Source organism: Longimicrobium terrae (assembly GCF_014202995.1).
Classification (GTDB): Bacteria; Gemmatimonadota; Gemmatimonadetes; order Longimicrobiales; family Longimicrobiaceae; genus Longimicrobium; species Longimicrobium terrae.
The window spans coordinates 57,672-115,342 of the sequence record NZ_JACHIA010000003.1 but is presented as its reverse complement, the minus strand read 5'-3'; the positions used below and the strand labels follow the sequence as shown (position 1 = coordinate 115,342).

Annotated in this window: 44 protein-coding genes (2 of these 44 cut by a window edge); 29 read left to right on the top strand and 15 right to left on the bottom strand. The window is 69.6% G+C overall.

Features of this window, described 5'->3' with window-relative positions; translation table 11 throughout:
• Positions 1–19 carry the 5' end (the start) of a hypothetical protein gene (locus tag HNQ61_RS06560; protein ID WP_170036184.1) on the bottom strand. The gene continues 179 nt to the left of window position 1, outside the view, so only the first 19 of its 198 coding nucleotides appear in the window; the start codon lies at positions 17–19; its stop codon lies off the left edge, out of view.
• 115 nt (positions 20–134) lie between these two features.
• Entirely contained in the window at positions 135–707 is a 573-nt protein-coding gene (locus tag HNQ61_RS06555; RefSeq protein ID WP_170036186.1) for an NUDIX domain-containing protein, read from the bottom strand.
• Between the two features lie 149 nt (positions 708–856).
• Here HNQ61_RS06555 and ilvA point away from each other — a divergent pair, with 149 nt between their 5' ends.
• The 3 genes from ilvA to HNQ61_RS06540 all read left to right on the top strand — a co-directional run bounded on the left by ilvA (position 857) and on the right by HNQ61_RS06540 (position 3,252).
• Positions 857–2,065: a threonine ammonia-lyase gene (gene ilvA / locus HNQ61_RS06550; RefSeq protein WP_170036188.1), complete on the top strand. Its 1,209-nt coding sequence runs from the start codon at positions 857–859 to the stop codon at positions 2,063–2,065.
• Positions 2,062–2,373 (top strand): HNH endonuclease, encoded by a 312-nt coding sequence (locus HNQ61_RS06545; RefSeq protein ID WP_170036191.1) that lies wholly within the window; start codon positions 2,062–2,064, stop codon positions 2,371–2,373. The genes ilvA and HNQ61_RS06545 overlap by 4 nt, the downstream gene beginning before the upstream one ends.
• A 345-nt stretch (positions 2,374–2,718) precedes the next feature.
• Positions 2,719–3,252 carry a hypothetical protein gene (locus HNQ61_RS06540; protein ID WP_170036193.1) on the top strand — a complete coding sequence of 178 codons (534 nt, stop codon included), beginning with the start codon at positions 2,719–2,721 and terminating at the stop codon, positions 3,250–3,252.
• Positions 3,253–3,714: 462 nt separating this feature from the next.
• On the opposite strand, the gene hisIE is transcribed toward HNQ61_RS06540, so the two are convergent.
• Positions 3,715–4,398: a bifunctional phosphoribosyl-AMP cyclohydrolase/phosphoribosyl-ATP diphosphatase HisIE gene (gene hisIE, locus HNQ61_RS06535; protein ID WP_170036195.1), complete on the bottom strand. Its 684-nt coding sequence runs from the start codon at positions 4,396–4,398 to the stop codon at positions 3,715–3,717.
• Positions 4,399–4,502: 104 nt separating this feature from the next.
• On the opposite strand from hisIE, the gene otsB reads away from it, so the two are divergent.
• Positions 4,503–5,309: a trehalose-phosphatase gene (otsB, locus tag HNQ61_RS06530; RefSeq protein ID WP_170036197.1), complete on the top strand. Its 807-nt coding sequence runs from the start codon at positions 4,503–4,505 to the stop codon at positions 5,307–5,309.
• Between the two features lie 186 nt (positions 5,310–5,495).
• Here otsB and HNQ61_RS06525 read toward each other — a convergent pair whose 3' ends face one another.
• Together HNQ61_RS06525 and HNQ61_RS06520 are read right to left on the bottom strand one after the other, a co-directional pair.
• On the bottom strand, positions 5,496–5,807 hold the full coding sequence (locus tag HNQ61_RS06525) for a hypothetical protein (protein WP_183685555.1): 312 nt from the start codon (positions 5,805–5,807) through the stop codon (positions 5,496–5,498).
• A 323-nt stretch (positions 5,808–6,130) separates the two neighbouring features.
• Complete coding sequence (locus tag HNQ61_RS06520) at positions 6,131–6,814, bottom strand: metal-dependent transcriptional regulator (RefSeq protein ID WP_170036201.1); 684 nt, start codon at positions 6,812–6,814, stop codon at positions 6,131–6,133.
• 152 nt (positions 6,815–6,966) lie between these two features.
• Here HNQ61_RS06520 and HNQ61_RS06515 point away from each other — a divergent pair, with 152 nt between their 5' ends.
• From HNQ61_RS06515 to HNQ61_RS06490, 6 genes are all read left to right on the top strand, one after another.
• Positions 6,967–8,541: an ATP-binding protein gene (locus HNQ61_RS06515; RefSeq protein WP_170036203.1), complete on the top strand. Its 1,575-nt coding sequence runs from the start codon at positions 6,967–6,969 to the stop codon at positions 8,539–8,541.
• Between the two features lie 108 nt (positions 8,542–8,649).
• Positions 8,650–11,031, top strand: coding sequence for an endonuclease MutS2 (locus tag HNQ61_RS06510; protein WP_170036205.1), 2,382 nt, complete (start codon positions 8,650–8,652; stop codon positions 11,029–11,031).
• 534 nt (positions 11,032–11,565) lie between these two features.
• Entirely contained in the window at positions 11,566–13,560 is a 1,995-nt protein-coding gene (gene dnaG, locus HNQ61_RS29160) for a DNA primase (RefSeq protein ID WP_170036207.1), read from the top strand.
• Positions 13,561–13,726: 166 nt separating this feature from the next.
• Positions 13,727–14,824 carry a D-TA family PLP-dependent enzyme gene (locus HNQ61_RS06500; RefSeq protein ID WP_170036209.1) on the top strand — a complete coding sequence of 366 codons (1,098 nt, stop codon included), beginning with the start codon at positions 13,727–13,729 and terminating at the stop codon, positions 14,822–14,824.
• A 485-nt stretch (positions 14,825–15,309) separates the two neighbouring features.
• Entirely contained in the window at positions 15,310–17,172 is a 1,863-nt protein-coding gene (locus HNQ61_RS06495) for a DUF2339 domain-containing protein (protein WP_170036211.1), read from the top strand.
• Positions 17,169–17,381 carry a hypothetical protein gene (locus tag HNQ61_RS06490; RefSeq protein WP_170036213.1) on the top strand — a complete coding sequence of 71 codons (213 nt, stop codon included), beginning with the start codon at positions 17,169–17,171 and terminating at the stop codon, positions 17,379–17,381. Before HNQ61_RS06495 ends, HNQ61_RS06490 begins: the two co-directional genes overlap by 4 nt.
• Positions 17,382–18,049: 668 nt before the next feature.
• On the opposite strand, the gene cysK is transcribed toward HNQ61_RS06490, so the two are convergent.
• Positions 18,050–19,048 (bottom strand): cysteine synthase A, encoded by a 999-nt coding sequence (cysK, locus tag HNQ61_RS06485; RefSeq protein WP_170036215.1) that lies wholly within the window; start codon positions 19,046–19,048, stop codon positions 18,050–18,052.
• Between the two features lie 521 nt (positions 19,049–19,569).
• Here cysK and HNQ61_RS06480 point away from each other — a divergent pair.
• Positions 19,570–21,699 (top strand): S9 family peptidase, encoded by a 2,130-nt coding sequence (locus tag HNQ61_RS06480; protein WP_205761779.1) that lies wholly within the window; start codon positions 19,570–19,572, stop codon positions 21,697–21,699.
• Positions 21,700–22,106: 407 nt separating this feature from the next.
• On the opposite strand, the gene HNQ61_RS06475 is transcribed toward HNQ61_RS06480, so the two are convergent.
• Positions 22,107–22,274 carry a hypothetical protein gene (locus tag HNQ61_RS06475; protein WP_170036216.1) on the bottom strand — a complete coding sequence of 56 codons (168 nt, stop codon included), beginning with the start codon at positions 22,272–22,274 and terminating at the stop codon, positions 22,107–22,109.
• A gap of 1,020 nt (positions 22,275–23,294) precedes the next feature.
• Between HNQ61_RS06475 and HNQ61_RS06470 the strand changes: the two genes are divergently transcribed.
• The 6 genes from HNQ61_RS06470 (at position 23,295) to HNQ61_RS06445 (ending at position 29,407) form a co-directional block, all read left to right on the top strand.
• Positions 23,295–24,332: a rod shape-determining protein gene (locus HNQ61_RS06470; protein WP_170036217.1), complete on the top strand. Its 1,038-nt coding sequence runs from the start codon at positions 23,295–23,297 to the stop codon at positions 24,330–24,332.
• Between the two features lie 101 nt (positions 24,333–24,433).
• On the top strand, positions 24,434–25,402 hold the full coding sequence (gene mreC, locus HNQ61_RS06465) for a rod shape-determining protein MreC (RefSeq protein WP_170036218.1): 969 nt from the start codon (positions 24,434–24,436) through the stop codon (positions 25,400–25,402).
• 5 nt (positions 25,403–25,407) lie between these two features.
• On the top strand, positions 25,408–25,881 hold the full coding sequence (locus tag HNQ61_RS06460; RefSeq protein ID WP_170036219.1) for a hypothetical protein: 474 nt from the start codon (positions 25,408–25,410) through the stop codon (positions 25,879–25,881).
• Positions 25,882–25,942: 61 nt separating this feature from the next.
• Positions 25,943–27,178, top strand: a complete 1,236-nt coding sequence (rodA, locus tag HNQ61_RS06455) for a rod shape-determining protein RodA (protein WP_170036220.1) — start codon at positions 25,943–25,945, stop codon at positions 27,176–27,178.
• A 64-nt stretch (positions 27,179–27,242) separates the two neighbouring features.
• On the top strand, positions 27,243–28,121 hold the full coding sequence (accD, locus tag HNQ61_RS06450; RefSeq protein ID WP_170036221.1) for an acetyl-CoA carboxylase, carboxyltransferase subunit beta: 879 nt from the start codon (positions 27,243–27,245) through the stop codon (positions 28,119–28,121).
• On the top strand, positions 28,118–29,407 hold the full coding sequence (locus HNQ61_RS06445; RefSeq protein WP_170036222.1) for a Mur ligase family protein: 1,290 nt from the start codon (positions 28,118–28,120) through the stop codon (positions 29,405–29,407). The genes accD and HNQ61_RS06445 overlap by 4 nt, the downstream gene beginning before the upstream one ends.
• A gap of 265 nt (positions 29,408–29,672) precedes the next feature.
• Here HNQ61_RS06445 and HNQ61_RS06440 read toward each other — a convergent pair whose 3' ends face one another.
• Together HNQ61_RS06440 and HNQ61_RS06435 are read right to left on the bottom strand one after the other, a co-directional pair.
• Positions 29,673–30,110, bottom strand: coding sequence for a hypothetical protein (locus tag HNQ61_RS06440; protein WP_170036224.1), 438 nt, complete (start codon positions 30,108–30,110; stop codon positions 29,673–29,675).
• A gap of 324 nt (positions 30,111–30,434) precedes the next feature.
• The gene (locus tag HNQ61_RS06435) at positions 30,435–30,899 is read right to left on the bottom strand and encodes a hypothetical protein (RefSeq protein ID WP_170036226.1); all 465 of its coding nucleotides are present in this window, start codon (positions 30,897–30,899) and stop codon (positions 30,435–30,437) included.
• Positions 30,900–31,108: 209 nt separating this feature from the next.
• On the opposite strand from HNQ61_RS06435, the gene hisS reads away from it, so the two are divergent.
• The 4 genes from hisS to proS all read left to right on the top strand — a co-directional run bounded on the left by hisS (position 31,109) and on the right by proS (position 35,198).
• Entirely contained in the window at positions 31,109–32,398 is a 1,290-nt protein-coding gene (gene hisS / locus HNQ61_RS06430) for a histidine--tRNA ligase (RefSeq protein ID WP_170036228.1), read from the top strand.
• 59 nt (positions 32,399–32,457) lie between these two features.
• Positions 32,458–33,012, top strand: coding sequence for a Uma2 family endonuclease (locus tag HNQ61_RS06425; protein ID WP_170036230.1), 555 nt, complete (start codon positions 32,458–32,460; stop codon positions 33,010–33,012).
• A gap of 72 nt (positions 33,013–33,084) precedes the next feature.
• Complete coding sequence (locus tag HNQ61_RS06420) at positions 33,085–33,633, top strand: Uma2 family endonuclease (protein ID WP_170036232.1); 549 nt, start codon at positions 33,085–33,087, stop codon at positions 33,631–33,633.
• A 71-nt stretch (positions 33,634–33,704) separates the two neighbouring features.
• A complete protein-coding gene (proS, locus tag HNQ61_RS06415; protein WP_170036234.1) occupies positions 33,705–35,198 on the top strand; it encodes a proline--tRNA ligase in 1,494 nt (497 codons plus the stop codon).
• Between the two features lie 721 nt (positions 35,199–35,919).
• Here the strand turns inward: proS and HNQ61_RS06410 are convergent.
• A complete protein-coding gene (locus tag HNQ61_RS06410) occupies positions 35,920–37,107 on the bottom strand; it encodes an acetyltransferase domain-containing protein (RefSeq protein WP_205761781.1) in 1,188 nt (395 codons plus the stop codon).
• A gap of 375 nt (positions 37,108–37,482) precedes the next feature.
• Here HNQ61_RS06410 and lysA point away from each other — a divergent pair, with 375 nt between their 5' ends.
• From lysA to HNQ61_RS06395, 3 genes are all read left to right on the top strand, one after another.
• Positions 37,483–38,763 (top strand): diaminopimelate decarboxylase, encoded by a 1,281-nt coding sequence (gene lysA / locus HNQ61_RS06405; protein ID WP_205761782.1) that lies wholly within the window; start codon positions 37,483–37,485, stop codon positions 38,761–38,763.
• A gap of 261 nt (positions 38,764–39,024) precedes the next feature.
• A complete protein-coding gene (locus HNQ61_RS06400) occupies positions 39,025–40,974 on the top strand; it encodes a M1 family metallopeptidase (RefSeq protein WP_205761785.1) in 1,950 nt (649 codons plus the stop codon).
• Between the two features lie 473 nt (positions 40,975–41,447).
• A complete protein-coding gene (locus HNQ61_RS06395) occupies positions 41,448–41,942 on the top strand; it encodes a protease complex subunit PrcB family protein (RefSeq protein WP_170036242.1) in 495 nt (164 codons plus the stop codon).
• 94 nt (positions 41,943–42,036) lie between these two features.
• Here HNQ61_RS06395 and HNQ61_RS06390 read toward each other — a convergent pair whose 3' ends face one another.
• Positions 42,037–43,365, bottom strand: a complete 1,329-nt coding sequence (locus HNQ61_RS06390; RefSeq protein WP_170036243.1) for a putative glycoside hydrolase — start codon at positions 43,363–43,365, stop codon at positions 42,037–42,039.
• A 677-nt stretch (positions 43,366–44,042) separates the two neighbouring features.
• On the opposite strand from HNQ61_RS06390, the gene guaA reads away from it, so the two are divergent.
• The 3 genes from guaA to HNQ61_RS06375 all read left to right on the top strand — a co-directional run bounded on the left by guaA (position 44,043) and on the right by HNQ61_RS06375 (position 47,906).
• Positions 44,043–45,587 carry a glutamine-hydrolyzing GMP synthase gene (gene guaA, locus HNQ61_RS06385; RefSeq protein WP_338088086.1) on the top strand — a complete coding sequence of 515 codons (1,545 nt, stop codon included), beginning with the start codon at positions 44,043–44,045 and terminating at the stop codon, positions 45,585–45,587.
• 277 nt (positions 45,588–45,864) lie between these two features.
• Entirely contained in the window at positions 45,865–46,167 is a 303-nt protein-coding gene (locus tag HNQ61_RS06380) for a hypothetical protein (RefSeq protein WP_170036247.1), read from the top strand.
• A gap of 329 nt (positions 46,168–46,496) precedes the next feature.
• The gene (locus HNQ61_RS06375) at positions 46,497–47,906 is read left to right on the top strand and encodes a S8 family peptidase (RefSeq protein WP_170036250.1); all 1,410 of its coding nucleotides are present in this window, start codon (positions 46,497–46,499) and stop codon (positions 47,904–47,906) included.
• Between the two features lie 372 nt (positions 47,907–48,278).
• Here the strand turns inward: HNQ61_RS06375 and HNQ61_RS06370 are convergent, their stop codons facing one another.
• The 4 genes from HNQ61_RS06370 to HNQ61_RS06355 form a co-directional block, all read right to left on the bottom strand.
• The gene (locus HNQ61_RS06370; RefSeq protein WP_170036252.1) at positions 48,279–49,844 is read right to left on the bottom strand and encodes an Ig-like domain-containing protein; all 1,566 of its coding nucleotides are present in this window, start codon (positions 49,842–49,844) and stop codon (positions 48,279–48,281) included.
• Positions 49,841–51,142, bottom strand: a complete 1,302-nt coding sequence (locus HNQ61_RS06365) for a tetratricopeptide repeat protein (RefSeq protein ID WP_170036254.1) — start codon at positions 51,140–51,142, stop codon at positions 49,841–49,843. Before HNQ61_RS06365 ends, HNQ61_RS06370 begins: the two co-directional genes overlap by 4 nt.
• Positions 51,143–51,418: 276 nt before the next feature.
• Entirely contained in the window at positions 51,419–52,801 is a 1,383-nt protein-coding gene (locus tag HNQ61_RS06360) for a sigma-54-dependent transcriptional regulator (RefSeq protein ID WP_170036256.1), read from the bottom strand.
• A gap of 261 nt (positions 52,802–53,062) precedes the next feature.
• Complete coding sequence (locus HNQ61_RS06355; RefSeq protein ID WP_170036258.1) at positions 53,063–55,363, bottom strand: hypothetical protein; 2,301 nt, start codon at positions 55,361–55,363, stop codon at positions 53,063–53,065.
• A gap of 348 nt (positions 55,364–55,711) precedes the next feature.
• Between HNQ61_RS06355 and HNQ61_RS06350 the strand changes: the two genes are divergently transcribed.
• Both HNQ61_RS06350 and meaB read left to right on the top strand, forming a co-directional pair.
• Entirely contained in the window at positions 55,712–57,514 is a 1,803-nt protein-coding gene (locus HNQ61_RS06350; RefSeq protein ID WP_170036260.1) for a DUF4153 domain-containing protein, read from the top strand.
• A 67-nt stretch (positions 57,515–57,581) separates the two neighbouring features.
• Positions 57,582–57,671: the 5' portion of a methylmalonyl Co-A mutase-associated GTPase MeaB gene (meaB, locus tag HNQ61_RS06345; RefSeq protein ID WP_170036262.1), read on the top strand. Its footprint extends 993 nt past the window's final position; 90 of the gene's 1,083 nt are visible here — the first part of the coding sequence; the start codon lies at positions 57,582–57,584; its stop codon lies off the right edge, out of view.

Sequence of the window (57,671 nt, the reverse complement as noted above, 5' to 3'; positions counted from 1 at the left end):
TAAACGATTCGCGAGCCATTCCGTCCAGTTCTACCGGGGCCGGCGCGCCACCCGGAGGCGGGGGACACGCATCGGCCCGAAACAGGCTCCCCGATGCCGGAGCCGGGCTTGTTGCGCGAGGCGAAAACCCCTCCTCACGCGGCTTCCTCGTACGCGCGCAGAAAGTCTGCCAAGATGCGGTGCGTAAGCCCCCACACCACGTTGCCGCGCGCGTCCAGCGCGGGAAAGCGCAGCGGCTCGGCGTCGCCCATCTCGATCAGGTGCTCGGTCACGGCGCCGGGCTCCAGCAGTTCATCCACAGGAATCCACACCGCGGCCTGCACTTCGTGGTTTGCCTGCACCCGCACGTCGTGCGGCACCGCGAACACGAAGGGGCGCACCAGGATGCGCGGGGCGCGGGCGCTCTGCGGCCACACCGGCTCCAGCGCCCCCACCAGCCTTCCGCCCGCGTACACGTCGATGCCGACTTCTTCGTGCGTTTCGCGCGCGGCGGTCTGCTCCGGCCCGGCGTCGCCGGCCTGCTCGCGCCCGCCGGGAAGCGCCATGTGGCCGCTCCACGGGTCGCCCGCCCGCTCCGCCCGGCGGATGAGCAGCAGCTCCAGCCGGCCGTCCTCCACGCGCAGCAGGACGGCGACGGCCGCGCGGGCGATGTCCCGGTCCGCCGTGCGCCCGTCCGCGGGCCGGCGGGCAAGAACGCTCGCCAGCACGGGAATTCGTGGGTGCTCCGGTATCACGTGGCGTCTTGGGGCGTCGGCGCGGCGCGAGCGGGGCCGCTTGCCCCTGCCGCCGGGAGAGGTTACTACATCCCGTTCACTTCGGCAATGTCCATCGTCCGTTTCGTCCCCTTTTCTGTCGCATGGTGACACTTCAGCAGATTCGTGACGCTCGCGAGCGCATCGCCGGGCAGGTGGTGCACACGCCGTGCACCCCGTCGCAGACGTTCGGCGAGATGTTTGGCGGGGGCGCCTGGTTCAAGTTCGAGAACCTGCAGCGCACCGGCAGCTTCAAGGAGCGCGGCGCCCTCAACCGCATGCTTCTGCTGCCGGAGGAGGACCGCAGGCGCGGGGTGATCGCCGCCAGCGCCGGCAACCACGCGCAGGGCGTCGCCTTTCATGCGGCGCGGCTGGGGATTCCCGCCACCATCGTCATGCCGGAGCGCACGCCGCTGGTGAAGGTGTCGGCGACCGAACGGTATGGCGCGCGGGTGGTGCTGCACGGCTCGGTGTACGACGAGGCCATGGCCGAGGCGCGCCGCATCCAGGAGGAGGAGGGGCAGACGCTCATCCACCCCTTTGACGACGAAGGCGTGATCGCGGGGCAGGGCACCATCGGCCTGGAACTGCTGGAGCAGGTGCCGGAGATGGACGTGGTGGTCTGCTCGGTGGGCGGCGGGGGGATCATCAGCGGGATTGCGGCCGCCATCAAGCAGATCCGCCCCGAGGTGCGCATCATCGGCGTGGAGTCGGAGGCGCTTCCCGCCGCGCTGCGGGCGCGCGAGGCGGGGCGGGTGGTCACCATCCCCCCGGCGGAGACGATCGCCGAGGGGATCGCGGTGCGGCGCATCGGCGACCACACCTTTGCGCACATCCAGGCGTACGTCGACGAACTGCTGACCGTGAGCGAGGAAGAAATCGCCGCGGGGGTGCTGCTGCTGCTGGAGCGCGAAAAGACGGTCGTCGAAGCCGCGTGCGCCACCACCGTCGCCGCGGTGGTGAACGGGCACGTCGCGGGGCTGGCGGGAAAGAATGTGGTGATGGTGCTCAGCGGCGGCAACATCGACGTGACGCTCATGTCGCGCATCATCGACCGCGGGCTGGTGCAGGACGGCCGCCGCGCCAACCTGCGCCTGCGCGTAAAGGACCGTCCCGGCGCGCTGGCCACGCTCACGGCGCTGCTGGCCGAGGCGGGGGCCAACGTGGTGCGGCTGGACCACAACCGCGCGCAGGCGGACCTGTGGGTCACCGAGGCGGAGATCGACCTTACGCTGGAGACGCGCGGCCGCGACCACGTGGAGCAGGTGGTGCGGCGGCTGACGGAGGCGGGGTACGTGGTGGAGCGGGGATGAGCGGCGACGCCGAGCAGAGCCTGCGCGAGCGCATCTTTGCCCGCGACGAGCACCGCTGCGTGTACTGCGCCGAGACGTTCCCCCCGGAGCGGCTGTCGCTGGACCACGTGCAGCCCCGCATGCGCGGCGGCGACAACTCCCCCGGCAACCTGGTGACGGCCTGCCAGCCCTGCAACACGCGCAAGGGATCGCTCGCGGCGTGGGCGTGGCTGGCGGACCTGCCGGTGGAGCGCGCCAACTTTCTGCGCTACGGCACCCACGTGTGGTCGCGGCTGCGGCGGGCCGTGGAGGACGCGGCCCGGAGCTGAAAATCATCCGTTTTCACCCGCACGCCATGAACCGCGCCCCCATTTTCGGGGCGCGGTTTTGCATTTGCTCCCGCCATTCCGTTTTGCGTGCCCGGCGGATGAGGTGCGCGACCCCGGCGGAGCGCCCGGAGCGCAATCCCTTGTAGAAGAAGCGAGCAGAATCGCGGGATCCGGCGTATCTGCTGCGCTTTTGGCAGCGTGCGGATCACCGTCAAGATGATCACGCAAAGCATTTTTGTGGTGGCTCCTGCTTTGCATAGACACATTGACGCCGGGATCGCGGCGGGCAGATCGCAAGAGGCGGTCAAGCCGCTGAAAAAGTGGTTCCTGAAACCGGAGGTAGGAGTGGCTCGCAGCACCACGCATCAGGCCGAGCGCACGCTCGGAATGGCCACACGGTTCCTGGAAGAAGTAAAGGATGCGATCGGGCGGGCGGCCCGGGAGGGAGAGGACGTTCCTCCCCGCATCCGCAGCGTTCACGAGAAGCCCGGACACGCCACGCCGGAGTTCCGGACGATGGCGATTCCCGTGGGCGACTCCATGGAGGGGGCTTCGCCGGAGATCCTGTCCGGCACCATCGCGCGGTACGCCGAGGCCAAGCGGCCGGACTGCCTTCTGCTGGCCATGGAAGCGCAGATGGACTCGGCGGATGGGGAGCACCAGACGGTGCTGATCGCCGAGGCGCGCGACCGCACCGGAACGCGGATGTACTACGTGCAGCCGTACCGCGGCGGCGATTCGCGGGTGGACTGGGACGAGCCGGTGCGCGGCGGATGGTGCGATCCGGGCGAAGACGAGATGATCCTGGATGCGGCGTTTCCGCTGCGCGTGGAGATGGGCGCGGATCTGCCGCGCAGCCGCCGGCAGATGATGGACTGACGGCCTCGCCGTCTGGTTGGATGGAGCACCGCGTTCGCGCGGCTCCGCGGAGGAAAACGGATCGATCGGCACGGGGAGCACGGCTCCCGGTGCCGTTCGTGTTTTTCGGGGGCGGATGAACAGGGAGGGATGGGGCCATCCCGAACCGGGCTGTCTGGGATGGCCCGCTCTGCTGGGGCGACTGAAGTCGCGGCAACAACGGCGCGAAGTCCGCCTGCGCGGACTGTGGGAGACGCATCGGGGCGGGGAGGGCAGGGGCCGTCGCGTCCGCCATCCAGGAGCGAATGAATTCGCCGCTGGAAGAGCACGAAGTCCGCCTGCGCGGACTGGGGGATCGATTTCGGCGCGGGTTGGGCCAGTGGCGCGCGGTCGCGGCTCTGCGGGAGACGCGCGGTGCTGACGCGAAAAGGGCCGCTTCCCAGCAACGGGGAGCGGCCCTCTCGACGTTCATCCCGTGGCGGGTCAGGTGCCGTCGGCGGAGCGGCTGGCGCGGGCTTCGGTGGAGCCGGCGCGCGGCGCGCGGCCAAAGCGGCTTTCCAGCTCGTCCCAGACCTGGCCGGCGTCCAGCCCGCGGTCGCGCCACAGCACCATCAGGTGAAAGAGGAGGTCGGCGCTCTCGGAGCGCAGTTCCGCCAGGTCGCCGTTCTTGGCGGCGATTACCGTCTCCGTCGCCTCTTCGCCCACCTTCTTGAGGATCTTGTCCGTCCCCGCGCCGAACAGGTACGTGGTGTACGAACCCTCCGGCCGCTCCGCGTGCCGCCGCGCGACGATCTCCTCCAGCCGGTCGGCCATGGGGCGCGGGTCCGGCGCTTCCGCGAGTTCATCCCCCTCCACCACGCGGTAGAAGCAGCTGCGCTCACCGGTGTGGCAGGCCGCGCCGGTCTGATGGACGCGGTACAGCACGGCGTCCTCATCGCAGTCCACCCGCAGGTCTGCGACGGATTGGGTGTGGCCGCTGGTTTCGCCCTTGATCCACAGTTCCCGCCGCGAGCGGCTCCAGTAGTGCGCGCGCCCGGTTTCCGCGGTCAGGCGGAGCGCGTCGGCGTTGGCCCAAGCGAGCATCAGCACCTCGCCCGTGCGCGCGTCCTGCGCCACGACGGGAACCAGGCCCTGCTCGTTGAAGGTGATGCGGTCGATCCAGGACATGCGAAAGCGCGTGCGGGGACGTAGGTTCAGGGCCGCGCAACGTAGGCCCGCCCCCGACGCGGGTCAACCGCGGACAGCTTCTTCTCCCCCTGAGCGGATGCACGATGCAGAACGCCCTTGAACGCGTCCCCGTGTGGCGCGACGGATGGCGCCGCAGCGGCCGGCTGGTGCTGCTGCTGGACTTTGACGGCACGCTTGCGCCCATCGTGGCGCGTCCCGAACTGGCGGCCATGCCCGAGCGGACACGAACCGCGCTGGACCGGCTGATGGCGATGGAGGGCGTGGAGGTCGCCGTGGTGAGCGGGCGCGGGCTGGCGGACGTGCGTGACCGCGCGGCCATCCCCGGGATTGCGTACGCGGGGAACCACGGGATGGAGATCGAGGGTGCCGGCCTGCACCGCATCCATCCCGAAGCCGCCGCCGCGCGTCCCGAGCTGGAAGAGGTCGCCGCGCTGATCACCGCCGCGCTGGACGGCATCGAGGGCGCGTTCGTGGAAGACAAGGGGCTCACCCTGAGCATCCATTACCGCCAGGCCGCGGACCGCGAGGCCGACGTGCGCGCCGCCGTCCACGCAGCCGCGGATGGCCGGCCGGGGCTGCGCGTCACGGCGGGAAAGATGGTCTTGGAAGTCCGGCCGCGCGTGGAGTGGGACAAGGGCCGCGCCGTGCTCTTTCTGCTGGAGCAGATGCAGCCCCCCGCCGGCACGCCCATCCTGTACCTGGGCGACGACCGCACGGACGAGGACGCGTTTCGCGCGCTGGACGGCTGGAGCCCCGAAGCGGAGGGCGTGCTGATCGCCGATCCGCTGCCGAACGAAAGCGCGGCGAAGTCGCGGCTGCACGAGCCGGCGGACGTGGGGGCGCTGTTCGAGGCTCTCGCGGAGGACCAGGGAATAGGGAATAGGGAATAGGAACGATGGGGCAGCGCGGTCCTATCTCGGCTTGTGGAGCGGCGGGATCTCGTGTGGCCGCATAGGACGACAGAGCGCCCGGCGGGATAGCGATCCGCCGGGCGCGCTCGTGTCGGGAAGGGAAGGGGACGAGCCGCGGCATCCGCGGAGCCGAACCACCTATTCCCTATTCCCTATTCCCTGCCTTTACGCGAGCAGGTCGTCGATCGTGTCCAGCACCGGCCCGCGGTTCAGGTTGGCCGACTCGTAGGCGTGAATCGCCAGCAGCGTCTCGTGGTCCAGGTCGGCGTCGCTCAGCCAGTCCACGAGCGTGTCGCGGTCCATGCCGTCGTAGCCCAGCACCGGCTCCTCCTCCAGCGCCACGCCGCCCTCATCCTCGTCGTCCCCGCCGCGAAAGGGCGAGGCGGGACGCAGCCAGCGGTCCCCCGCGACGTCACGGAACGCCACCGCCACCAGCCCCAGCGCGGCCACACCCAGAAGCAGCTTCCAGAATCGCATCGTCATCCATCCGCAGGTTGAAGTTTCACGCCGCGGAAAGGGAGCAAAAGCCCGGCCAGCGCCCATTGCCAACACATCCACCCACACGATCCCGCGGCGTCTTGCCCTGAGAGCGAGGCGCACGTCCCACGGACTACGCCACGTGCGCGCAGGAGAAGCCCCGAACGTGGACGCGACAGCGCCACGTGTCGGGGCTTCCCGCCCAGAGCGGCGGCTTCAGCCGCTCAGCGACTTTCTCGGGGCTTACTTTCTCCTGCGGTACTCACGCACCCCGCACTAACGCACCCCCGCACTAACGCACCCCGCACTCACGCACCCCTTCGTCAGCCGCCCTCGCGCGGGGTGCGCACGCGAATGCGCTGCGCAAGGGAATGCGAGATCACCGCGCGCTCGCCGTTGACGGAAAGGGATACGGGACCCTCGAACGGCGACTTATCCACCACCTCCACCTCCGCGCCCGGGCGCAGGTTCAGCGAGCCCAGGTAGCGCAGCTGCTCCGGCTCCTGCACCTGCACCTCCAGCACGCACCGCGTCTCGCCCGGGGCCAGGTCGCCCAGCGCGGGGTAGGCGCTGCGGTCCACCTCGCCCGTGGCCGTGGGGATGGCGCTGCCGTGCGGGTCGCGCTCCGGCTCGCCCAGCAGGCGCGCCAGCCGCTCGATCAGCTCGTCGCTCGCGGCGTGTTCCAGCCGCTCGGCCTCGTCGTGCACGCGGTCCCACTCATAGCCCAGCTTCTCCACCAGAAACAGCTCCAGCACGCGGTGGCGCCGGATGATGCGCAGCGCGGCCATTTCGCCGGGCGCGGTAAGGCGCACGCCGTAGTACGGCTCGTGGCGCAGAAGCTCCTGCTCCGCCAGCCGCTTGACCATGGCCGTGACCGCCGCGGAGGTCAGCCCCAGCCGTTCCGCGATGCGCGAGGTGGAAACGGGCGCTTCCACCTGCTGCAGCATCCAGACGGCCTTGAGGTAGTCCTCGACGACGGGCGTGTAGTTGGATTCGGGGATGTGCATGGCAGGATGGTAGGGGCTCGCGGGCGCGCCGGGCAAGTCCCCCGTCCCCTCGCGCCGCACCCTTCGGTCCATTTCTCTTGCGCCCCGCCGCCGCGCCGGTCATGTTGCCCGCACTGGCGTTCCCCGCGCCGCCCTCCACCGGCACCCCCGCCATGACCCCTTCCGCACCCCCCCCGCACCCCGCCGCGCCCGTCCCCGCCGACGACGCCCTCGAGCGGGTCGCGCGCCTCTGCGCCCGGCTCTTTCCCGGCTCCGTTTCGCTGCTGTACGACGCCGGCGACCCTGCGGCGCCCGTGGCCAGCGCGCCCGCCGCTCTCAGCCTCCGCGGGATGTGCCTGCGCGCCGCGGAGTCCGCATCTCCTCTCATCGCCCCTGACGCGGCGGCGGACCCCACGCTGGACGGAATGGCCGAGGTGCTCGCGGCCGGCATCCGCGCCTGCGCCGCCGTGCCGCTGCTCGCGGACGGGGAGCCACTGGGCGCCCTGGCCGTGGGGCTTCCCGGGCCGGGTGCGTGGGCGCCGGACGCGGTCGACGCCGTCCACGACCTGGCCGGGGTCGCCGCCGCGGAGCTCGCCGCGCGCCGCGCCCGCGCCTGCCATGACACCGCCCACGCGTCCAGCACCGGCCTCTTCCGCGCGCTCGTGGAGCAGTCGCTGGCCGCCATCTACGTCATTCAGGACGGGGTCTACCGGTACGTCAATCCGCATGTCTACCAGATGCTGGGCTTTCCCCCCGGCTGGTTCGACACGCCGCGCTCCGCCCTCGACATCATCCACGAGGACGACAGGCCGATGGTGCAGGAAAACCTGCGGCGGCGGGTGGACGGCGAAGTTCCGTCCATGCAGTACCGCGTGCGCGGCCGCCGCTACGACGGCAGCACCGTCTTTCTGGAGGTGCACGGCTCCCGCGCGGAGATCGACGGGCGCCCCGCCGTCATCGGGATCGCGATTGACGTGACGCGGCGCGAGATGGCGGAGCGCGAGCGCGAGCACGCTCTGCTGGCCCGCGACCGCTTCTACGCCATGATCAGCCACGAGCTGCGCACGCCGGTGAGCGCCGTGATGCTGTACAACGACCTGCTTTCCTCGGGCGTGTACGATCCGCTGAGCGACGAGCAGCGCGACGCGGTGGAGCGCTCGCAGAAGTCCGCGCGCCACCTGCTGGACCTGATCAACGACCTGCTGGACCTGGCCAAGCTGGATGCGGGAAAGCTGGAAACGCGGCTGGCGGACCTGGACGTGGCGCAGGAGGTGGAGGGCGTGGTGGCGGGGCTGGCGCCGCTGGCCGCGGAGCACGGCTGCCCGGTTTCCGTCCAGGTGGATGACCCGCCGCTTCGCGCCACCGGCGACCCGCGCCGCGTGCAGCAGATTCTGCTCAACCTGCTGAGCAACGCCGTCAAGTTCGGCCACGGGCATCCCATCGAGGTGAACTGCCGGCGCGAGGGCGGGGGCGTGGTGGTACAGGTGGCGGACCACGGCCCGGGGATCGGGCCGGACGACCTGGAGCGCATCTTCGACGACTTCGTGCAGGTGGGCGAGCCCGGCGTGGGCACCGGGCTGGGCCTTCCCATCGCCCGGCGCCTGGCGGAACTGCAGGGCGGCTCGCTGACCGTGTCCTCGCGCGAAGGCGAGGGGAGCACCTTTCGCCTCATCCTTCCCATCGCGGTACCACCCGTGGCCCCTTCTACCGGCTTTTCTCCCGCCTTTTCTTCGGTTATTATTCGGTAGTCGGTCCGGCTGAACCGGGCGCGGCGCGGGGGGTATGGGAGCGGCTCGCAACCGTTATCTTTGACGGCTGCGCACTGGCCGCCCGACCGCAGTCCCGAACCAAGCCGGATGAACCCGCACGCCCTGACCGTCCTGGAATACCGCGAGGCGCTGGACCTCGTGGCCCGATCCGCCTCGTCCGCCCTGGGCGCCGACGCGGTGCGCGCGCTGGCGCCCAGCACTGAACCCGAGTGGGTGCGGGCGGAGCTTGGGCGCGTGGAGGAGATGCGCACCTTTCTGCGCGGCGACAGCGGCTGGCAGGTGCCCGCCATCCCCGACGTGGTGGAGCCGCTGCGCCGCATGCGCGTGGAGGGCTCGGTGCTGGACGGCCCGCACCTGCGCGACGTGGGAACGCTGCTGGCCTCGTCGCGCACCACGCGGCGCGCGGTGATGGGGCAGAGCGCCGCGCTCCCCGCGCTGCGGCTGCTGGCCGACGGCCTGGTGGAAGCCGAGCGCGAAGAGGGCGAGATCGCGCGGACGCTGGACGAGGCCGGCGTGGTGCGCGACGAGGCGTCGCCCGTGCTGTACCGCGCCCGCCGCGAGATCCGCGGCACCCGCAGCCGGCTGGTGGAGCGGCTGTCCGCGTTCATGGCCTCGCTGCCGTCGCACATGCAGGTGACGGACGCCTCCGTGACGGTGCGCGAGGGGCGCTACGTGATCCCCGTGCGGCGCGAGGGGCGCGGCGAGGTGGGCGGGATCGTGCACGGCGAGTCGGCCACGGGCGCCACGCTGTTCATGGAGCCGCCGGTGGCGGTGGAGATGATGAACCGCCTGCGCGAGCTGGAGGCGCAGGAGGCGCGCGAGGTCACCCGCATTCTGCGCGAACTGACGGCGTCGCTGCGGCCGCTTCAGCCGCGGATGCTGGCCTCGCTGCAGGCGCTGGTCGTCCTGGACTCGCTGTACGCCCGCGCCCGCTACGCGCTGCGGGTGGATGGGCGCGCGCCGGTGGTGCTGGAGCCGGGGACGGAGGAAGTGGTCCTCGTCCGCGCCTTTCATCCCCTGCTGCTTGCGAAGTTGCCGGAGGTGGTGCCGTTTGATCTGTCGATGGATCCGGGAGAGCGGACGCTGCTGATCTCCGGCCCCAACACCGGCGGCAAGACGGTGCTGCTCAAGGCGGTGGGACTGATCGCGCTGATGACGCAGAGCGGAATCATTCCGCCGCTGGGGCCCGGCTCGCGGCTCCCCGTCTTCCGCCGCTTCTACGCCGACATCGGCGACGAGCAGTCGATCGAAGCGTCGCTGTCGACCTTTTCGGCGCACCTCAAGAACATCCGCGAGGTGCTGGAGGGGGCGGACTGGGAATCGCTGGTGCTGACCGACGAAATCGGCAGCGGCACCGATCCGCAGGAAGGCGCCGCGCTTGCCCGCGCCGTGCTGGTGGAACTCACTCGGCGCTCGTCCTTTACGATCGCCACGACGCACCTTGGTCAGCTCAAGCTGCTGGCCACGGACGAGCGCGGGATCGTGAACGGTTCGCTGCAGTTCGACGCGGAGCGGCTGCGGCCCACGTACCGGCTGCTCAAGGGGATTCCGGGCCGCTCGTACGGCCTGGCGATCGCGCGGCGGCTGGGGCTGGAGCCGCGGCTGCTGGAGGACGCCGAATCGTACCTGCCGCAGGGCGAGCGCGACGTGGGCCGCCTGCTGCTGGACCTGGAGGCCAAAGAGCAGCGTTTTGCCGCGCAGTCGGTGGAGCTGGAGCGGCTGACCGCCGAAACGGAGCGCATGCGGGCCGATCTGGCCGCGCGCGAGCTGGACCTGAGGCAGCGGGAAAAAGACGCGGAGCGGCGCGCCCGGCAGCAGGCGCGCGACATGCTCCTCAAGGCACGCGCCGAAGTGGAGGCCGCCATCCGCGATGTGCGCGGCGCGGCGGATTCCGAGGCGCTGGACGATGCCGCGCGCGCAGCCCGCCGCCGGGTGGAAGAGGCCGCGCTGCGGCAGAAGGAAAAGGCGCCGGCCGAGCAGCGCGCCCGTCCCGCGGGCGGGCGCGCCACCGAAATTTCGCTGGCGCCGGGGGTGCGGGTGCGCATCGAGTCGCTGGGACGCACGGGCACGGTGGTGGACCTGCGCGACGGCAAGGCGATGGTGGAGGCCGGCGCCATGCGCATGCTCCTTCCGCGCGAGGACCTTACGGCGCTCCCCGCGGGCGACCAGGGCCCGCAGGCGCCGCGCATCAAGCCGTCCGCCGGCTTCATGGCCGCGATGGGCGACGCGCGTCCCGAGGTGGATCTGCGCGGAATGCGGCCGGACGAGGTGGACGTGATTCTGGGCCGCGCGCTGGACGACGCGCTGCTGGCGGGGCTGCCGTCGTTCCGCATCATTCACGGCAAGGGGACGGGCGTGCTGCGGGCCCACGTGCGCGAACTGCTCAAGGCGGACCGGCGGATTTCGGTCAGCCGGCCGGGCGAACTGTTCGAGGGCGGGACGGGCGTGACGGTGGTGGAGTTCGCGTAGGAGCCTGAGACGAGACAACAGGGCGCGCTTCGGACGGTTCGGTGTGGCGGACGGCTCGGAGGCCCCTCCCCGTGCAAACTGCCGCACGGAGAGGGGAGAACAGATACTCAGTTCGCTGGGGATGGTGCCGGGGCGGCCGGAGAGGGCCCCGTCCCCCCAGCCCCCTCCACCCGCTCCGCGGGAGAGGGGGAGCCGTTCGGTGCCGGGGAGAGTTCGGCGCGTGTTGCACGCTGCGGTCGTCCGATGCGGTTGAAGCCCGAACGGGGCGCGAATCGCGCCGTGTCGGGGGTTCCCGCTGTTTGAGCGGCGGATTCATTCGCTCAACGGACCCGCTCACGCCCGGTTCGCCGAGTTCGCACCGGAACCATCCGCCGCGCTCAACCCTCCCCCAGTCTTTTTTGGGGGAGGGTGGGCCGGTGGTGCCGGCCCGGGTGGGGGCCGCCGGTGGACTCCGCCCCCGCGCATCGTACTTCGCACATCCCGGTTCACGCACTCACGCACTCACGCACCCAGCACTCACGCACTCCCAAAGCCGTGCCGATCCCGGACCATCTCGTCGAAGACATCCGGCAGCGGGCCGACCTCGTGGAAATCATCTCGGAGCACACGCGCCTCAAGCGTGCCGGGAAGACCTGGCGAGGTCCATGCCCCCTGCACGGCGGCGAAGGTCCCAACTTCAGCGTGGACCCGGCCAAGGGCTTCTACAAGTGCTTCGTGTGCGGCGAGGCGGGAACGGTCTACAATTTCCTCATGAAGCAGTCCGGGATGACCTTCCCGGAAGCGGTCCGCGACGTGGCCGCGCGCGTGGGCGTCGAGATCCCCGACGAGCGCGCCGAGCGCCGCGACCGTGAGGAAGATCCCAACCGCGGGCTGTACGAAATCAACGGATTCGCGGCCAAGTGGTTCCGCGACCAGCTTGCCAGCCCCGAGGGCGCACAGGCGCGCGACTACCTCAAGCGGCGCGGCATCACTCCCGAAACCATCGAGCGCTTCGGGCTGGGGTGGGCGCCGGAGTCGTTCGACGCGCTGGGCGTGGCCGCGCGGAAGGCCGGTTATCACAGCAACGAACTGCTGGCGCTGGGCTTGATCAAGGAGCCCAAGAAGGCCGGACGCGATCCGTACGACGCGTTCCGCGGCCGCGTCATGTTTCCCATCGAAGACCTGAGCGGGCGCGTGCTGGGCTTCGGCGGGCGGGTGCTGGAGCAGACCGAGGCGCACATCCCCAAGTACCTCAACTCTCCCGAATCGGAGATCTACCACAAGGGGAGCACGCTGTACGGCCTGGGCTGGAGCCGCGGCTCCATCCGCAAGGAAGAGGTGGCGCTGGTCGTCGAAGGCTACATGGACTACGTATCCCTCGCGGCGCACGGCATCACCCACGCCGTCGCGCCGCTGGGGACCGCGATGACGGAGGAGCAGGCCGCGCTCATCCGCCAGTACGCGCCGCGCGCCATCCTGCTGTACGACAGCGACAAGGCGGGGCTCAAGGCCACCTTCCGCAACGGCGACCAGCTTCTGCGCGCCGGCCTCGAGGTCCTCGCGGCCACGCTGCCGGAGGGCGAGGACCCCGATTCGCTCGTCCGTGCGCAGGGCGCCGACGCGCTGCGCCGCTACCTGGACGACGCGGTGGACGTGCTGGAGCGCAAGCTGATTCTGCTGGACCGCCGCAACTTCTTTGGCAGCATCAAGGGGACGCGCCGCGCCATCGACATCATGCTCCCCACCGTCCGCGCCGCCAAGGACGAGGTGATGCGCGGCGTGTACCTGAAGCGCATCTCCGACAAGACGGGCGTTTCGGTGGATGCGCTGCAGCGCGAGGTGATCGACGGAGCGCCGGCCCCGCGCAGCCGTCCGGCGCCGTCATCCTCCCCGCCGCCTCCGGAGCCCAACTTCGACTACGGTGGCGGCCGCGAGCAGGAATACCCGCACCCGTACGAGCCGCGCCCGGAGCGCCGGCAGGAGCAGCCGTACGGCCGGCGCCGCAACGACGGCGATCGTGGCCGCGGAGGATGGCAGCGTCCGGACGCCCCGCGCCCGTCGCCCGGCCCCGCGCTGCGCCTGCGGATGGGCGCTGAACGCAACCTGCTGATGATGATGTTCCACTCCGAGCGCTGGGTGGAAGAGTGCGCCAAGTTCGTGGGGCCTGAGGACTTTCAGGACGCGGACTATCGCCAGCTCTACCGGCTGCTGATGGAGCTGGAAGGCCGCCGCGACCCGGAGCGCCGCTGGCTGCTGGAGTTTCCGGACGAACTGGCGGGCGACGTGGAACTGCTCGTCGGCGACGCGGAGCACTACGACTGGACGGGCTCCGCCGGCTTCTTTGCCGAGAACATGGACCGCATCCTGGCCCGCCCCGTGGAGCGGGAGATGCGCGCGGTGAAGCACGAGGTTTCCAGCGGCGGCGACTGGTCTGAGGGCGAGATGGCGGCGCTGCTGGAGCGGCAGACGCTCAAGCGCGAGAACAAGCACCTGCGCATGAAGCCCGGCATCCTGGACCCCGACGACCCGTTCCTCCGCGGCGAGCGATAGTCGTCTCCGCCGTGGCGGGAGATGATGCCCGGCTGTCCCCGCGAAACGCCGCGGATGCACTCCGCGCAGGCGGACGTCGCGCCGCCGCCGCCGCGACGTCATCTGTCGCCCAAGGCTCAGACGCGCCCGCCATTCCGTTGCCGCACAACGAACCCGATCGTCCCGAATGCCTGATCGCGCGCTGCACGTAGACCAGATCCAGACGCCCGCGCCCGTGGTGGACGTAAACCGCATGCACGCCAACCTGCGCCGCGCCGCGGAGTACACCGCCGCGCACGGCCTGGCGTGGCGGCCACACGCCAAGACGCACAAGAGCCCGGCGCTCGCGGCGGAGCAGCTTCGCGCGGGCGCCGTGGGCCTCACCGTGGCCACGCCGCGCGAGGCGGAGGTGATGTCGGGCGCGGTGGATGACCTGCTGCTTGCGTATCCCCCCATCGGGCGTGCCAAGCTTGACCGGCTGATGGCGCTTCCCGAGCGGGTGCGCCTGTCCGTGGGGCTGGATTCCGCCGAGGCGCTGGCGGGGCTGGCGGAGGCGGCGCACGCGTCCGGGCGCACGGTGGGCGTGCTGGTGGAGGCGGATGCGGGGATGGGACGCGTGGGCGTGCAGTCGCCCGCGGATGCGCTGGCGCTCGCGCGCATGGCGGCGGACGCGCCGGGGCTGGAGTTCCGCGGACTGATGTTCTATCCCGGCCACGTCCGCAGCCACGTGGAGGAGCAGGATTCGGCGATCCGCGCGCTGGCCGCACGGATCGCGGAGTTCGTGGACGCGCTCACGGCGGCGGGGCTCGCGCCGCGGGTCGTCAGCGGGGGGTCCACGCCCACGTTCTGGCGCTCGCACGAGGTGGCGGGGCTTACGGAAGTGCGGCCCGGCACGCAGATCTTCAACGACCGCACGACGGCGGAAATCGGCGCGTGCGGCTGGGACGAGTGCGCGTACTCGGTGCTGGCGACGGTGGTTTCGGTGGCTGTGCCCGGGCAGGCGGTGGTGGATGCGGGGAGCAAGGCGCTTTCCCGCGAGGAGATCCGCGCGGATGCGTCGGGATTCGGTGCGCTGCTGGACCGCCCGGAGATCGTGGTGAAGTCCGTGTCCGAGGAGCACGGCCTGCTGGACCTGTCCGCGACGGACTGGCGGCCGCGGGTGGGCGACCGCGTGCGCATCGTGCCCAACCACGTCTGCGTGTCCGTCAATCTCCACGAGCGCATCTACGGCGTGCGCGGCGACGATGTGGTGGATGTGTGGGAGGTCGAGGCCCGCGGGCGTTGAGGCTTGGACGCTGAGGGGGCGCGGACGGAGACTTCGCGAGGGTACGGTTCACGGCGAGAGCGGATAAATCCGCCGCTCCAAAAGCGGGAACCCCCGACAACGCGCTATTCGCGCGCGGTTCGGGGCTTCAACCGCAACGACCGCCAACGGCCGAACCATCCGCCGCACCGAACGGCTCCCCCTCTCCCGCGGAGCGGGTGGAGGGGGCTGGGGGGAGGGGGCCCTTTCCGGCCGCCTCGGTACCATCAGGAACGAGACAAGTTGCCGTTCTCCCCTCTCCGCGCTTCTGCTTCAGCCGGGAGGGGAGCGGGGAGGGGCCGGGGGAGGGGCCTCACAGCCCGAGGCGAGCACCAAACCCTCCGGCCCAAGCTGGCCCCGCCGAGTCAAGCCGCGCGGCGTGTGTTATATTCAGGACCCATCCCATCGAATCACGCACGCCAGACCTCCGTTCCGGGCCCCCGCCCGGCGTGGAAAAGCGCAGGCGAATGAGCAGTCCCCAAGACAATTTTCTGGAAGCGCGGATCGCGCGGCTGGAGCGGATGGTGGAGGAAATCCACCAGCGCCTTCCCGCCCTCGCGGGCACGCCTCCGGCTCCCGAAGCCGGCTTCCCGGCCGCGCCGCAACCGCCGGAGCAGCCCGCGGTCCCGCCGCTGTTCCCGCAGCAGGCGTGGCCGGGCTCACACACGGTTCCGCCGCTCTTTCCCGGGCAGGCACAGCCGCGCGCGCTCCCGCCGATCCATGCCGGAGCCGGGCCGGCGGTCGGGCGCGCACCCGCGCCGGTGATCCCCGACGAACTCGCCGCGCTGCTGCAGTGGGACAGCCAGACCTGGCTCAACCGGCTGGGCATCGTCATGCTCCTGCTTGGCGTGGCGCTGCTGTTCCGCTACTCCATCGACCGGGGCTGGCTCACCAACGAGGTGCGCGTGGCCTTTGGCGCGGCGGTGGGCGCGGTGCTGACGGGCATCGGGCTGCGGATGGACCGCGAGCGCCGCTTTTCCGCCGTGCTGCTGGGCGGCGGGCTGGCGGCGTTCTACATCACGGGGTGGGCCGCGTTCAACCTGTACGCGCTGGTGCCGTACACGATCGCGTTCATCGCCCTGGTCGCCATCACCGCGGCGGCGAGCGGGCTGGCGCTGTGGCGGAGCGAGCCGGCGCTGGCCGTGCTGGGGTCGGCGGGCGGGCTGGGTGTGCCGCTGCTGCTGGGGATCTCGTACGCCAGCCCGATGGGACTCGCCGCGTATACCTCCATGATCCTGGCGTGGACCGCCGTTCCATACATCCGGCGCGGCTGGCGGTCCACTGTGTGGACGGCCAACGGCTTCGCGTGGACGCTGCTGGCGCTGTACGCCAACTGGCTTCCGACCACTTTTCAGGCGACGACGGCCGGGCGCGGGTGGATTCAGGCGGCGGCGCTGTTTGCGTGGGTGATCCTGGGCGCGCTTCCCATTGCGCGGCGCGTGGGCGGATGGTTCTCCCAGTCGCACGCGCGGCACGCGGAGCGCCGCTGGTCCGGGCTGGAGTCGCTGCACTGGTACGGAATCGCCATCGTCCCCCCGGCCATGCTGGTGCTGGTGACGGCGCTCACCTGGCGGATGTGGAACCAGTCGTGGGGTGTGGTGACGATCTGCGTGGCGGCGGCGTACGCCCTCGCGGCGGCGGGGCTGCGGCGGCGCGACATCCGCATGGCGCGCGTGCTCCTGATCTCCGCGGCCGCGCTGCTCCCCGTGGGGTGCCTGGGCGCGCTCGAGGGGCCGGTGCTGCTGGTGTCCATCGCCGCGCAGATGCTGGCGCTGCACGTGCTCGCCATCCGCGGCGCGGGGCCGGCGGCGCGGTGGATGGCGCACAAGCTGTTCGTGGTGGCCGGGCTGTGGACGCTGTACCGCATCGCGGTGCCCGGCGAGGCGAGCGCGGGGCGCGTGCTGGCGGATGTGGCCGTAGTGGCCGCCGTCTTCGCGTCGTCGTTCGCCATCCGCGTGCGGGACGAGATCGTCATCTACCGCGTCTATGCGCACATCGGGGTGATGGGGATCGTGCTGCGCGAGGTGGCGACGCGGCCGGGAGGGCAGGGGATCGCCACGATCATCTGGTGCGCGTACGGCCTGGGGCTGCTGCTGCTGGCCACCAAGCGCGGATCGGCGACGATGGAACGGCTGGCGATCGCCACGCTGCTGGCGACGGTCGCCAAGCTGTTCATGGTGGACCTGGCGCGGCTGGATGCGCTGTTCCGCGTGCTGATTTTTCTGGGATTCGGCGCGGTGTTCCTGTGGCTCAGCTACTCGCTCGCGGGGTGGTGGCGCCCCGCCGCGCCGGCCGAGCCCCCCGCGAGCCCGGCGGGCCGCGACGGATGACGCAGCCGTACTCGCCACCGCCCGGCCTGTGCGCCGCGTGCGAGAACGTAAAGATCATCGACACGAGGAAAGGATCTCGCTTCTACCTCTGCCAGCTGGCGGAGGTGGATGCGCGGTTTCCCCGGTACCCGCGCATTCCCGTGCTGCGCTGCCACGGCTTTCGCGAAGCCGAGGTCCCCGTCGCGGCGGAGATGGAGACGGGGGATTGAGGGCGTGATGGAGGGACAGGCGAGGGGTGACGGGGGATGAGGTAGCTGGAACCTTCGGAGATTGGCTGGGCCGCGGGCTGGGGCCCTCACCCCGCGTGCTGCGCACGACGACCCTCTCCCACGAACAGATGTGGGAGAGGGAGCACACCCCAGGTTGGCGCGGGGTGGATGGCGCGGACAACAATCAGGCATCCGGGTGCGCGGGTTGTCGCCCGGCGGTTGAAACCGCGCCTCGAGACACACGAAGTCCGCCTCCGCGGACTGTGCCTGCGGCTACGGTGTGGATTCCCCAACGCAGTTGAAGCCCCGATCATGGACGCGACAGCGGCCGTGAGTCGGGGCTTACCGCTGTTTGAGCGGCGGATTCATTCGCTCTCGATGCCCGCGGCCGCTCCAATTTCAGCCGCCCGCGCGGAACCATCCGCCTCGCCCATGGTGGGCACCTCGCGGGTCCGCACCGAGCTTTCCGTCCCAACAACCCTCCCCCAGTCGTTTTTGGGGGAGGGTGGGCGAGTAGTACGAGCCCGGGTGGGGGCCGCCCTGAACTCCGCCACCCGCACGGCATCCATCCCCGCATGCAGGCGGGAACGAAGACGGGCGGGCGCCATCCCCGGCGCCCGCCCGTCGATCAAATCTCATCCATCAAACCCACCCACCAACCACCCGGTTCACGCCGACGGTGTGGCGGGCTCGGCGAGCGCGTCTTCGTACTCGCTGAAGTCGGGTTCCGGCTGGTCCGCATACACCGGGTTGGACAGGTATCGCTCCCCGAAGTCGCAGATCACCGACACGATCAGCTTTCCCTCCATCTCCGGCCGCGCCGCCACCTGCAGCGCCGCCCACGTGATGGACCCCGACGAGATCCCCGCGAAGATCGCCTCCTCGCGCGCCAGCCGCCGCGCGGTGGCGATCGCGTCGTCGTTGGTCACCTGGATGACCTCGTCATAGATCTGCCGGTCCAGGTTGCCCGGCACGAACCCCGGCCCGATCCCCTGCTGCTTGTGCGGCCCCGGCTGCCCGCCGCTGATCACCGGGCTTTCCGCCGGCTCCACCGCAATGATGCGCAGGTCCGCCCGCCGCTCCTTCAGATAGCGCCCCGCGCCGCTGATGGTGCCGCCCGTGCCGACGCCGGCGATGAAGACGTCGATATGGCCGTCCGTATCCTCCCAGATCTCCGGCCCCGTAGTGCGAAAGTGCACGGCGGGATTCGCGGGATTGTCGAACTGGCGCGCCATCCAAGCCCGGTCGCCCAGCGCCGCGGCGATCGCCTCCGCGCGGGCGATGGCGCCCTTCATCCCCTTGGCGCCTTCCGTGAGCACCACCTTGCAGCCCAGCGCGCGCAGCAGGTTGCGCCGTTCGATGGTCATTGTCTCGGGCATGGTGAAGATGCAGCGGTAGCCGCGCGCAACGGCCGCGTACGCCACGCCGATCCCCGTGTTGCCGCTGGTGGGATCCACCACCACCATCCCCGGCCGCAGGTCGCCGCGGGCGATGGCATCGTCCACCATCGCGGCGCCGATGCGGTCCTTGACGGAGTTGAAGGGATTGAAGCCTTCGTGCTTGACCACGATGCGCCCGGGCAGCCCCGCGCCCAGGCGGTTGAGCTGAATGAGCGGCGTGCCGCCCATGGTCTGCGTGATGTCGCCGTAGATTCTGCCGCGTGACATGCGGAGCCTCCTGAAGCAGAGAGATTGGCCGACGGCGCCGGCCGCCGCTGGGCGATACCCATCGTCCGAAAGCCGGTTCCGCGCGCTCCCAGTCCGCCACGTACGCGCGGCGGTTCTCGCGGCCGGACCCTCCGCGCACCCCCGCAACCGCCGCGCCCTCCGCGTGAGGGCTGTTTCCCACGGCGCCATCCTGCGACGCGAATCCGACGGCCGCGCGCCCGGCCCTCCATCCGCCAACCCTGGCAGACAGCCCGCGGGGACGGTCCGTGCCTCTGCCCGTCATCCGCGCGGGACGCGGGTGATCCGCACATCCGGCGATCCATCCACACCGGAGAACATCGCCCGTACGCCGGCCTCACATCCGCCGGATTCGAGCGATCCGCACGCCGGGAACGCGCGGCCGATCGTCCCCCGGAACAGCGCTCCATCCGCCATGAACGTCCGTCTTTCCGGATGACGGATCGCGCGCTATCCTGAGTGCTGCCCGTTTAGCACCCGCCGATCACGCACCCGGAGGCCGGATGTACAGCCGCACCGCGCGAACCCTCATGCTCCTTGCCCCCGTTCTGGCGGCGGCGCCCGCCGCCGCGCAGACCGCGCGCGACCTGCCGCGGCCGCCGGTGGCGCGGGTGCTTCCCCGTACGGACACGCTGCATGGCGACGTGCGCGTGGACAACTACTTCTGGCTGCGCGACCGCGCCAACCCGGAAGTCATCTCGTACCTGCAGGCGGAAAACCGCTACGCCGACACGGCCATGGCCGGCACCCGCGCGCTTCAGGAAACGCTGTACCAGGAAATGGTCGGCCGCATCAAGCAGAACGACCTTTCCGTTCCGGACCGCATCGGGCCGTACTTCTACTACTCGCGCACGGAAGAGGGAAAGCAGTATCCCATCTACGTGCGCCGCCGCGGCAGCATGACCGCGCCCGAGGAAGTGATCTTCGACCAGAACCGCATGGCCGAGGGGCACGGCTACTACTCGCTGGGCGCGTTCGCCGTCAGCCCGGACCACCGCATGCTTGCGTTCGCGGTGGACACGGCGGGCTCGGAGCACTTCACGCTGATGGTAAAGGACCTCAGCACCGGCCAGGTGCTGCCGGACCGCATTGACGACGTGCACTTCGGCGTGACGTGGGCGGCGGACAACCGCACCCTGTTCTACACGCGCACCGATGCGTCGCAGCGCCCGGACCGCATCTTCCGCCACGCCGTGGGCACCCCCACCGCGTCGGACGTCAAGGTGCACGAGGATGCCGACCCGCTCTTTCGCGTGAGCGTGGAGCGCACCAAGGACAACCGCTTCATCGTGGTGGGCTCGGAAAGCTACACGACGTCCGAGGCGATGGTGGCGCCCGCGGCGGGCCCCTTCACCTTCCGCATGGTTTCGCCGCGGCAGGACGGCGTCATCTATTCCGTGGAGCACCAGGGCGACCACTTCGTCATCCGCACCAACGCCGACGGGGCCAACAACTTCAAGCTGGTGCAGGCGCCGGACGCCGATCCGTCGCGCCGCGCGTGGCGGGAACTGGTGCCCGCGCGCGACTCCGTGCTGATCGACGGCATGGACGTGTTCCGCAACTTCCTGGTGCTGTACGAGCGGGGCAACGCGCTGCGGCAGATCCGCGTGCGCGACGTGCGCAGCGGGCGGGAGCACGCCATCTCCTTTGACGAGCCGGTGTTCAACGCGTCGCCGGGAAGCAATCCGGAATACAACACGGATACGCTGCGCTTCGGCTACACCTCGCTGGTCACGCCGTCGTCCGTGTACGACTACGACATGGGACGGCGCGAGCGCATGCTGCGCAAACAGACCGAGGTGCTGGGCGGGTACGATCCCGCGCGGTACGCCAGCGAGCGCACCTGGGCGCGCGCGTCAGACGGGACGATGGTCCCCGTCTCGCTCGTCTACAAAAAGCCGTTCGTGCGTGACGGAAGCCGGCCGCTGCTGCTGTACGCGTACGGATCGTACGGCATCAGCACCGATCCGGCGTTCAGCGTGGCCAACCTGAGCCTGCTGGACCGCGGGGTGGTGTACGCCATCGCGCACATCCGCGGCGGGCAGGAGATGGGCCGCGGCTGGTACGACCAGGGCAAGATGATGAACAAGCGCAACACGTTCACCGACTTCATCGCGGCGGCCGAGCACCTGGTGGGCGAGCGCTACACCTCGCGCGAGCGGCTGGCCATCCGCGGCGGCAGCGCGGGCGGGCTGCTGATGGGCGCGGTGGTGAACCTGCGCCCGGACCTGTTCCGCGCGGTGGTGGCGGACGTGCCGTTCGTGGACGTCATCAACACCATGGCCGACGCCAGCATTCCGCTCACGACGGCGGAGTGGGTGCAGTGGGGCAACCCGGTGGCGAGCGAGCAGGAGTACCGCTACATGCTTTCCTACTCGCCGTACGACAACGTGGAGGCCAAGGCGTACCCCACCATGCTGGTGACGACGGGGCTGAACGATCCGCGGGTGGCGTACTGGGAGCCGGCCAAGTGGGTGGCCCGCCTGCGCGCCACGCGCACCGACGACAACCTGCTGCTTCTGCGCACCAACATGGGCGCGGGCCACGGCGGCTCGTCGGGCCGGTACGACGCGCTGCGCGAGACGGCGTTCCGGTACGCGTTCGTGCTGCACAATCTCGGGATCGACCGGTGAGGAAGTGCGAAAGTGCCAAGTGCGGCATCGTCGGCCCAAACGCCGCACCGCCCCCGGGCACTAGGCACTGAGCATTGGGCACTGCTGTTCCCGCACTCACGCACTAACGCACCCAGCACTCACGCACCTCAGTTCCGGGCGTGTCCCCGCTGCGCGGGGCCGGGCTTCGCGCGCCGTAGGCAACGATACAGCTGTTGCCAACGGCGCCGAGCCCCCGGTTCGCGCCACGGCTGAGACGTGGATGGCGGCCTCGATGCACGCGCGAACCGGGTTCTCGGCCCTCCGGGCGCGAATCCCTCACGCAACTCACCCCGGCGGCGGCATTCCATCGGCACGAAAACGCGGGCCCGGCGACATGCCGGGCCCGCGTCCGTTCGTCTCCCGCCTCGCGCGTGGAAAAGTGGATCTCAGAACGCGGGCGTGCAGGGGCAGCAGGTCAGCCGGGTGCCGGGCGTGTAGCACAGCGTTCCGCTCAGCGCTTCGTTGCCGTCCACCGTTCCGCGCTCGGCCTGCTCGATCTCCATCTCGAACGAATCCACCGCCAGTTCGTCGATCCGCAGCGTAAGCTTGCTCATGGCGTCTCCCGGAATCCGCCCCGGCCCGCCGCGCGCATTCGGCGCGGCGCTCCGCGGCTGTGTGCCCGAACCGTAATCGGTCGCGAAACGATGGGCAAGGATGATGCGCGATCAGTCATCCCTCGCAGGCGGTAGAAGATGAGGTCCACGGCAAGGCCGAATGCGGACGAAACGGCTCCTGCGACAGGCTGTGGGCCCTCACCCCGCGTGCTCCGCACGACGACCCTCTCCCACGAACGGATGTGGGAGAGGGAGCACACACCAGTTTGGCGCGGGGTGGATGGCGCGAACGCGTGAACATCAATCAGGCATCCGGGTGTGCGGATTGTCGCCCGGCGGTTGAAACCGCGCCTCGAGACACACGAAGTCCGCCTTCGCGGACTGTGCCTGCGGCTACGATGTGGATTCCCCAACGCAGTTGAAGCCCCGATCGTGGACGCGACAGCGGCCATGAGTCGGGGGTTCCCGCTGTTTGAGCGGCGGATTCATTCGCTCAACGAGATCCGCTCCACGCCCGTACTATGGCTCCCGCGCGAACCGTACGCCTCGCTCCCGCTCCGAATCTCCGCGCTGCGCACCGAACCATCCGACCCAACAACCCTCCCCCAGTCTTTTTTGGGGGAGGGGTGGGCGAGTAGTACGAGCCCGGGTGGGGGCCGCCCGCGGACTCCGCCCCACGAACGCCACCATTCGTCCCGTCCAGGCGGGCGGCGGCACCCCCATCCACCCATCCACCCATCCCCAATCCACACCAGCACTTGCACGATTGTCTGCCGCTGTAGCAGATTGGCCGTGCATCATCAAACCTGGTCTGCTCCGCCCCCGGCGCGCATTCCGTACTCCCCGGCATGGCGCGTGCATGTGCGCACGGCGATTCCCGGGTGGTGCCGGGTTGCGGTGGTGCCGGGGGCGGCCTAGCTTTGCGCCCCTCGTAAGCCAACGGATTACAGGGCAAAACCACACGCCACAGGCGCCCGCAGGGCCTCGGACGGCCCCGGCGAGAACGTACGGAAAGAGCACATGGCCTTCAGCTGGTTCCGGTCGGGGAGCTTCATCCCGGTCAACGACATCGCCGTCGACCTTGGGACGGCGAATACCCTGGTGTACGTAAAGGGCGAAGGCATCGTCCTGAACGAGCCCTCGGTGGTGGCCATGGAAAAGGCCACGAACCAGATCAAGGGCATCGGGCTCGAGGCCAAGCGCATGCTGGGCCGCACCCCCGAAGGCATCACCGCGGTGCGCCCCCTCAAGGACGGCGTCATCGCCGACGTGGACGTCACCGAGATCATGCTGCGGTACTTTCTGCAGACGGTGACCTCCAAGCGGTTCCTGAAGCTCAAGCCCACGGTGGTGGTGGGCGTGCCCTCGGGAATCACCGAGCTGGAGCGGCGCGCGGTTCGCCAGAGCGCGGCCGCGGCGGGCGCCAAGGAAGTGTACATGGTGGCCGAGCCCATGGCCGCGGCCATCGGCGTGGGGCTGCCGGTGGAAACGCCCACGGGCAACATGGTCATCGACATCGGCGGCGGCACCACGGAAATCGCGGTGATCGCGCTGTCGGGGATCGTGTGCGACACCAGCATCCGCGTGGGAGGCGACGAGATCGACAACGCCATCGTCACCTTCATGCGCAAGAACTACAACCTGATGATCGGCGAGGCCACGGCCGAAGCGGTCAAGATCCAGATCGGGTCGGCCTACAGCACCGGCGACGAGCGCGAGATGGACGTCAAGGGGCGCGACCTGGTGTCGGGCATTCCCAAGACGGTGCGCGTGCACTCGCAGGAAATCCGCGAGTGCATCCAGGAGCCCATCCAGGCCATCGTGGAAGCGGTGCGCCGGGCGCTGGAAATCACCCCGCCGGAGCTGGCCAGCGACATCGTGGACCGGGGCATCGTGATGACGGGCGGCGGAGCACTCATCCGCGGCCTCGACAGCCTGATTGCCCGAGAAACCAACCTTCCAATTCACGTCGACGAGGATCCGCTCACCTGCGTGGTTCGCGGGGCCGGGCGCATTCTGGACGACGTGATCAAGTACAAAGGAGTGTTGACGTCCTGAGCGCGTTCAGACCGTACCTGCGCGGCGCCGGAGAGCGCGGCCGCAAGCGAGACCTGGCCATCGCCGGGACGTTCGCCGCCCTGGCCGGGCTGGCGTACCTGATGCCCAGCCCGTTTCAGGACGGCGTGGGGCACGCTCTCCGCAGCACCGTGCTCTACCCGTTCGTGGCGCTGCAGCGCGGCGCCGCCGACCGCGAGGGCCGCTTTGCCGACGTGGGCCGCCTGCGCTCCGAGCGCGACAGCCTGGCCTCGTTCCTGGTGGGGCAGGCCACGCTCGCCTCCGAGAACCGGCAGCTGCGCCAGCTGCTGGGCTTCCGCGAGCGGCTGACCTACTCGTTCGTCCCCGCCGAGGGGCGCTGGGTGGCGGGGCAGGGCTCGCAGGGGCTGCTGCGCCTGTCCGTGGGCCGGCGCGACGGGCTGCGCGACGGCGCCGCCGTGATCACCGCCGACGGGCTGGCGGGGCAGGTGGGGCAGCTGGGAAGCGCCACCGCCATGATGAAGGCCTGGACGCACCCGGACTTCGCGGTCTCGGTGATGACCCAGGACGGCGAAACCTACGGCGTGGCGCACCCCATTCAGCGCGAGGGGATCGACATGCTGGCCTTCAGCCCGGTGGCGTTCCACACCGCGCCCGACACCGGCGCGCTGATCGTCACCTCGGGTGAGGGCGGCACCTATCCGCAGGGCATTCCCGTGGGCCGCGTGGCCGGCGAGGGCAAGGACCCCGGCGGGTGGCAGCGCATCTACTACGTCCGCCCGCTGGTGACGCCCGGACAGGTGTCGCACGTGCTGGTGCTGGGCGATCCGGTGCAGGGCGCGTCGGACCAGAACCTGGCCGCCGCGTGGGGCGTGCGCCTCACCGCGCCGGCCCCGGCCGATTCGGCGGCGCGCGGGCTGAGCCCCGATGCCGCGGCCCCGGCCCGTCCGGCGGCGCCCAGGCCCGCCGCGCCGCGCCCGGCCGCACCGCGTCCGCGGCCCCGCCCGGTGGACCCCACGCCGGAACTGCCCGGCCGTCCCGTATTTCCGGGTGAGCCCCAGGCTCCGCCCGCCACCCAGAATCCGGGAGAGTAGGTTACGTGACGGAGGGAACGCGTTGGCAATTCGTGGCGTTCATCGCGGTGCTCGCGGTGCTGTACTTTCTGCTCCGGATCGGCATGGGGCTGGGAGAATTCGCGCCGGACCTGCTGGTGGTCGCGCTTCTGCTGGCCGCCCGGCGCATGCGCGCGGGGTGGGCCGCGGGGCTGGGAGTGCTGCTGGGCCTGCTGGACGGGTCGGTGAACATGTACACCTTTGGCGCCGGCGCGCTGGCGCTGGCGGTGCTGGGCTACCTGGGCGCCCGTTCGCGCGAGTGGATCGCCGGCGACAGCCCGGTGGTGCTGGTCATCTACCTGATCGCCGGCAAGTGGCTGTATGATGCGATGATGTACCTGCTTCTGCTGCGTACCGACGTGGCGGGGCCGGTGAGCGGGCTGGCGTTTTCGCTGATCGCCGCGATCTACGCGGGGGCGGTGGGGCTTGCGGCCGCGGCGGCGTACCGCGCGGTGGCATGAAGGGGGTTCTCATGTGCGGGTCGGGGATGGACGGCGTGCTCCGCGCGCCTGAGAGGGCGGCATGAAGCGCTACGCGCAGGTGCGGCTGGGAGACCCGGTGCTCTTCTGGCTGGTGGTGGGGCTGGCCGTCTTCGGGATCTGCATGATCTTCAGCGCCGGCGCCGTGGACGTTCCCGGCACCCGTGCCGAGGGGACGTGGCGCCAGCAGCTCATCTTCTTCACCCTCGCCATCCTGCTGGTGCCGGTGCTGCTGAGGGTGCGCTTCGGATGGCTGGAGTGGGGCGCGCAGCCGGCGTACGCGCTGGGGCTGGTGCTGCTGATGGCGGCGCTGGTGTTCGGCAGCGGCGGCACGACCGGCGCAAGCACCAAGAGCTGGATCCGCGTGGGACCCGTGGGCCTGCAGCCCTCGGAGGTGGCCAAGATCGCCACCGCGCTCATGCTGGCGCGGGTGCTGGGCGAATGGCGCGAGCCGCCCAAGACGCTGTGGGCGCTGTGGAAGCCCATCGGCGTCGTCGCGCTCCCCATGGGGCTGGTGATGCTGCAGCCGGACCTGGGCTCGGCGCTGGCCTTCGCCAGTATCCTGGTGTGGTGCCTGTACTGGGCCGGCACGCCGGTGCTCACGATCTTCTTTCTGATCAGCCCGCTGCTCAGCCTGTTCCTGAGCATCAGCGTGTGGGTGTGGGGCTTCTACATCGTCCTGCTGATGGCGATGCTCTTCTGGCGCAACGCCTTCATCAGCGAAAAGATCTCCATCTTCGTGGCCAACGCGGTGGCCGGCGCCGTGGCGCTGCCGCTGTGGAACATGCTGAAGCCATATCAGAAGGCGCGCTTCATGGTGTTCCTGGACCCGGCGAGCGACCCGCGGGGCACGGGGTACAACCTGATCCAGAGCCGCGTGGCCATCGGCAGCGGCGGCTGGTTCGGCAAGGGCTTCATGGAAGGTCCGCAGAAACGGCTGGCCTTCCTTCCCGAGCAGCACACCGACTTCATCTTTGCCGTCATCGGCGAAGAATTGGGGTTCATCGGCGTGCTTGCCGTGCTGCTGACCTTCGGGCTGATCTTCTGGCGGCTGATCCGCGTCGCGGAGCGCTCGCGCGATCCGTTCGGCTCTCTGGTGCCCATCGGCATTCTGGGAAGCTGGTTCACCCACGTGCTCATCAACGTGGGGATGACGGTGGGGGTGATGCCCGTGACCGGCATTCCGCTTCCCTTCATCAGCTACGGCGGCTCGTTCCTGCTGGTGAACCTGCTGGCGATGGCCGTCATCCAGCGAATCGCGGCCGAGAAGGCGCGCTGACTTCGGTCAGCGCGCCCCTCGGCCCGCCTCCGCATCTCCATTCCCGACACACACTCCGGTCCTCATGGCCTGGTTTCGCAAGCCCAAGACGCGCCTGCAGGCGGCCGACCGCCGCGACCTGCCCGGCGAGCTCTGGGAAAAGTGCCCCAACTGCGGTGAAATTCTCTACACGCAGAAGCTCAAGGAAAACTGGAACGTCTGCCCCAACTGCGCCTTTCACCTCCGCCTTTCGGCCGACGGCTACGTCGCGCTGCTGACGGATGAGGGAAGCTTCACGGAGATGGATGCCGACCTGCGCTCCGCCGATCCGCTGGGCTTCGTAGACCTGAAGCCGTATCGCGACCGCCTGGTGGCCGCGGAGCGCAAGAGCGCGCACGGCGACGCGGTCATGACGGGCGGCGGCACGCTGGACGGCATTCCGGTGGAAGTGGGCGTGATGGACTTTTCGTTCATCGGCGGGTCGATGGGCTCCGTCGTGGGCGAAAAGCTGGCGCGCGCGGGGATGCGGGCGCTGGAGGCGCGCAAGCCGTACATCATCGTGTCCGCGTCCGGCGGCGCGCGGATGATGGAAGGCATCTTTTCGCTGATGCAGATGGCCAAGACCTCCGCGGTGCTGGCGCAGATGCACGAGGCCGGCGTGCCGTACGTAGCGCTGCTGACGGATCCCACGACGGGCGGCGTGACGGCGTCGTATGCCATGCTGGGTGACCTGAACCTGTCGGAGCCCAACGCGCTGATCGGGTTCGCGGGGCCGCGCGTCATCGAGCAGACTATCAAGCAGGAGCTTCCCGAGGGCTTTCAGCGCGCCGAGTTCCTGCTGGAGCACGGGATGCTGGACGACATCGTGGACCGCCGGCAGATGAAGGCGTACCTGTCGCGGTCGCTGCGGCACATGCTGGGGCTGCCGCCGTCGGAAACGCTTCGCGCGCCCGAAGCGGCGTGAAGGCGGACGATCCCGCCGCGTGGCTGTTCGCGCGGACGACGGGCGGCATCCGGTGGGGGCTGGAACGGACGGAGGCGCTTCTCGCCGGTGCGGATGATCCGCACCGGCGTTTCGCATCCCTGCACGTTGCTGGCACCAACGGAAAGGGTTCCGTTTCCGCGCTGTGCGATTCCGTTCTCCGCGCGGCGCGTCCGGAGCGCGCGGCCGGGCTGTACACGTCGCCGCACCTGATCCGCTTTCCCGAGCGCATCCGCATCAACGGCCGCGCGGTGGACGACGCGCTGCTGGCCGCGTGCGAGGCCGAACTGCGCCCCGCGATCGAATCGTCCGGCGCGACGTTCTTTGAGGCGACGACCGCGCTCGCGTTCCTCTGCTTCGCGCGCGCGGGGGTGGAGATCGCCGTGGTGGAGGTGGGGCTGGGCGGGCGGCTGGATTCCACCAACGTGCTGGACCCGCTGGTCTGCGCGGTGACCAACGTCGCCGTGGATCACACCGAGTACCTGGGCGATACGGTGGAGGCGATCGCGGCGGAAAAGGCGGGCATCTTCAAGCCCGGCGTTCCCGCGATCACGGGCGAGTCCGCGCCGGGCACGCTCGCCGTCCTCCGTGCGCGCGCGGAGGATGCGGGCGCGCCGCTCACCGTGCTCGATGACGTGGCGGAGGTGGATGACGTGCGGCTGTCGCTGGAGGGCACGCGCTTCCGCCTGCGCTCCGCGCGATGGGGAGAGCGCGAGGTGCACGTTCCGCTGATCGGCGCGCACCAGGCGCGCAACGCCGCGCTCGCGGCGGAACTGCTGGGGCTGCTGCCGGATGACGTGCGGCCGTCGTGGGAGGACGTGGAGCGTGGATTCGCGGCGGTGCGGTGGGCGGGGAGGATGCAGGTGGAGCGCATCCGTGGCGGAACGTGGATCTTTGACGTCGCGCACAATCCCGCGGGCGTGCAGGCGCTCTGCGCGTCGCTGGATGCGATGACGCTGGAGCAGCCCGTCATCCTCCTTGCCTCCGTGCTGGCGGACAAGGATTGGGCGCACATGCTTACGCCGCTGCTCGCTCGATCCAGCGCCGCCATCCTCACCGTCCCCACCTCCGCGCCGGATGACCGCAAGTGGGACGTGGACGCGGTCGCGGCGAGTCTCGCGACGACAATCCCCGTCCGCGTCATCCCCGACCTGCCTTCCGCCGTGATGCGCGCGGAGACGATGGCGCCCTACGGCACCGTGCTCGTCACCGGCTCCGTGCACACCGTCGGCGACGCGCTGGAGGCTCTGGGGATCGATATCGGCTGAGGCGCGGGGGCGAGCTCGAAACTGCCGTTTCACACGGAGGACACGGAGGAGGCACGGAGGTCACGGAGGAACGGCAACGGACAAAATCTCACGCAGAGACGCAGAGCCGCAGAGAAAGATAAGGACATAAGGAAGGAAGATGATGACTTCCCTTCTCGCTGTCCTCTCTGTGCCTCTGCGGCTCTGTGTGAGGTTCTGTTCGCGGCGGAGTTCCGGTGGGAGCGCGTCCGCGCGGATCCCCAGCGGCTCGGCCCCGTGACGGACGTCAGCTGCGGCTCGATGCGGGTTCGACGCGCACGCAGACCCGCTCTTCGCCCGACTGCGGCTCCCAGCGGCCAAGCACAACGGTGAGCGGAACTTCCGTATCCCCGCGCCGCACCATCAACTGTACGGTGTCTCCCGCGAAGCTCGGCTGCGTCGGCGGATCGACGACGAGATCATGGCCGTCCTGCAGGATGATGAGATCGCCACGACGCATGCCGGCCAGCTCTGCCGGCGAGTCCTTGTGCACGTCGGCAACGGTAGGGTAGCTCGGAAACTCCACGGGCTTTCCGCCGGGCCAGACTCCCGTGATGGAAGACGACTCGGTGTTGACTCCCCGGCAACCGCCCGGCCGCGAGCCGCCCGGCGTGGGCCCGGCCGTCTGCGCCACCAGTGCGGCAGGCAGCAGGAGGAGCGCCAACCCCGGCGCGAGGATGGACATGGATGCTCGATGTGGCATGTGCCGTCGGCTTCGGGAGAGTGTTGGGGGGAGGCGTCGTGCCCCCGGGCGGATGATGCGGGAACCAAGCCCGCGCCTGCTAGGATGCAAGCGGAGGCCGTTTGGTTGGAATGACGTGCACCGCAGGCGACGAGCTGGAGCCAATTGGATCACGCAGAGAAGCAGAGAAGCAGAGAAGCAGAGAAAAAGAAGGAAATCAGGTAATCACTTGTTGTTCTCTGCTTCTCTGCTGCTCTGCGTGAGCACTGCTGTTCCTTCCTCCGTGACCTCCGTGCATCCCCCGTGACCTCCGTGTGAAACGGCAGTTCAGCGGCGGAGTTCAGGCGGGAGCGCGGGGAGGATGCCGGTGTGGAGCACGCCCCACAGCCCGACCAGAATCGCTTCCGCCGCGTCGTGGCGCAGCGAGGTGGGACGCGCGGCGCCGGACCAGTCGATCACGCGCCGGGCCAGCGGGTCAGCGTTGGCCTTGGCCGCGGCGCCCGACCGCTGCTCTCGATCCCACAGCAGTTCCCGCCGCCACACGTCCGCCCCGATCCGCCGCACCTGCAGGCCTCGCCGGTCCGCCTCCTTTTCCCAGATGTCCGCCAGCGGTCCGCCGCCCTCCATCACCAGCCACCGCAACTCCGGAAGCGTGTGGAGCAGGCCGTGCACGCCGCGCCGCAACCTCGGCGCCGAGCCGAAGTTCTGCGAACGGTACCAGATCAGGCGCCCGTCCGCGCCGAACAGCGCCAGCCCCGTCCGGAGCCCCAGATCCACGGCAAGCAGTGACATGCGCGCGCTCTGGCGCAAATCGTCTGCCTTCAGGGATCGATCGAAACAAAGATCAGGCCTCACACAGAGTTAACAGAGTCAATAGAGCGGGTTTACTGCTGACTCTGATGACTCTGTGTGATGCTCGCTGTTTCTGTTGATCGGCTCACGTGTGGCGTAAAGGGCAAGCGGTTGCTCAGCGGGGGCGAAACGGGCTAGATTCCCAGCCTATGTCGAACTCGAATTTTCAGGCGCTGCCCGGATTCCGGGACTTCTATCCCGACGACCTCGCCATCCGCTCGCACATCATGGCGACGTGGCGGGACGTGGCGCGCCGCTACGGTTTTCAGGAATACGACGGGCCCCCGCTGGAGCCGCTGGAGCTCTACACGGAGAAGTCCGGGCCCGAGATCGTACAGCAGCTCTACAACTTCACGGACAAGGGCGACCGCGAAGTCGCCATGCGTCCCGAAATGACGCCCACGCTGGCGCGCATGGCTGGCGCACGCGCCAACGGCATGCGCAAGCCCATCAAGTGGTTCGCCGTGCCGCAGCTGTTCCGCTACGAGCGCGCCCAGCGCGGCCGCCTGCGCGAGCACTTTCAGCTGAACCTGGACATTCTGGGCGAGGCGGACGTGTCCGCGGACGCCGAGCTGCTCGCGGCCGCCATCGACATGCTGCGCGCGTTCGGGCTCACGCACGAGGATTTCGTGGCGCGCGTGTCCGATCGCGGGCTGCTGCGCGCGCTGCTGCTGCACGCCGGCACGCCCGAGGATCAGCTCGTCCTCGTATACAACATCGTCGACAAGCTGGAGCGGGAAACGCGCGAGGCCATAGCCAAGCGCTTGCGCGACGAAGCCGGGCTCGCCGCCGACGCGGCGGAGCGGGTGCTGGACATCTTTCGCCACACGGACTTCGACGCGGTGCGCGAGGCGTACGGTGAGACGGAGGGCGTGGGGCCGGAGATCACGCGCGTGGGGCTGCTGTTCACCGCGCTGCGCGACATGGGGCTGGGCGACTACGTGCGCTTCGACCTGTCCATCGTCCGCGGGCTGGCGTACTACACGGGGACGGTGTTCGAGCTGTTCGACACGCGCGGCGAGCTGCGCGCCATCTGCGGCGGCGGGCGGTACGACAACCTGCTCAAGCAGATCGCCGGGGTCGACATGCCCGCGCTGGGCTTCGGCATGGGTGACGTCGTGCTCAAGGAACTGCTGACGGACCGCGGGCTGCTTCCCTCGACGAAGCACGTCGTCGATTACTATCTGATCGTGGGGACGCCCGCCGAGCGCCCGGCCATGCTGGCGCTGGCCCACGCCCTGCGCGACCAGGGGCATGCGGTGGAATACACGCTTCCCGAGGCTGGCCGCAACAAGCAGTTCAAGACCGCGTCCGCGCTGGGCGCCCGGCACACCGTCGTCATCGGCCCGGAAGAGGCCGCGGAAGGCGTGGCGCTGGTGCGCGAGGTGGGAAGCGGGCAGGAGCGCCGCGTTCCGCTGGCCGAAGTCGGCCGACCGTGACGCCCGCGCCGGCACCCTGACCTCCGCCGGCGCGGGCTCGCAGCTGCCTGGAAACGGAGATGAAGTCTGCGCTGGAGCCGGTCACCGCACGCGCGCTCTTGATGATGCCAGAGCACGACAAGCGCCTGGAACTGATTCGCGGCGTCGTGCATCAGCGGCCTCACGCGGTCTGGGCGGTGGGCGCCGCATCGGCGGGTGGGCTCCGCGCCCTGGGCGCATACGTGGAGCCGCGAGGACTGGGGGAAGTGGTCGCGCGCGCCGGATTCTGGGTGGAGCGCGATCCAGACACTGTTCTTGCGCCGAATTTCGCCTTCGTATCGGCCCAGCGACTGCGCGCGCTGGAGGATTGCGGGAGGAATTTCTACTATCCCGGCCCTCCCGACCTCGCGGGTGAAGTTACCTGCAAGGTCGATCAGCCTGAGGAAGCGGAGGCGAGAGTGGCGCGGTGGCTGGCGGCTGGCACCCGGATGGTGCTGCTGATCGATGCCTCTCGCCGGACCGTGGCCGTCCATCGACCCGGCTGCATCCCGCTGCATCTGACGGATGACGACGTGCTGGAGGGCGGAGACGTCGTGCCGGGGTGGACGCTGCCGGTGCGCGACATCTTCGCCTGATCGCGATCCACATACGTCTGGACGACCGGAAGCCGATCCGGATCCCGCTGTTTCGCAGTCCCGAGGTGATCCATGGCCACACAGCTTCGATGGATGACGGCGGACGAACTCCTGGCGATGCCGAATGACGGCACCCGCCGGGAGCTCGTGGACGGGGAGCTTCGCGAGATGAGTCCTGCAGGCGAACGGCACGGGGACGCGGCCCAGAACATCAACCGATCGCTGGACGCGTACGTGCATGCCCGCCGCCTGGGAAGAGTACGCTTTGAAGTCGGGTACGTGCTGGAGAGCGATCCGGACACCGTGCGTTCGCCTGACGTGTCGTTCGTGCAGGCAAGCCGCCTTTCCGCGGGCGGGCCGGTTCCCGGCTACTACCGCGGCGCCCCCGATCTCGCGGTCGAGGTGGTATCGCCCTACGACCGGTACAGCGACATCTGGGCGAAGGTGCGTCAGTATCTCGCCGCGGGAACCCCGATGGTCATCGTGGCGGACCCGGATACGAGGATGGTGTTCGTGTGCCGCCCGGACCATGATCCTGTGAACCTGACCGAAAACGACGTGCTGGAGGGCGGGGACGTGGTGCCGGGGTGGACGCTGCCGGTGCGCGACATCTTTGCCTGATCCTGATCTACTACTGAAAACCACCCGATCCGCCGCCCCGACGGGCGGCGGATCACGCATGGATCAATCTCATGGCCAACGAAAAAGCACTGACCGCCCAGGCCGAGGACTTCAGTGCCTGGTACAATGAACTGGTGCTCAAGGCCGAGCTGGCCGACTACTCGCCGGTGCGCGGGTGCATGGTCATTCGCCCCTACGGCTACCGCCTGTGGGAGCTCATGCGCGACCGCCTGGACCTGCGCTTCAAGGAAACCGGGCACCAGAACGCGTACTTTCCGCTGTTCATCCCCCAGAGCTTTCTGGAGCGCGAGGCCAAGCACGTGGAAGGCTTCGCCAAGGAAGCCGCCATCGTCACGCACACGCGCCTCAAGACCACCGACGACGGCAAGCTGATCCCCGATCCGGAAAGCAAGCTCGAGGAGCCGCTGATCGTTCGCCCCACGTCGGAAACGATCATCTACGAGATGTTCAGCAAGTGGGTGCAGAGCTACCGCGACCTGCCGCTGCTGTACAACCAGTGGGCCAACGTCGTCCGGTGGGAGATGCGCACGCGCCTGTTCCTGCGCACCACCGAGTTCCTGTGGCAGGAGGGGCACACCGCCCACGCCAGCCACGACGAGGCGGAAGAGGAATCGCTGCGCATGCTGGGCGTGTACCGCGAGTTCATGGAAGAGTACCTGGCCATGCCCGTGGTCGTCGGTGAAAAGAGCGAGAGCGAGCGCTTTGCCGGCGCGCTGCGCACGTACACGTGCGAGGCCATGATGGGCGACAACAAGGCGCTGCAGAACGGCACCTCGCACAACCTGGGGCAGAACTTCGCCAGGCAGTTCGAGCTCAAGTTCGCCAGCGAGCAGGGCGGCGAGGAGTACGCCTGGAACACGTCGTGGGGCGTGAGCACGCGCATGATCGGCGGGCTCATCATGACGCACGGCGACGACGCGGGGCTGGTGATGCCGCCGCGCGTCGCGCCCATCCAGGTGGTCATCGTCCCCATCTTCCGCAAGGACGAGGAGCGCGACCTGGTGCTGGGCAAGGCGCGCGAGATCGTGGCCGCGCTTCCCGGCATCCGCACGCACATCGACGACCGCGACAAGCTTACGCCGGGCGCCAAGTTCTTTGAGTGGGAGATGAAGGGCGTTCCCTTCCGCATCGAAGTCGGCCCCAAGGACATCGCCAAGGAGCAGGTGGTGCTCGCGCGGCGCATTCCGGAAGGCGAGCAGCGCAAGGAGTTCCTTCCCGAGGCCGAGGTGATCGCCTCGCTGCCGCAGCGGCTGGAGGACTACCAGACCTTTTTGCTGGAGCGCGCCCGCGCGCGCCGCGAGGCCAACTCGTACCGCGACGTGGCGACGTACGAACGCTTCCGCGAGATCATCGACGGCGACGGCGGGTTTGTCTACGCTGGCTGGTGCGGCTCGGCGGAGTGCGAGGAAAAGGTCAAGGAAGAAACCAAGGCCACCATCCGCTGCCTGCCGTTCGAGGAGTTCCGCTCGCCGAGCGCGCCCTCCGCGTGCCTGGTCTGCGGCCAGTCCGCGGCGCACGAGGCGGTCTGGGCCAAGGCGTACTGATCCGTTTTGATCGATGAAAGAAGGCCGCCCCGGCACGTTGCCGGGGCGGCCTTTTCCTCATCTGGCGGACGAATTTCAGTCTATGGTGGACGAATTGATGCCGGTGCCGCTCAGAGACCGGTGCGGAGCGCCTGCCTCCCTGAGCGAATGAATCCGCCGCTCAAACAGCGGGAACCCCCGACACCAGCTGCTGGCGCGTCCGGTTCGGGGCTTCAACTGCGTGGGATCAGGGGGAACAAGCCGCAGCCGGCCGCCGCGTTGAGGTCTCCCTTTCTCCCGCGGAGCGGGGGAGAGGGCCGGGGAGAGGGGGCCTCTCCGCATCCGCCGACCCTATCCGAAGCACCTCGAAGTGCAGTTTCTCCCCTCTCCGTGCGCAGTTTGCACGGGGAGGGGCCGGGGGAGGGGCCCCCACAGCCCGCAGTCGAACCGATCTCGTCGAACCGCGAACCGTTCTCGTCGCCGGGTTGTGTAGAGCGAATGAATCCGCCGCTCCAACCGCGGGAACCCCCGACACCGACCGCTGGCGCGTCCGGTTCGGGGCTTCAACTGCTTTGGACGCGCGAGGATGTCGTAGCCGCAGCCCGCGAAGGCGGGCTTCGTGTCTTTAGAGGTGCGGTTTCAACCGCCGGACCAATCCTGGTGGACCCGCTTGAACTCTCCGCGCATCGTCGTTCTCGAGCTTCTCCGCCGCAGATGATCGTACGCGACGGAGCTCATCCACCTACAGATAGCTCAGCAGGGGATGGCCGCTGCTCGCCTTGCGCGCGGCGTACCAGCGGCAGAGCGGGTACAGCAGCACAACGACCGTGATCCACAGCAGATAGACGACGGGCAGCGGATTGGCCCACCCCGGCGGCTGCGTGACTGGGAACTGGTCTGGCCGCGCCGATTCGAACATGTAGCGGATGGTGCCGTAGCGCGCGTACGAAAAGAACAGCGCGATCACGTGCAGCAGCAGGATGTGCGCGAGATAGTAGAACATCGGCACTTTGCCGATGATGAACGCGGGGCGCAGGAGCGGCGGCGTCCGCCCATCCATCGCGCGCAGCAGGAGAAGCGCGGGCCCCAGCGTCATCAGCAGAAACAGCAGGGACGGCGGATACTTGGTCAGGTTCAGGAACGAGAGCACCGTGAACCCCGCCGTCCGCTGCGCCGACCAGGGCACCGGATCGCCGTAGATGTTGATCAGCCGCAGCACAATGAACGACGCGGTGAGCGCGACCCCCATCCGCAGAAGCAGTGTCCGCCGCCGCTCGGCGTCCAGCCGGAAGATGGCTCCCAGGCTGTAGCCCGCGGCCATGACGCCGATCCACGGAATGAGCGGATAGGCGAGGATCACGATGCGGCCCGGCGCGGCGTAGAGCACGCCCGGGCTGTGCAGCACGTTCCACAGCGGCGCGAGGCTGCCGAACGACGCGGCCTGAACCGGGTCGGCCAGGTTGTGCAGCAGGATCATCGCGCATCCCACGGTTCCGGCCACCCATGTCGGGAAGTGCACCAGCAGCGCCAGCGCCACCATCGACCAGCCGAGCGCCCACAGCACCGTGATGATGGTGACCTGATAGTCGGCGTTGAACTGCCACAGAAAGCGCGCGATCGTCAGTTCCAGCAGCACCAGCCACAGACCGCGCGTGAGCAGAAACCTGGACAGCTGCGGCGTCGTCCGTCGTCCGCGCGCCAGGTACGCGCCCGTGCCGGTGAGCAGGCAGAAGACCGGGGCGCAGAAGTGCGTGATCCACCGCGTCATGAACAGCGGCGCGGTGGTGGTCGCCAGGTCGGTGGGATTGATGGACGCGCCGCCAAAGAAGTCACGCGTGTGGTCCAGCGCCATCAGGATCATGATCACCCCGCGAACCACGTCCACCGATTCCACCCGCGCGCGAGCCGGACGGTCTGATGCTGGGGCCATCGTCATTCAGTGGAGGAAGAGGTGTGGCGGGGCGCCGCTCGTCCGTCCGGGGCGGACGGATGAATTGCGGCGACAACTCGAAGGTAGCGCGCCCTCCTCTGCCGCGCCAATTCCTTCGGAGAGCGTCGCCGGTGGCGATTCGGGGAGGATGCCGATGAGGAGCGTTTCCTTCCACGCGCTCTCGTTTCCTGCCAGATGACAGACGGAACTCGCGCCCGGCCGCGAGGCGTGTACATCGATCCTGACTGGCGCGGCGGGGGATTGGGGCTGTACGCGCCGCCGCGGGTTGCGTACACTGGTACCGAGCCGCCGCTGCCATGGAGTGGGGCAGGCGGGCGCGGGTGTACTGACGCTGCGTTCTACGGGAGGCGATGGGTGCTGCAGGAGACTGGGATTCCGCCGCTGGCCGCGCAGGCCTTTCCGCGATCCGGCGGGCTGCTGAGCTGTGAACAGGTTCCGCTCACGGATCTGGTAAGCCGGTGGGGCACGCCGCTGTACGTGTACAGCGCGGGCGCCATCCGCGAGCGGTTCGCGGAACTGGACGGGGCGCTGGCGCCGGTGCCGCACCTGATCGCGTATTCGGTCAAGGCGAACGGCAACCTGGGCGTGCTGCGCACCCTTGCCGCCATGGGCGCGGGCGCCGACATCGTCAGCGGCGGCGAGCTTCACCGCGCGCTGATGGCCGGCATTCCCGCGGACCGCATCATGTTCAGCGGGGTGGGCAAGACGGTGCACGAACTGGCCGCCGGCCTCAACGCCGGGATCAAGGCGTTCAACGTGGAAAGCGAGGGCGAGCTGTGCGCCCTCAGCGACCTCGCGTGCGCCATGGGAATGCGCGCGCCCGTGGCCCTGCGCGTAAATCCCGACATCGACACGCCCACGCCGCACGCCTACACCCGCACCGGCCACGCGGCGACCAAGTTCGGCATCGCGGCGGCCCGGGCGCGCTCGCTGTACAACATCGCCGCCAAGATGCCCGGCATCCGCGTGCGCGGCATCGACGTGCACATCGGCTCGCAGATTCTGGAAGTGGGCCCGTTCCGGCAGGCGCTGGAGTACGTGCTGGACCTTGCCTACCACCTGCGGCAGTCGGAGGTGGAGCTGGAGTTCCTGGACCTGGGCGGCGGGCTGGGGATCAGCTATGAGGGCGGCGACCGCATCTCCGCGGCGGACTGGGCGGCGGAGATCGTTCCGGCCGTGGCGGAAACGGGCTTGCAGCTCGTCGTGGAGCCCGGCCGCTTTCTGGTCGGCGAGGCGGGGGCGCTGCTCACCCGCGTGCTGTACGTCAAGGAAGGCGGCGGAAAGCGCTTCGTCATCACCGACGCGGGGATGAACGACCTCATCCGCCCCAGCCACTACTCCGGCTGGCACGCGGTGGAGCCGGTGGAAGCCGCCGGCCGCGAGCGCGGGCGGGTGGACGTGGTGGGCCCCATCTGCGAAACCGGCGACTTTCTGGCGCTGGACCGGGAGATGGAAGTGCCCCGGCCCGGCGAACTGCTGGCCATCATGACCGTGGGCGCGTACGGGTTTTCGATGAGCAGCCAGTACAACCAGCGCACGCGCCCGGCGGAGGTGCTGGTGGACGGCAAGGAGGCCACGCTCGTGCGCCGGCGCGAAACGCTGGACGACCTAGTCGCGGCGGAAATCGGGCTGTAGAGGGCAGGCTTCCGCCCCACGATCGTCCGAATCCGCACCGATCGCGATCAGAAGACGACAGGAGGCGCCACGCGGAAGCAGTCCGCGTGGCGCCTCTTTTTCGGTCACGCGCCGCCGTGGACCGGGAGATGCAGCTACTCTGGACCGGCTCGCGGTCCGGAGTGGATTTTCTGCAACTCGGGAGGCGGGTCAGGGTATGCACCTGCGCGCGATCGGCGAGATCGCGCGTACGTTTTCTGGGACTCCGTCTCTGGTTGCAAGATGCAGAAAATCTATCGTTCGATGGCTGTGGCCGTCGCGCTGGCCGGTGTGGCCGGCGGCGCGCAGGCCCAGCAGACCGCGGGCATGCGCCCGGGCGTTTCCGACACCTCGCTGTTCGCGCCGCTGCAGCTGTGGCCCTCGCCCAGCGCCGTGCGCCTGGGCTCCGGCGCGCCCGGCCGCGCGTACTGGCAGAACCGCGCGGACTACAACATCACCGCCCAGCTGGACACCGCCCGCAAGCAGCTTCGCGGCGAGCTGCGCATGCGGTACAAGAACAACTCGCCCGACACGCTCCACTTCGTGTGGATGCACCTGGAGCAGAACGCGTTCAAGAGCAACTCGCTCAACTCGTACTACTACCCGCAGGGCTCCCGCTTCGGCGCGCGCGGCTTTGAGGGCGGCGACGTCATCGACCGGCTGAACCAGGTGGTGGGCACCCGCACCGTTCCGCTGCGTTCGCGCGTGAACGAGACGGTGATGAAGGTGGATCTGGCCGAGCCGCTGGCGCCCGGCGGCACGGCGACGTTCGACATCGCGTGGAACTTCCTGATCCCCGAGCACGGCGCCGACCGCATGGGCCGCGAAGGCTCGCTGTACGAGCTGGCGCAGTGGTACCCCCGCGTGGCCGTGTACGACGACGTGCGCGGATGGAACACCGAGCCGTACCTGGGACAGGGCGAGTTCTACACGGAGTTCGGCGACTACGACTTCGCCGTCACCCTTCCCGCCGGTTACATCGTGGCGGGGACGGGAATGCTGCAGAACGCGCAGGAGGTGCTGACTTCGGCGCAGCGCGAGCGGCTTACGCGCGCCGCGCGCTCCGCCACGCCCGTGCGCATCGTGACGGCTGAGGAACTGCGCAGCGGCGCCGCCCGCCCGCGCAGCACGGGGACCATGACGTGGCGCTTCCGCGCGCAGAACGTGCGCGACGTGGCGTGGGCCGCGTCTCCCGAGTACCAGTGGGACGCCAGCGGGTGGGAAGGCATCCTCGCGATGGCGTACTATCGCCCCAGCGCGGCGGCCAACTGGCAGGACGCGGCGGACCAGTCGCGCATGTCCATCCAGGAATACTCCGAGCGCTGGTTCCGCTACCCGTGGCCGCAGATCAGCGCGGTGGAAGGGCCCATCAGCGGCATGGAGTATCCCATGCTGGCGATGGAGAACCGCAGCGAGGACGTGTACGACCTGTACAACGTCGTCACCCACGAAATCGGCCACAACTGGTTCCCGATGATCGTGGACAGCAACGAGCGCGTGCACATGTGGCAGGATGAGGGCTTCAACACCTTCATCAACACCTTTGCCGAGGCGCGCCGCTACCCGGATCGCGGCGACCAGATGGCGCGCGCCGCGCAGGAGCGCCGCATCGTGGAGCGCTCGCTGGCCAGCCCCACCGCGGTTCCGGTGGAAACGCCGCCGGACCGCATTCCGCCCGCCGCGCTGGGGATTACGGCGTACTACAAGCCGTCGGTGGGCCTGCAGATGCTGCGGCAGGAGATTCTTGGGCCGGAGGCGTTTGACGACGCGTTCCGCACCTACATCCGCCGCTGGGCCTTCAAGCACCCCACTCCGGCGGACTTCTTCCGGACGATGGAAGACGTGGGCGGGCGGCGGCTGGACTGGTTCTGGCGCGAATGGTTCCTGGAGAACACCTCGTTCGACCAGGCGGTGGGCCGCGTGCAGGCGCGGTCGGCGGAAGGCGGCCAGCAGGTGACCGTCACGTTCGCCAACCGCCAGCGTGGGGTGCTGCCGGTGCGTGCCCGCTTCACCTTTTCGGACGGGACCACGCAGAACTTCGACTACCCGGCCGAGGTCTGGGGCACCAACCAGCGCGAGTACAGCCGCCAGTACCAGTTCGCGGGCAAGACGCTCACGCGCGTGGAACTAGATCCGGAAGGTCGCCTGGTGGACGTGGACCGCGCCAACAACGTGTGGACCGCGGGATCGTAAGCGGCCGCATGCGGATGATCATCTCCGGCGCGTGATGGGATCGCGCCGGGGGTGGGTGAAGGGCAGGGATGAGCGAGGCGCGGGGACCGGATCGGTCTCCGCGCCTCGCTGGTTTCCGGTGGATGGGCTGGATGGGCTGGCCGGTGCTGGGGCGACTGAAGTCGCGGCAACAACGGCGCGAAGTCCGCCTGCGCGGACTGTGGGGGCAATCCCGGGTGTGGCGGCGAGGGTTCGCCCGTCCGCCCATCCAGGAGCGAATGAATTCGCCGCTGGACAAGCACGAAGTCCGCCTGCGCGGACTGCGGCGGCGGGTGTGGCGCGGAACCATAGTTGGCGGGGGCGGCGGATTCTGAAATGGACCTGCGGGGATTGTCGGCGGTACTGATCAGCCCGCGGCGATGTCACAGGCGCCGCGCCTGGATCGTCGTTGTGCGTCGGTGATCCATACGCCACACCCTTTCCGTGATCCGCCCATGAGAACGCTCCGCGTCGCCGCCTCGGCCGCCATGCTGCTCGCCGCCGCGTGCGGCGACAACCCCAGCTCCCCGCCCGCCGCCAACAAGCTCCCGGCCGGCGAGGTCGTCGCCCTGACGCCGCTGACCGGATTCTCGCCCCACTACTCGGCGTTCGACAAACCCGCGCGCGTGGTGGTGACCAGCGACACGATATGGGCCAGGATCGCGGGGGAGCTGTTCACGCAGGGCGCCGCGCGTCCCGCGATCGACTTTTCGCGCGAGATCGTTCTGTTTGCCGCGATGGGGACGCGCTCCTCGGGCGGCTTCCGGATCGAGATCGAGCGCGCCGTGCGTACGGACGGGGCCGTGGTCGCGGAAGTGGTGGAAACGTCGCCCGGCGGCAACTGCATCAGCACACAGGCCCTGACCCGACCCGTGTACGCGGTGCGCATGGCCCGCCCGGACGCCTCCGTCAGCTTCGTCGAGCGCAAGGTCGTCCACGAGTGCAGCTGATCCGCGGGGCCGTTCATCGACCGAAATGAAAACGCCACCCGGGCAGCGGCCCGGGTGGCGTTCTTTTCATCGATTTGATGTCCCGATCAGCGCGTCAGGGCGCGGCGGCGACGGGCGACGCCTTTGCCGCCATCGCGGTGCGGATGGCGGCGGCGCCCTCGGCGTCCATGCGGTCCACCTGCGCCGCGAGCGACGCGGGCATGGGAATGCGCTTGCTCTCGGGCGCGGTCTCGTGCGCAAAGGCGCCGGCGATCTGCGAATAGTTGCTGGACGGATGCCAGAAGATCCAGTCCTCCAGGCCCAGGTCGTACAGCGCCTGGATCTGCGCGCGGGCCTGCTCGGCGCGGTACGGGTAGCCCCGGTCGTTCCACGTGGCCGTAAACGCCTGCAGCCACGGAACGATGCGCGCCGGCTCCATTCCCGCCGCCGCCATCCGCTCGTTGCGGATCACGCCCATCCCCACCGAGTGCTGGATGGTCTGGTACGGCATGCGGTTGGGACGGGTGATGCCCGGCAGGTGCGTGGGAAAGTAGTGCGACGGATACACCATCGGCAGCACGCCGTCCACCTCGGCCGCGATGCGCTCCCACTGCTGCCCGATCCCCACATCCCTGGACTCGTTCATCGACAGGCCGAACACGTCGGCCGTGATGGTGGCGCCCAGGGGATGGATGCGCGCCCGCGCCGCCGCAAGGAAGCCGCTGATGGCATCGGCCCGCGTACCGCCGGAATCCGCCGCCGGGTGCACCTGCGTGGGCAGGTTGCTGTACGCCTCGGGAAAGCGCACGTAATCGAACTGGATCTCACGGAACCCGGCGCGCACCGCTTCTTCGGCGATGGCGATGTTCATCTCCCACACGTCGCGGTTCCACGGGCTCACCCAGGTAAGCCCCTGCCGGTCGCGCCAGGGGCTTCCGTCCGGGGCGTGGATGGACCATGCGGGACGCGCGCGGGACAGCCGCGGGTCCTTGAACACCACGATGCGGGCGATGGGGTAGATGCCGTGCGCCGTGAGCGAGTCCGCGATCCCCTTGAGGTCGTGGATGGGGATGCTCTTGGGGTGCGTGGCTTCCATGGCCATGGGAAGCTCGCTCCGGTAGCGCACGCCGTCCTCGTCCTTGACGTCCACCACGAAGGTGTTGATCTCCGTGGTGTCGGCCAGGGCCAGCAGGTCGCGCCGGCGCACCGGGCTGCCGATGGCGTACGCATCCACGTAGATGCCGCGGATGATGGCCGGCGCGCGGTCGCGCGGGCGGGGCGCCGCCTGGGGCTGCTGGCCTGCCGCGGCGGCGGCCGGTGTTTCGGCGGACAATCGATTCGCCAGGCTGAACTCCCGCCGGGCTTGCCGTTCCAGGTCTTGGCAGCCCGCAAAAGCGAGCGGCAGGAAGGCGAGCGCGAGAGCGCGGCGACCCACGGACTGCATGATGGTACCACTGAGCAGAACGGCGACGGCTGCGTGCGGAGAGCACGCGGCATCCGGTGTGGCGGGGCCAATCGTACGGCTGGTTCCGAAGCCGCAGTGAATTCGCGTCTTCGGAGACAAACATATGATGCTGGACCACGGTTGGAAATGCTCCGCAGAAAGAATGCCGCAATCGGTGTATTCTGGACGGACAGAGCGGGGCAGTATTGCGTGATCAGGCGGGCCCGGAAAATTCGATCACGAAAATCCTATTGCATCCCTCAGGTGTTTCGGAATCCGCATCAGCATGGGCGAGAATGCGCGTAGTGCGTTCAAGTCGTGCCGTTCCAGCGGGCACGCGCCGGAATTCCCTCGCGGCGCTCCGTGCCGCTACCGCGCCCGGGCCGTGGTGTGACGAAAGGTAGATCCTTCCGCCCGCGAAGCGCGGCGCGCGTGCAGGTCCGGTGCGCCCGGGCCTCAGGATGACATGGTGTGGCGGCGGTGAGCGGATCCAGCGCGGCAGCTCGCGGACCGGCCGCGTATCCCCTCGCACATCGGCGGCGCGGAGCCTACATTGCGGCTTCTCCACCGACCCTCGCAAACGGGACACGGCGGAGACCTCTGGCGCGGCATCCCGGACCAACGGCTTACGATCAGGCGCCTGCCCCGAGCACGGCGCCCTTTTCCCACAAGGACACGTGGACGCAAACCGCATCCTGATCATCGATTACGGCTCGCAGTTCACCCAGCTCATCGCGCGGCGGATCCGCGAGGAGCGGGTCTACTGCGAAATCCATCCGCCCACACGGTCGCTGGAGTGGATTCGCGAGTGGGCGCCCAAGGGAATCGTGCTTTCCGGCGGCCCGTCGTCCGTCTACGGCGAAGACGTGCCCACCGCCGATCCACAGCTGCTGCACATGGGCATTCCCGTGCTGGGCGTGTGCTACGGCATGCAGCTCATCACCCACCTGGAGGGCGGCGTGGTGGAGCGCGGGCGGCGCGAGTACGGCCGCGCGCACGTGACGGTGGAAGAGGGAACGGGGATTTTTGACGGGTTCCCCGCGGGCGAGCGCACGCAGGTGTGGATGAGCCACGGCGACCACGTGGTTCAGCCGCCGCCGGGATACCGCCTGCTCGCCAGCACCGAAGGGCTGCCGTGGGCCGCCTTTGCCGCCAACGACCGTCCCATCTACGGCGTGCAGTTTCACCTGGAGGTCGCGCACACCACCCGCGGGGCCGACATGATCGGCAACTTCGTGTTCCGCGTCTGCGGCTGCGAACCCACGTGGACGGCGGGCAGCTACATCGAGAACGAGATCGCCAAGATCCGCTCCACGGTAGGCGACGCGCAGGTGATCTGCGGATTGAGCGGCGGCGTGGACTCGTCCGTGGCGGCGTCCCTGGTCCACCGCGCCATCGGCGAGCAGCTGACGTGCATCTTCGTGGATACGGGGCTGCTGCGCGCGGGCGAGCGCGAGAGCGTGGAGCGGACCTTCCGCGCGCACATGGGGATCAAGCTGGAGGTGGTGGACGCCTCCGACCTGTTCCTGGACCGGCTGGCCGGCGTGGAGGATCCCGAGGCCAAGCGCAAGATCATCGGCCACACGTTCATCGACGTGTTCGAGGACGCATCGGCGCGGCTGGGCGGCGACGCGCAGTTCCTCGTCCAGGGCACGCTGTATCCGGACGTGATTGAGTCGCTGTCGGTAAAGGGACCGTCCGCCACCATCAAGACGCACCACAACGTGGGCGGATTGAAGGAGGACATGAAGTTTGCGCTCATCGAACCGCTGCGCGAGCTGTTCAAGGACGAGGTGCGGCAGGTGGGGCGCGAGCTGGGCCTGCCGGAGGAGATGGTGGGCCGCCATCCGTTCCCCGGCCCCGGGCTGGCGATCCGCGTCCTGGGCGCGGTGGACCGGCGCGAGCTTGAGGTGCTGCGCCAGGCGGACACCATCTACCTGGAAGAAATCCGCAGCGCGGGGCTGTACGACGACATCTGGCAGGCGTTCGCCGTCCTGCTCCCCGTGCGCAGCGTGGGCGTGATGGGAGATGAGCGGACGTACGAAAATGTGTGCGCCCTGCGCGCCGTCACCAGCCGCGACGGGATGACGGCGGACTGGTATCCGTTTCCGCACGACGTTCTTGCGCGTATCAGCACGCGGATCATCAACGAGGTGGCGGGGATCAACCGCGTGTGCTACGACATCAGCTCCAAGCCGCCCGCCACCATCGAGTGGGAGTAATTCTCCGCGCCGATGTCGAGAAAGGGGAGCCGCCGGCTCCCCTTTTTTGCGCCTCGTACGGATGCGTCTGTTGGATCGTTGTGCCGGCCGATGGCGTACACCACCGGTCGGGGGCGGAATCGACCGCCGCTGCCACGCCAGCTTTTGACGGAGAAACGAGATGCGAGTTGCTACAACCGGCCTTTTGGCCGCCTTTTTGGTCGCGGTTGGGTGCAGTCCCGCCCCGCGCACCAGCCCCGAACCGGCTTCTCCCGGCGAGAACGCCCAGATGTGCACGATGCAGTACGTGTATGGACTCACGGTCCACGTGCGGTCAGCCGGCCAAGCCGCTCCGGCCGCGCTGACGGTCATTGCGAGCGAGGGCGCCTGGGCCGATACGCTGAAGCCGCAGGAAGGGAGTGACAGCCCGGGCGGCAGCAACCCGGCCAGCTTTGTCGGTGTGGGCGAACGCGCCGGCACCTACACCGTTACGGCAACAGCGCCCGGCCATCGCCCCGCGTCCCGGTCCGGGGTCGTGATCACCCATGATGGCTGCCACGTCCGGCCCGTCAGCCTGACGCTTCAACTGGAGCGGCAGTAGCGCCGCCCACTCCGATTGCGCCGCCTCATTCTGGTGCGGTGCGCCGCCTCATTCCGGGGCGGAAGTCACGGAAAAGTACACGGTGTACTGCTCGCGAACCGGGGCGGTTCGCATCGATGGTGGATCGCCCTAACTCCTGATTCAGCAAGCGGGTACGCGGATTTTTCGGGTGCGCGGAAGAGGATCGCGGGTGTCCGGTGGATGGCGGGAAACAGATGGTTTGCGCGTGTCACCCTTCTTGCCTTCACCGGGTCTCTACCCGACGGAAAATTCCGTTCTGGCGAGCCCGCGACCGCGGGCCGCCGATCCATCCCTACGTGAGGGCCCGCATGCGGAACCGTACCATCTCCCGCTCCATCATGGCGGCCGGCCTGGCCGCGCTCGCCGCCTGCTCCGACCAGTCCACCCCCACCGCCGCCCCGGACGCCGGCGCCGCCCAGGCCCGCGGCGCCGACCCCATTCCCACGCGCCAGCAGGAGCGCGGCGGCACGCTCATCGAGCGCAGCGACGCCGAACTGTGGAACTTCGTGCAGGCGGGCGGCGGAACCGCGGTCGTCGGCATCAAGAAGCCCGGCTCCTCGCGCGGCACGTACCGCGGCAAGGTGCTGGTGGACGGGGCCAACTGGACGCAGGGGCGCAACGCCATCCTGGCCCAGCGCGGCGTGACGCTGGTGAAGACCGACGACCTGCTTCCCACGGTGGAAGTGCGTCTGGCGGACCAGGCGGCGCTTTCGGCCATCCGCAAGCTGCCGATGGTGGACTACGTGGAGCCGGTGATGATCCAGGGCGACCTGCACGCCTTTGCCGGCGTGGGCGGCTGCGACTGGGGCAGCACGTGGACGGGCGACCGCCAGTACACCACGACCAGCGACGTGTATTCGCAGAAGTTCACGGCCATGGGCATTCCGGCCGCGTGGAACTACAGCACCGGCGCGGGCGTCACCATCGGCCTGATCGACACGGGCATCTCGTCGGGGCAGGGGCAGTTCACCAGCACCTTTGCCTCCGGCAGCAGCACCGGGCGCACCATGCGCTTCCTGAAGGTGCCGTCGCAGGCCAGCGTGTACGACGAGTGCGGCCATGGAACGCGCATGGCCGGCATCATCGCCGCGCCGTGGGACGGCGGCAACGTGGGCGGCATTGCCTACCGCGCCAACCTGATCAGCGTGCGCCAGGCCAGCGGCGTGGCGGCGGTCAGCAGCAGCGACGCCAAGGAGAGCGTGCGGCTGGCGGTGAGCAGCGGCGCCCGCGTGATCGTGATGGCGTGGGAAAGCCTGAACTGGTGGTGGCAGGTGTCCGATGAGATCGAGTACTGGCACTACAACACGCCCACGCTGTTCCTGGGCGCGGCGGGCACCAGCGGCTGCGGCGACGGCATTCTGGACAGCAATGTGGTGTTCCCCGCCGACATGCCCGAGGTGATGGCGGTGACGGGGATCACGTACCCGGGCGGCGGCGTGCCCTGCGGCATTCACCGCGGCTCGGACGTAGAAGTCACGGCGTACCTGGATGTGCCCAGCACCGGCCGGTACACGGCCGACGTGGTGGGAATGGGCGGCAGCAGCAACGCCACGGCGGTGGTGGGATCGGTGGCCGCGCTGGTGTGGTCGCGCAACCCGTCGCTGACGCGCGACCAGGTGCGCGCCCGGCTGCAGCAGACCGCGGCCAACTATCCCAACCGCCACAGCGAGCAGGGATACGGCCTGATCAACGCTTCGCGCGCGGTGCTCGGCAACTGATCGCCTCCACGGCGGCCCCCACCCGGGCCGGCACCACCGGCCCACCCTCCCCCAAAAAAGACTGGGGGAGGGTTGGGCGGGGCGGAAAGTTCAGTGCGGGACGGCGGACGTGAAGCCGGCTGGGAGGGTCCTGAGCGATCGAATTTGCCGGTCCAACAGCGGGAAGCCCCGAACGACGCCCACAGGCGCCGTTCGGGGCTTCTTAATCTGCATGGGTCAGCGACGGTGTTGCCCGGCGAGTCATGCCCTTGGAGTGCTTCTCCCCGGATCAGCGGACCGGCGATGCGCATCTCCACACTCCCGAGTGCGCCGATCCGGTGCGATCCCTCTCCGGGCAGGTCCGCGTTCCGGGGCGGACCTGCCCGGCGTTCCTCACGGCTGCACGTTGACCGTGATCATCTTGAGGACGTTGTAGTAGACCCCGTGCGCGTCGGTCCACGAGACATAGATGTGCACAGTGGCCGGGCCGGCCGGAAGGGGCACAACCACGTCCACCTCCGTGCGCCCGCGTGCGCTCGGAAGATAGGTGGCCGCATCGGTAGACACCCTGGAGTACAGGTCGGCGCAGAGTTCCGGTCTCCGCCCCGCATACGACGAGCAGGTCGCGCGGATCCGGATGCTTCCCTTGGCCGACACGGTGTTGGAACCGGGCTCCAGGATGGTGACCACCGGGTTGGCATCGTTCACCACCGTGAAGGTGAGCACACGCGTGTTGCCCGCGGCGTCCTGCGCCGTGATGTTGCCCTCCAGCGTTCCTCCCGGGGCATCGGACAGCATCACGCTGCCGACCCATTTGCCTTCGGCGGCGTTGAAGGTCATTGGCGCGGAGCGGCCGTAAATCGTGACCTGTGCGCTGGTGATGGCTCCGGCCGACGAAACGATTCGCGCCGTGGCGCCCCCGTTGGGGTTGAAGCTCCCGCGGGAGCCGCCCGCCGACAGGTCGGTGATCAGGATGGGCCCGTCCACCTGCGTAAGCGTCTGTACCTGCGCGTTGCCCGCGCGTGCCGTGACCGTGAAGTTGGTCTGCGCGGTTCCCACGGCGAGTGTGGCCCGCGCGGTACCGTCGCTGGCCGTGCGGGCGGAGACGGGCGTCAGGGTGCCCCCCGCTCCGGTCAGCGTCCACTCCACGAGCGTGTTGGGAATCAGCTGCGCCATGGAATCGCGCACCGCCACCGCGAACTCCGCGGACCCGTTCACCGGCACGACGGCGGGCGCGGCGACAAAGGCAATGGTGACGGGCAGCCGCAGCCGCGCGCTGAACTCGACGGGAGGCAGCGAGCCCGCCTGGCCGCGCAAGGTCTGAACGCCCGGCACGTTGCCCAGCCGCCACTCAACCACTGCGAACCCGCTCGCGCCGGTCTGGGTGGACGGCGCGGCGACGGTTCCTCCGCCGGAGGTCACGCTCCAGTTCACGGTGACGCCGGAGAGCGGGTTGCCGTACCTGTCGGTTACCTTGACCCCGATGTTCGGCACGGGAGTGTCCGGAACCGCGTCAAAGGTGCCGCTGATCACCCCGCTTGCCTGCGCCGGCGCGTCCGGCACCGCCACCGCGCGGAACTCGCCGAAGACCAGCGCAGCACCGGTCTCCGCGTTCACGGCGCGCGCCTCCACACGCTGGGTGTGGGCGGCGACGGGGCCCAGCGTCCACCGCTCGCGCGCCTCGCCGTCGCTGTTGGTCAGTGCACTCCCGGCGAACACCGAGCCCCCGCCCGCGGTGACAACGAAATTCACCAGCTGGTTGCGGACCGGCCGGTCCTTGTCGTCCAGCACGCGGACGACGAGCGGGGCCGGGAGCTCCTGCCCCACGGTGCCGGTCTGCAGATCGCCGGAAACCAGCACCAGGCGCGCGGGGCGCTGGCCCCCGATCACCACTTCGCCGTTGCATCCCGCCACGAGCAATCCCAAGAGGAGCGCCGACACGCTCGCGATCAACTTCATACCGTCTGCTCCCGTTTGTTGTCGTCGAGCGCGGCGCCCATGCGCCCTAGCTCTTTCGCCACTTCATCCGCCTCCATCCACGCGCCCAGCTCCGTGTACAGCCGGTGCGCCTCCCGCAGCCGGGCCACCGCGGTCTCCGGCTCGCCCCGCCGTGCTTCGAACATCCCGTACTGATGCTGTGTCGCGGCCGCCTCGAAAGCGGGCAGCCCATGATCGCGGCACACCTCCAGCGCCTGTTCGTAGAACAGGAACGCCTCGGCGCCGTCGACCTCCGCGGCGGCTCCCAGCGCCCGGTACACGTCGGGGAGCTTGATCACCGCGCGGGAGTGGATGGCCAGCGCCTCGGCGTCCTTCGCGACGGCGAACGCCTCGCGGGCGCGGCCCTGCCGCAGCAGGGGCTCGGAAAGACCCACCATCACCGCCACGCGGAGAACGGGGTCCAGTTCCCGCCCCAGCGCCCGGCGAAAGGCGGATTCGGCCTCACCCTCCGCGCCGTGCGTCAGGTGCAGGCGCCCCCAGGCGTGATCCACCGCCCCCAGCACTCCGTCACCGAGGCCGGCGCCGCTCTCCTCCGCGCGCGCCAGCCACTCCGCCGCGGCATCCAGATCGCCCAGGCGGCGCTCTACCACGGAAAGGCCCAGGCACAGGTGCACGTACTCCAGCGTGGGCCGGCGTGCCGGGCAGTGCTCCACGCCGCGAAGGTACCACCCGCGGGCCTCGCTCCACCGGCTCTGGTCCACGTGCACGTTTCCCAGCCCCTGGCACGCCACCACGGCGCCCAGGTCATCACGCTGGGCCATGGATACTTCGTAGCCGTCCGCGTACCGCCTGGCCGACACTTCCCACTGGCCCAGTGCCCGGGCAACGCGCCCCAGCCGGCGGAGCGCGAGTCCCTCCGCGCTGCGGTCGCGCGGCTTGCGGCCGGCCTCCAGCGCGCGCTCGTAGAACCGCTGCGCTTCGTGCAGCCGGCGCTCGCCCTCTTCCACCTCGCCGGCCGCCACCAGGTGCCGCGCCACTTCGGCCGCTTCTCCGCGTTCCAGCGCGGCCAGGGCGCGAAGCGTGTGGCGCATCACCTGATCCACGCGGCGCCGAACCCGGTCCGCGAGCGCGTCGATCCGGAGCTCCAGCGCGGCCGGGTCCAGAGTGCGCAGGTCGAGCGTCAGGTACTCCCCCGCCGAGCCCCACTGCGGCGCGTCCGCACGCGACTCGGACAGCAGAGCCTCGCGCAGGTGCGTCAGGTCGTCCGTTTCAGGGATGGCCTTGAGCGCGGCACCGATCCTCAGGGCTCGCTGCGTCACGCGCGGTTGATGGATGAGAGGGGAGCGTTCATGGATGGATGCAGGTGCACGTCCGGTTCCGCTTCCGTGAGCAGAGGGAAACGGCGTTATTGCTGGATTTCTCTCCTTTGTTGACGTCGCCCGGCAGACCGGTTGCCGGTTTTTGTGGCAGAGCTTCTGCTGTATAAAGCGGCAGTGTCCCGGCGGATGAAGGGAGGAGATGCCGTTCATGCCTTGCCGAGCCGGAGGGTTGCGCGGCCGGGACGGCTGCCCGCCCCGGATGCCGCACGTTCCCGATCAGCCTGGAAGGACGCCGTACTCGATGGCTTTGCGGGAGACGGTGTTGCGGTGCATGTCCAGGATCTCCGCGGCGCGCCCGAAGTGCCTATCCACCTGCCGCAGCACCCGCCCGATGTGAAGCGCCTCCACCTGCGCCATGGTCATGTGCGGGGAGTAGCCGTGCAGCGCCTCGGCCCCGTCCACCACCCCATCATCCCGGGCCGCCGCGGGGCTCAGCTGAAGGTGATCCACCTGCAGTACGTCGCCGGGGGACAGCAGCACCGCGCGCTCCAGCACGTTGCGCAGCTCGCGGACGTTGCCCGGCCACGCGTGGGTTTCCAGGCCGCGCATGGCGCCATCCGTGATGCCGCGCAGCTCCCGCGCATGCTCCGCCGCGAAGCGCGCTGCGTAGTGCAGCGCCAGGGCACGCACGTCGCCGGTGCGCTCTCGCAACGCTGGCAGGTGAAGCGCCACGACGGCCAAGCGGTAGAACAGGTCTTCGCGAAAGTCGCCCGAGGCGATCAACGAGGGCAGGTTGCGGTGGGTTGCCGCCACCACGCGCACATCCAGGCGAATGCGCGCTTCGCCGCCCAGGCGCTCGATCTCGCGCTCCTGCAACGCGCGGAGGATCTTGGCCTGCAGCACGAGGCTCATGTCGCCGATCTCATCCAGAAACAGCGTGCCGCCGTTCGCCCGCTCAAAGCGGCCCACCTTGCGGGCGATCGCGCCCGTGAACGCGCCGCGCTCGTGCCCGAAGAGCTCGCTCTCCAGCAGGTCCTCGGGGATCGCGGCGCAGTTGACCGCTATGAACGGGCCCGCCGATCGCCCGCTCGCGGCGTGAAGCGCGCGGGCGACCAGCTCCTTTCCCGTCCCCGACTCGCCGGTCACCAGCACCGTGGCATCGCTTCCCGCCACCCTGCCCACCGTCTTGAACACGGCGACCAGAGCCGGGCTGCTCCCCACGAGCTCGTCCCCCGATCCGGCGTGCAGCCGGGGAATGGGGACGATGTCACCGGCGGGCGGGGCGGGGGAGAACAGGGCGGCCAGCCGGTCCACATCCAATGGAATCGTCAGCAGTTCGGCCGCACCCAGGCGCGGGGCGTCGATGGCCAGGCGAAGCGACGGCGCGCGGGCCACCAGCACCAGCGTTCCCGCGGCGGGCGCGGATGCGATCCGGCGGATCATCGCCCCGTCTTCATCCACCGCTGACGCCAGCAGCACCGTCGCGTGATGATGAGAATCGGAGAGTACACGCAGCCCGTCCGCGAGCGTAGCCGCCGCGCGGAACGCCACGCCCGCACGCTCGCAGGCAGCACGCACGCCGTCGCGAACCTCTGCGTCGTCGCCGATCAGCAGGACCGTCCGCTCCGCCATCCATCCCCGATTCGCAAAATGTGACATGCGTCCCACAGCAGCATGTCACAAAAACGAGCAGAAGGGAAGGGGCGTGAGCGCGGGGTGGATGGGCGGAGCCACAGCGTGAGCCAGCCTGCCGCTCCCGCCGGGGCTCCTGATCCGCGGGATTGGGCGGCGGATCACGGTCAAACGCACCGCATGCTTGCGTGGAATAATCCGCGCGGGAAACGACGACGGGGTCCGGAAGCCGCGGCTTCCGGACCCCGTCCACCTGTCCTGCCCGGCAAGCCTGCCACACGCAGTGGGTCAGTGAGGGCCCACAACGGCAACGGGACGACGCTCCCATCCAGTGTGTCCCCGTAGTCTGCCCAGTTCCCCGCTGTCGTCCGTGCCCCAGCAGTACGCCGCCTCGGAGGTGGCCTCAATACCGCATGAATGCGTTCCACCGATGGTCAGACGCGTGAAGTCACGGCCGCGGTCCATCGGGACTGGCGCCGAGTAGTTGCCCCCACCGCCGTTGCCGAATTCGCCGTAGTAACCCGATCCCCAGCACAGGGCCTGCCCGGCGGTGGTGCGGCCGCAGAGGGTGTTGCGGCCGGAAACGAGGTAGGCGAACCAATGCCCGCCGGGTACGGCCACAGGGACGGTGGTGGCGGGCGAGCCGGCTAGCGGGTCGGTCGTTCCCCAGCAGTACGCGGAGCCGTCTTCGGTGAGTCCGCACGAATACAGGTAGCCCAGAACAAGGGACCGGAAGACTACCGATCCGGGCACCCGCGTGGGAACGTTCACGCATGCCGCGTTTGCTTCGGGAAAGGACGCAGGGCATTCGCCGGATTGGAATCCGCCTTCGCCTAGCCGGCTTGCACCCCAGCAGTAAGCGGCGCCGCTGGTGGAGGTGCCGCACACGTGGTGCTCCCCCGCCGCAATATGCGCGAACGTGATTCCTCCTGTGACGGGCACGGGGACGCTGCTGCCCAGGAACTGTCCATTGCCCAGCGCGCCGCTGCTTCCGACGCCCCAGCAGTAGACCGCGCCCGACGTGGCCAGCCCGCATGCGAAGGCGGGAGCAACCGCCAGTGTGGTGAATACGTGCCCTCCAGCAACGGCGACCGGGTTGGCGGATGCCGTGGTAGATCTGTTGCCCAGTCGTCCGAAGCTGTTGTCGCCCCAGCAGTACGCCGCGCCCTGTGCCGTGAGACCGCAGATATAGTCATCGCCACCGCCCGCCAGTGAGGCCAGGGCCGGGCCGCCGATCACGACCGGGGCCGGGCTGCCCCGGCCCACGCCGCGTCCCCAGCACAGCGTTCGCCCGCGGACGTCTATGGCGCAGGTGTGATCTTTCCCGGCGGCGATCTGCGAGACCACCAGCGTTCCGGCGTATACGCGCACCGGCAGGCTGGCGCTCGCCCCGCCGGAGGTGCCTGTAATCACCGCGATGCCGGCTCCGGCGCCGCGCACCGTACCCGCCGCGTTCACCGTGGCTACTGCCGGCGCCGAACTGGCAAACGCGATAACGGCATCTTCTATGGAATAAGAGCGTGCGTCCCTGGCGGTGGCGGTTATCTGGCGGATGCTGTCCGCCACGAGAACGATGCTGTCCCGGCTCTCCGCATTCCTGCTGCTGTGGGAGATCTCGATCGTGGTGGCGACCTGCCGAACGGCAGCGGTAACGGTGTCGCGCAACGTGCCGAGCATGGCGATGATCCGGGCGGAGCCATTGCCCTGAGAAATCGCGGAGGGAGTTGAGGTAACGCGAACCACCGCCGCGTTCTCGGACGAGACGTTCACGGGCAGTCCCCCGATGGGCGCGCCGGTGCGGTCACGCGCAATCACGCTCAGGGCGAGCGTTTCTCCCAGGGAAGCGAACGACAGAGTACGCGGCAGGATTTCCAGCTGTACGGGGGGCAGGGGAGTGGCCGCCGCGGCGAAGTCCACGGGAGGTGCGGCACCCGCAGCCGCGCGCCCGGTCTGGGCTCCTGTCCCGGCGCCCAGCGTCCATTGCGACCGAACTACTCCGGTGGAACCTGTCGTGGAAACCGCGGGGGAGAAGCTGCCTCCGCCCTGCACGGCCGACCAGCGCACCTCCACGCCGGCTACCGGGTTGCCGTACCGGTCCTGCGCCCGGACCGTGAGAGAATCCGTCACCGGGTCCTGCGCGGTGCCGCTGTACGCCGTGGCGCCCACCGCGGTCAGCGAGGCGAATGCATCCGCCACCGCCACCGCGCGAAACACGCCGAACACCAGCGGATCGCCGCTCTGCGTTCCCACGGCGCGGGCTTCCACGCGCTGGCTGTCCGCCGCGGCCGTGCCCAGCGTCCACCGTTCGCGCGCCTCGCCCTGGCGGTCCGTCGTGGACACGCCCGCGAACACGCTTCCGCCGCCCGACACGACGCGGAAGTTCACCGTCTGTCCTTCTACCGGGCGGCCCTTGTCATCCACCACGCGGACGACCAGGGCCTGCTGAAGCATCTGGCCCACCGTGTCCTGCTGCAGGTCACCCGACACCACGTCCACCCGCGCGGGAGAACCCGCGCGCACGCCGGAGGGGCTGTCGCATCCTGTAAGCGGCAGCAGAAGGATGGCGAGCAGAACAGATCGTGGTCTCATGGAATCCTCCAGGATTGAATATCCGGCGCGGGCGGGCAGTACCCACTGCGGAATATGATATGTCATGTAAGAGCGGTAAAGGTGCGATCCTGAAAACACGATTCATCGGTCTGACGCTGCGCACGCTCGAGCCCCGGAAGCGCTTCACACGCACGGCGACTGCTTGGCTCATCGGCGGAAAAGGGCTTGCGGACCGGCGGAGCGGGGGAGGGGCCTGCGCTCACCTGCCGGCCGGCGGACGGCCTGATCTCGGCCTGCGCATCCCGCGTTTGCTTGCATCCACCCGCGCGAACGGGCACCTTGGGCGAGGCTTCTCCTCATCGTCTCATCTCCCGCCGCCACACGCCCATGCCCAATCCGCTCGGCCGCGCCCTCCGCGCCTACGCCGCCGATGCCCGCGCCGCCGCCACGGCCGCGCCGGTGGAGGTGCTTCTGGGGCTGCTGGTGGCCGTCGCGCTCTCCCTCTCGCTTCGCGCCGACAGCGGCGAGGACGACTTCTTCCGCGTGGGCGCCAGTGTGGCGATCGCGTTCCCCCTCGTCTTTGGCGCGAGCGTGCTGTATCTGCGCGGCGTCATTGGCGCGGGTGCGCGCTGGGCGGCCACGGCGGCGATTCTGGCAGTGTGCGCCGCGTTCGGCCTGTTCTGGTTCGATCCGGACCTGAACGCCCACGACTGGCGCTGGCTGATGCTGGCCAGCGGCTCCGCGCTCGCGCTGGCGCTCACCGCCGCGCTGCCGTGGAAGGCGCGCGACCGGCGGCGCAGCTGGGCGTTCGCGTGGCGGCTTTCCGAGCGGCTGGTGGGCGTGGGCGCGTACGCGGTGGCGCTGTACGGAATCCTTGCCGGCGCCATCCAGGCGATCATCTCGCTGTTCGACCTGGACAAGCCCGACCACCTGTTCGGCGACCTGGCCGGCGCCGTCTTCTTCGCCCTCGCGCCGCTGATCTTCGTGGGCGGCATCGAGCGGCTGACGGCGCCGCCGCCGGACGGCGTGCCGACCGCGGTCAGCCGGCTGGGTCGCTGGCTGTACGCGCCGGTGCTCATCATCTACCTGCTGATCCTGTACGCCTACGCCGCCAAGGTGCTGGTGACGGGGGAATTCCCCCGCAACCTGGTGTCGCCGCTGGTGATGGCGGCCGGGCTCATCGGGCTGATCGGCGGCGTGCTGCTGGAGCCGGTGCACGGGGACGAGGAGCACCGAGGCCTTTCCGCCCTGATCCGGTGGATTCCCGTGCTGCTGGTGCCCTTGATCCCGCTGGCGCTGTGGGCGCTGCTGGCACGGCTGGGGCAGTATGGATGGACGGAGTTCCGCTACATCCGCGTGGGCATCGTCGCCGTGCTGGGCGTGCTGGCGGTGATGGGTTCGGTGCGGCGGTTCCGCGGCGAGCCGCCGCTGCTTTCCTCCGTTCCGGCTCTGCTGGCGGCGATGCTGCTGCTGGGCGCGGTGGGGCCGTGGAGCGCGCCCGCCGTTTCCCGCCGCGACCAGACCGCGCGGCTGCGGACGGCGCTGGCGCGTGCGAAGCTGGATCCCGCGAAGCTGCCCGCGAACCCGCCGGTGACGCTGGACAGCGCCGCCTATCGAGGTGTCACTGAGGGAACGCGCTACCTGGCGAACGCGCACGGGCGCGCGGCGGTGCAGGCCGTCTTCCCCCGCCTGCGGGATACAACCATCGCCAACTGGGATCTTCCGGAAAAGCTGGGGCTGCGGAGGGGGTGCGGCAGCCCGGCGGGGGCGCGGTACGAGACGGTGAACTGGGACGGCGGCGTCCCCGGGCTGATCGCGGGAACCCTGCTGCAGCTGGAGCCCGTCGAGAAGGGCAGGGTGATCTCCCTGCCGCTGGGCGGAGACAGCGTCCGCGTCTGGCTGACGGCGGATTCCGTGCTGGCCACGGCGCCGGGGTGGAGAGCGGGCACCGCCACCGCCGTTCTGCGCGACAAGGTGCTGGCGGCGGCGACCGAAAGCTGCGGTGGGCAGCAGGCTCCAAAGGTGCCGCTGGACGGCGGCGACGCCCTTCTTTCCCTCCGCGACGCACGGGGGGCGGTGCGGGTTCAGGTGCTGCTCCGCAACGCCACCCTGGGCCGGGCGGAGCGCGCGGCGACCGGCACCACGCGGCACCTGACCGCCATCGACGGCTTCCTGATCGTGGCGCCGTGACCGCTCTCTCCATCATTCGTACGTCCGCTCGCTTGACAGGGACGCGGATTTTCCGGCAATTTGCGGGATGACCTCCGAAATCACCGCCGCCGCCCCGGCCGACCTGCTGGAGCGCTTTCGTGACGGCAAGCGTACCGCGCTGGCCCGCGCCATCTCC

What these genes read in the sequence shown, in the direction of transcription:
- ilvA (WP_170036188.1), top strand. Translation starts at nt 857, where the DNA reads ATGGTGACACTTCAGCAGATTCGTGACGCTCGCGAGCGCATCGCCGGG.
- HNQ61_RS06545 (WP_170036191.1), top strand. Translation starts at nt 2,062, where the DNA reads ATGAGCGGCGACGCCGAGCAGAGCCTGCGCGAGCGCATCTTTGCCCGC.
- hisIE (WP_170036195.1), bottom strand. Translation starts at nt 4,398, where the DNA reads ATGTCCTGGATCGACCGCATCACCTTCAACGAGCAGGGCCTGGTTCCC.
- otsB (WP_170036197.1), top strand. Translation starts at nt 4,503, where the DNA reads ATGCAGAACGCCCTTGAACGCGTCCCCGTGTGGCGCGACGGATGGCGC.
- HNQ61_RS06525 (WP_183685555.1), bottom strand. Translation starts at nt 5,807, where the DNA reads ATGCGATTCTGGAAGCTGCTTCTGGGTGTGGCCGCGCTGGGGCTGGTG.
- HNQ61_RS06520 (WP_170036201.1), bottom strand. Translation starts at nt 6,814, where the DNA reads ATGCACATCCCCGAATCCAACTACACGCCCGTCGTCGAGGACTACCTC.
- HNQ61_RS06515 (WP_170036203.1), top strand. Translation starts at nt 6,967, where the DNA reads ATGACCCCTTCCGCACCCCCCCCGCACCCCGCCGCGCCCGTCCCCGCC.
- HNQ61_RS06510 (WP_170036205.1), top strand. Translation starts at nt 8,650, where the DNA reads ATGAACCCGCACGCCCTGACCGTCCTGGAATACCGCGAGGCGCTGGAC.
- HNQ61_RS06500 (WP_170036209.1), top strand. Translation starts at nt 13,727, where the DNA reads ATGCCTGATCGCGCGCTGCACGTAGACCAGATCCAGACGCCCGCGCCC.
- HNQ61_RS06495 (WP_170036211.1), top strand. Translation starts at nt 15,310, where the DNA reads ATGAGCAGTCCCCAAGACAATTTTCTGGAAGCGCGGATCGCGCGGCTG.
- HNQ61_RS06490 (WP_170036213.1), top strand. Translation starts at nt 17,169, where the DNA reads ATGACGCAGCCGTACTCGCCACCGCCCGGCCTGTGCGCCGCGTGCGAG.
- cysK (WP_170036215.1), bottom strand. Translation starts at nt 19,048, where the DNA reads ATGTCACGCGGCAGAATCTACGGCGACATCACGCAGACCATGGGCGGC.
- HNQ61_RS06480 (WP_205761779.1), top strand. Translation starts at nt 19,570, where the DNA reads ATGTACAGCCGCACCGCGCGAACCCTCATGCTCCTTGCCCCCGTTCTG.
- HNQ61_RS06475 (WP_170036216.1), bottom strand. Translation starts at nt 22,274, where the DNA reads ATGAGCAAGCTTACGCTGCGGATCGACGAACTGGCGGTGGATTCGTTC.
- HNQ61_RS06470 (WP_170036217.1), top strand. Translation starts at nt 23,295, where the DNA reads ATGGCCTTCAGCTGGTTCCGGTCGGGGAGCTTCATCCCGGTCAACGAC.
- mreC (WP_170036218.1), top strand. Translation starts at nt 24,434, where the DNA reads ATGCCCAGCCCGTTTCAGGACGGCGTGGGGCACGCTCTCCGCAGCACC.
- rodA (WP_170036220.1), top strand. Translation starts at nt 25,943, where the DNA reads ATGAAGCGCTACGCGCAGGTGCGGCTGGGAGACCCGGTGCTCTTCTGG.
- accD (WP_170036221.1), top strand. Translation starts at nt 27,243, where the DNA reads ATGGCCTGGTTTCGCAAGCCCAAGACGCGCCTGCAGGCGGCCGACCGC.
- HNQ61_RS06440 (WP_170036224.1), bottom strand. Translation starts at nt 30,110, where the DNA reads ATGTCCATCCTCGCGCCGGGGTTGGCGCTCCTCCTGCTGCCTGCCGCA.
- HNQ61_RS06435 (WP_170036226.1), bottom strand. Translation starts at nt 30,899, where the DNA reads ATGTCACTGCTTGCCGTGGATCTGGGGCTCCGGACGGGGCTGGCGCTG.
- hisS (WP_170036228.1), top strand. Translation starts at nt 31,109, where the DNA reads ATGTCGAACTCGAATTTTCAGGCGCTGCCCGGATTCCGGGACTTCTAT.
- HNQ61_RS06425 (WP_170036230.1), top strand. Translation starts at nt 32,458, where the DNA reads ATGAAGTCTGCGCTGGAGCCGGTCACCGCACGCGCGCTCTTGATGATG.
- HNQ61_RS06420 (WP_170036232.1), top strand. Translation starts at nt 33,085, where the DNA reads ATGGCCACACAGCTTCGATGGATGACGGCGGACGAACTCCTGGCGATG.
- proS (WP_170036234.1), top strand. Translation starts at nt 33,705, where the DNA reads ATGGCCAACGAAAAAGCACTGACCGCCCAGGCCGAGGACTTCAGTGCC.
- HNQ61_RS06410 (WP_205761781.1), bottom strand. Translation starts at nt 37,107, where the DNA reads ATGGCCCCAGCATCAGACCGTCCGGCTCGCGCGCGGGTGGAATCGGTG.
- HNQ61_RS06400 (WP_205761785.1), top strand. Translation starts at nt 39,025, where the DNA reads ATGCAGAAAATCTATCGTTCGATGGCTGTGGCCGTCGCGCTGGCCGGT.
- HNQ61_RS06395 (WP_170036242.1), top strand. Translation starts at nt 41,448, where the DNA reads ATGAGAACGCTCCGCGTCGCCGCCTCGGCCGCCATGCTGCTCGCCGCC.
- HNQ61_RS06390 (WP_170036243.1), bottom strand. Translation starts at nt 43,365, where the DNA reads ATGCAGTCCGTGGGTCGCCGCGCTCTCGCGCTCGCCTTCCTGCCGCTC.
- HNQ61_RS06380 (WP_170036247.1), top strand. Translation starts at nt 45,865, where the DNA reads ATGCAGTACGTGTATGGACTCACGGTCCACGTGCGGTCAGCCGGCCAA.
- HNQ61_RS06375 (WP_170036250.1), top strand. Translation starts at nt 46,497, where the DNA reads ATGCGGAACCGTACCATCTCCCGCTCCATCATGGCGGCCGGCCTGGCC.
- HNQ61_RS06370 (WP_170036252.1), bottom strand. Translation starts at nt 49,844, where the DNA reads ATGAAGTTGATCGCGAGCGTGTCGGCGCTCCTCTTGGGATTGCTCGTG.
- HNQ61_RS06360 (WP_170036256.1), bottom strand. Translation starts at nt 52,801, where the DNA reads ATGTCACATTTTGCGAATCGGGGATGGATGGCGGAGCGGACGGTCCTG.
- HNQ61_RS06355 (WP_170036258.1), bottom strand. Translation starts at nt 55,363, where the DNA reads ATGAGACCACGATCTGTTCTGCTCGCCATCCTTCTGCTGCCGCTTACA.
- HNQ61_RS06350 (WP_170036260.1), top strand. Translation starts at nt 55,712, where the DNA reads ATGCCCAATCCGCTCGGCCGCGCCCTCCGCGCCTACGCCGCCGATGCC.